The following is a 57,671-nucleotide window of genomic DNA, read 5'->3' on the forward strand; positions in this document are numbered from 1 at the left end:
CCCCTTCCCATCCCGAACAGGACCGTGAAACGACTCCGCGCCGATGATAGTGCGGATTCCCGTGTGAAAGTAGGTCATCGCCAGGCTCTCCCCTCAACACCCCAGCTCTTACACAGAGCTGGGGTGTTTGCTTTTGGAGGCTCGGTTCGCGACTGGCTTGCTGAACGAGGTTCCTCTATTCGCCGCAAACGCACGCCAATAAAAAGTGGTTTATAAGACGCTTTATTGGTCGGAATCGTGTCAATTTGGGTGGCGGTTACTTCAAAGCCCCTCCATTCCAGTGTTTTGCTATCGCCGTCTGGCAACGTGGTAGTGGACAAAAGTTATCTTCCCTGGCGCGCTTTCTAAGTATTTGATTTGCAGGAACATCGTGGCGAGTGATTAAAGGGTCGCTTGCAAAGATGTTTTCCCTTGCGCCATACATGCAGCCCCGCGCGAGAACAAAGTTACTTTCCCTTGGCTGCGGTCAGCGGCACCGTGCTTGGCTTGACGAGGAAGAGGCGGGGTTAGCATTCCGCCCATTCCGGTCCTCCAGCTCATAGTTGAGGGTCGGTAAGCCTCGCGCCGACGTCCATGTGCCGCTGGCCCACCAGTCTGCCCTGGCGGGAGTGCTTCTGGCGGCCGCGGTCGTACGCCACGCGCTGGGTGGGGCCGCGCAAAGCCGCATCACTCAAGTGGACCTGTTGAAGCCCCTTCCTGTCGAACTGACGCGTCCTGCAGATAAGCATCCGTCAGGCTCCTGCATCTGCCAGGACCAGGATTACCAACAGGTGTATGTGGCCAAGTATGCACAGACACATGATCCGGTCGATCCGGCTAAACCAAAGCTGAAAGGGGCCCCGGCAAGTAGCGAGACCTCGCGCAGAACCTCTGCTAGAGCCTCACGTCAGTCTCGTGTGATGGACACGGCGAAGCCCGCCGAAGGCGTGGTGGCAAGGAAATTAGGGTAAGTGTGGTGGCCCTGTTGCGAGATTTCCCACGCAGTGCTGGAATGTCCAACGAAGGTAGGGCGGGAACAGCGAGGCACTATGACCAGACAGGTACTCTTGCTTGACTACGACGGGGTATTGCATCGAGGCAACTCGTATCTGACGCCAGGAGGCGTTGTCAGCAGTGCTCCTGGCCAAATCGAGCTATTTGAATATGCCGGTCTACTAGCCCAACTGCTCGAACCTCATCCCCTCGTTGAGCTGGTCTTGTCGACGGACTGGGTGCCAAAGTTTGGCTTTGAGATCGCTCGGGATGCTTTGCCAATCGAGGATCTTCGGCGTCGTGTTTCAGGTTCGACATTCAATGGCAGCATCGACGACGCATTGTATTGGTTGGGGATGTCCAGAGGTCGCCAGGTACTTCAGTACGTATCGAGACACCGGCTTACCCATTGGCTCGCGCTGGACGACAGGCGAGATGGTTTTGAGTCTTGCCGCACGCGTCTCATTCACTGTCAGGCGATGGCGGGGTTAGGTGATGTAGCGGTACAGCACTGGTTCGCTCAGCAGTGCGGAAAATATTTCTCGGGTGCTCGCGCAAGGTTGGCACGGGTTTGCGGGGGCAGGGGAAGGTAACTTTGTCGGCGAAGTGCCTTCTGCCGAGGCCGTCAGACACCCTAACTTTGGCGTTCCACGCCAGGGAAACGAACTTTGTCGCAGGGAACATAACTTTTGTCCGTTCCCAAACGCTCACGCAAAACTAGCCCGCGTTGAAGGAAAGCTGTGATACTGTATATTCATACAGTATTCATCGCTTGCTTTGGCGTTTCCATGTTTGCGTTGTCCTCGTCTCTTTTCATCGCCGAAGATGTGGCGAAATGCCATGCCCCCGCCGTGCGCGAGGTGTCTAGGTTGCGTTCGCCCGCGCCGAAAGCCTCGACGGCGCCATTGCCGGAAACGCTGCATCCCGCATTGTGGAGTGCAGGCCGTCTGGCGCGAGGCGGCGGGCGCGTTCTGACCACTGGATATGATTCACTGAATGCCGAGTTGCCCGGTGGTGGCTGGCCCCTCGGCGGATTGACCGAACTGCTGTGTCCACAATCCGGTATTGGTGAATGCCGGTTGCTGCGCCCGACGTTGTCTACGCTGTGCACGGGCGCAGGGCGCATCGCGCTGATTGCTCCACCGCATCTGCCGAATGCAGTGAGGCTGGTGGGCTGGGATTTCTCTCCTGAACAAATCGTATGGGTGCGGGCTGACAAGCCCGCTGACCTTCTGTGGGCAGCCGAGCAGGTTCTACGCAGCAAGGCTTTCGGCGGAGTACTGGTCTGGCTGAACCGGGCACGCCCAGGAGAGCTTCGCAGGCTGCAAGTGTTGGCCCAGGCGGGAGAGAGCGCCATCTGGTTGTTCCGGCCGGCCCAGGCGCAGCGTGAGTCGTCGCCGGCGGTGCTGCGGCTGGGGCTGGAGCCGGCTGGCGCCGATGTGCTGTCCATCCTCTTCCACAAGCGGCGCGGGCCGTTGCGTGAATCTCCATTGCTGCTGCCGTTGGCGGATCCGCTTCGGGCCGGTCGCGCTTCTGTGCGTCCGTTGTCTGTGCCGCCCGTCGAGCCGTTCATCATGGATCCGGCCACGGCGCAATTGCTGGCGGCGCTTTCGTCTCCTTCGTCTTCTGTTGCGTTCGATGCTTTGTCGGACGTTCCCGATCAAAACACTCCCGATCATGCCGTTCTGGATCGCGGTGCATCTGCCCCGTCTCCCACTCGACGCGCTTCGACCGCGGTGGTCTGATCCGGCCGCGCTGCCTTTGCCGGTGGTGGTGTTGGAGCAGGAGCGCGTGGTGTCGGCCAACCGTTTGGCGATGCGCGAAGGCGTACATGCAGGCCTGCGCCGGGCGGGAGCGCAGGCATTGGTACCACACGCTATACAGCTTGACCGTGACGTGGCGGCCGAGGCACGGTTGGTGCAATCGCTGGCGCTGGCGTTGCTGGCATTCACGCCGCATGTGACGTTGGACGTGGTGGATGAGGCAACTGTCCTGTTGGAGGTGGAGGCCAGCTTGCGCCTGTTCGGTGGGCATCGCGCGCTGTGTCGGGCGGTGAGGTATTGCGCGTTTCGGTTGGGTGCCGTGCCGCAGCTTGGCACCGGGCCGACGGCGCGCGGTGCGGCATGGCTTGCCAGTGCACAGCCGGCGCCGATACGTGGCCGGCGTCGCACAGCAGCCCGTCAGGGGCGCGTGCGGAGGGCGGTGCGGCAGGAGCGGTTGTCGACGTTGCTTGATCAATTGCCGGTCGATGCGGTGGCGCGTCTTACACGGCCTGATTGGCTTGAGGGCCTCGGCTGCCGCACGCTGTCCGATTTGCGCGAGTTACCGCGTAGCGGATTGCGGCGGCGCTGCGGGCCGTTGCTGATGGATACGCTCGACGCGGCTTATGGCAACGGGCACGAGAGCTTCACGTGGTTCACCGCGCCGTTGTGCTTTGATGTGCCGTTGGAATTGTCAGGTCGCATCGATAACGCGGAAGGTGTGCTGGCAGCCTCGGAGCAATTGTTGTTGCAGCTGGTCGGCTGGCTGTCGGCGCTTCAATTGGGCGCCAAGACATATCGACTCACGCTGGAGCACGAACGCCGGCGCGGCCGGAGCAGTGAGGATGCCGCTTCGTCCACGCCGGTGGAGATCGCGCTGGCACAGCCGGTTCGCACGCTGGCGCACTTGTCGCGGGTGCTGCATGAGCGCGTGCATCGGCTCACGCTGATCGCACCAGTGGTCGAACTACGCCTGACGGTGACCGACGCTACGCCGCTCGCGCCGCCCACGGAGTCGCTGTTTCCCGAGCCAGGTGGTCGCGCTGAAGATGCTGCACGCCTGATCGACACGCTGATCGCCAGGCTGGGCGCTGAGAACGTGCGTCACCCGCAGCCGTGTGCTGATCATCGCCCCGAGCGCGCCAACCATTGGGTCGAGGTGAATGCCGCGACTACCGCGCAGAGCCGTGCCGCGGCGCGTCAGGCATTGGCGCAATGGCACGCGCAACAGCCGGAGCGGCCGCTGTGGCTGCTGGAGAAGCCGATCCCGCTGCTGACACGTCAGAATTATCCGTATTACCGCGGGCGGCTGCGGCTGGTGTCGATGCCCGAACGCATTGAATCCGGCTGGTGGGACGACGACCTCATCAAGCGCGATTACTTCATCGTCGAGGGAGGAAAAGGCGAGCGTTACTGGGTGTATCGCGAGCGCGTTTCCGCAGGCAAGGCTAACGCGGGAGAGGAAGACGCCCGCTGGTATCTGCACGGCTTGTTCGGTTAAGCACGTCATGACTTCGGCCACGCCTCTCCCCGTTCTGCCCGACTATGCCGAGCTGCATTGCATCAGCAACTTCACGTTCCTGACAGGCGCGTCGCACCCGAGCGAACTGGTGGAGCGCGCCAAACTTTACGGTTATCAAGCACTGGCGCTGACTGACGAATGCTCTGTAGCAGGCACCGCGCGGGCGCTTGTGGCTTCGAAGGAGCACGAACTGAAGCTCATCATCGGCAGTCGCTTCACGGTGCGCAATGCCGATGGCGAACCTTGGCTGCGGCTGGTGCTGCTGGCGCAGAACATCGAGGGTTACGGCAACCTGAGCGAAATCATCACGCACGCGCGGTTGGCCGCACCCAAGGGCGAATACCGCTTGCTAGCTGACGATTTGGCCTCGCCCCAAGGCGAACTCGCGCACCTGCGCGGCGCGCCCGATTGCCTGGCGATTCTGCTGCCTGATTACGATCCTGACCCGCAGCAACTGTTGGCTCAGGCGTGGTGGTGCCAACGCGTGTTCGGGGATCGGCTATCGATTGCGCTGGAGTTGCCGCTGCGGCACGCGGATGACCGCCATCGCGGTACGGTCTTGGCGGTGTCGGAACAGATCGATGTGCCCATGGTCGCGACCGGCGGTGTTCAGATGCACACGCGCCAACGCAAACCGCTGCACGACGTGCTGACCGCCATCCGTCTATCCAAGCCGCTTTCCGAGTGCGGTTTGGAACTTGCGCCCAGCGCTGAACAAGCAATGCGCACGCGCATGCAGCTCGCGTTCCTCTATCAAGGCGAGGGTGGCGAGAAGATCCTGCGTCGCACGGTGGAGCTGGCCGCGTTGTGCAATTTTTCTCTCGACGAAATCGAATACGAATATCCGAGCGAAGTCGTGCCGGAAGGCATGACGCCGGCGGAATACCTGCGCGCCGAAACGTTCGCTGGCGCCGCGCGACGCTATCCGAATGGTGTGTCGGAGAAGGTGCATGCGCAGATTGAGGAGGAACTCGGACTGATTGCCGAGCTGGGGTACGAGCCGTTTTTCCTGACCGTCTATGACGTGGTGAAGTTCGCGCGCAACGAAGGGATTCTCTGCCAGGGGCGAGGTTCGGCGGCCAACTCGGCGGTGTGCTATTGCCTGGGGATTACCGAGGTGAACCCGGATAGCGGCAACACGCTGTTCGCACGCTTTCTTTCGCGTGCGCGCAATGAGCCGCCCGACATCGACGTCGATTTCGAGCATCAGCGTCGCGAAGAGGTCATCCAGTACATCTACAAAAAATACGGTGTGACACGTACAGCGCTGGCAGCAGCGCTCATCACTTACCGCACGCGTAGCGCACTGCGTGACGTCGGTCGCGCGTTGGGTATCGACCTGGGCATCGTCGAGCAGGTGGCCAAGGGGCAGGCGTGGTGGGATAGCCGTAAGGAATTTGCGCAGCGCGCAGGCCAGCAAGGTCTGGATCCGGAATCACCGTTGGTGCTGCGCTGGGCGCAACTGGTGGATCAGTTGCGTGGTTTTCCGCGCCATCTGTCGCAGCACGTGGGCGGGTTCGTGATTGCGCAGGGCAAGCTTTCGCGCCTGGTGCCGATCGAGAACGCCGCGATGGAAAACCGCCGCGTCATCCAGTGGGATAAAGACGATCTCGAATCGCTGCGCCTGCTGAAGGTGGACGTACTGGCGCTGGGCATGCTGACGGCCATTCGCCGCACGTTGGACATGGTCGATGCGTTGCCCGGGCGGCGCGAGCACTACGGCGCGACGGCCAAGCTCGCCATGCAGAACCTGCCCGATGACGATACCGAAACCTACGACATGATCTGCCGCGCCGAGACCATCGGCGTGTTCCAGATCGAATCGCGTGCGCAGCAATCGATGCTGCCGCGTCTGCGTCCGCGCGAGTATTACGACTTGGTGATCCAGGTGGCCATCGTACGGCCGGGGCCGATCCAGGGCGGCATGGTCCACCCGTATCTGCAGCGGCGCGAGGCAAAGCGCAATGGCAACACCGATTGCGTGACCTACCCCGGCCCCGAGGTGAAAGCCGTGCTCGAACGCACGCTGGGTGTGCCGATCTTCCAGGAGCAGGTGATGGAGATCGCCATGAAGGCCGGCGATTTCACTGCGGATGATGCTGACCGCCTGCGCCGCGACATGGCCGCCTGGAAGCGCAAGGGGAATCTCACGCAGCATCAGGAGCGCCTGGTGCATGCGATGGTCGTCAAGAGGCGCTACGACCCTGCTTTTGTCGAAGCGCTGTGCAAACAGATGGAAGGTTTTGCCGAATACGGCTTCCCCGAAAGCCACGCGGCAGGCTTTGCCAAGCTGGCTTACGTCAGCAGCTTCCTGAAATGCCATGAGCCGGCGGCGTTTTTTGCGGCGTTGCTCAACAGTCAGCCGATGGGGTTCTATTCACCGTCGCAACTGGTGCAGGAGGCGCGGCGCAGCCATGTGCGTGTGCTGCCCGCGGACGTGACGGCCAGCGTATGGGACAGTACGCTGCATCCCCGCGCCGATGGCGAGACCGGTGAAGATGGCCTAGTGCAACCCGATATCCGGCTCGGGTTGAATCGCATTCGGGGCATGCGCAAGCCGGCTGCCGAGCGTATCGAAGCGGCTCGCGCCCAAGCGCCATTTACGAGTGTGGAGGATCTCGCCCATCGCGCCGCGCTCGACCGTCACGACTTGAACGTGCTGGCCGCCGCCAATGCGCTGAAGTCGCTGGCCGGCCACCGTCGTCAGGCGCTATGGCAAACGCTCGCACTGCAGGAGCCCGGCCACGATCACGCGCTGCTGCGCCAGGCTCGTCCGGTGGAAGCGCCGCTGGAACTGCCTGCACCGCCCATAGGCGAAGAGGTGATGGCGGATTACGGCAGCCTGGGATTGTCGTTGCAGAGCCATCCGGTAGAGCTGCTGCGCGCACGGCTCGAGCGCATGCGTTTCGCCACCGCCGCCACGCTGGCCGGCTATCGCAACGGGCAACTGGCGCGCGCTTGCGGCATTGTCACGGTGCGGCAGCGGCCGGGCACGGCCAACGGCACGATCTTCGTTTCCATTGAAGATGAGACGGGCGCCATCAACGTCATCCTCTGGCCGCACTTGATCGAGCGTCAGCGACGCGAAGTGCTGAACGCCCAGTTGCTGGGCGTCTACGGTAAATGGCAATGTGAGCGCGAGACCCGACACCTTGTCGCCCAGCATCTGGTGGATCTGACCCCACTTCTGGGGCGCCTCGCCACTTCCAGCCGCGACTTCCATTAATTTCCTGTCCACCGGCAACTGACCGCCGCGTCACCTTCGGCACGGCAATTGCGTGATGAGAGGCACGCGCGCTCGCCCCACCGTGACGCAGGAGGCACAGGCGGTTCTCTCCCGCCGGGCACCCTCCGATTGGTGGTTAGGGCAAGCGCGGATCGACGAAACGCAATGCGGATGCAAGGATTTGCGCTTGAGGCGTCACAAACTTGGCCTGCCAAGCGAAGAAAACGGCATCTGTGAGGGAACTGACCCGCAGCCGCCTTGTCACCATAAACAGGTTGATGAGATGCGCTTTCATCACGCGTCGATATTGGGTGCAGTTGAAATTACGTCTACTCTGTAGAAAACACATCACGGAGGCCGCCCCCAAAAACCTATGCAGCGGCGTGCATACATGACAGCCGCCGCCGTTGCCGTGCTGTGTATGACCGCGGACGAAGGTGCAGCCACCCGACCCGCATATTTTCCGCTCATCGTTCGGGTCCAGACCCGGCGGTGTTTCCCATCTCAGGTGCAGGAGCGAACAGATGGAACAGCCTTTCAAGCAGTTACACAGTCTGCGCAAGTCGCGCAAGCTCAAACAGGAAGATGTCGCCAAGATGGCCGGTATCTCTCGCGAAGCGTATTTGCGCGCGGAATCCGGTCGTGCCGATCCCCGCCTGTCGACGCTGATGGCCGTGGCCGGCGCGCTGGGGCTGGAGGTCGTTCTGGCGCCGCGAGAAGCCGTCGCCGAGATCGAGCGCGTGATTGCCAATCACCCGACGCAGCCAACGCAAGCGGGCGGCGGGGCAGAAGCAGGCCACGAGCGCTCGGAGCAAGGTTCAATGGGCGGCACGGGCGGTGGTCATGGCCTGGCGGGCCAATACCGCGGGCCAGAGCGCCATCCGCAGTCGGCCTATCATCCGGGTGCCTCGCATAGCCAAGCCGGCCAGCAAGGCGCACCGCATGCTGGCAGCAGTGCAGAAGATCGCTCGCGCATGACGTCTTCGGACCGCCCAGGCGCTGGCGGCTCGTCGGGCGGCTCGGATCGTCCGGGCGGTTCGGGTTCGCGCGAGTCGTAAGCGGATCCTTCTGGCACAGGCCGGGCACGCAAGCGCCCGGCTTGCGATTGAGCGCAGGAGGCAGTCGCACTACAATCGGCCGCGCAAACCGCGCCCGGTTGATTTGCGCGCGTTTGCGCCAACGTTTCCTTTTTCTTTCATATGAACGGCGATCTGCCACGCAACCAGATGGCGAAAGCCGTGCCGCAACACCCGCCGTTCTGGCACCACCTCAAACAAGACGTTTTCTTCTGGTCGTTGCTGGCCATTTGCGGCGCGCTGACCCTCATGGCGCCCAAGCGCATTGTTGAGTATCCGGCGCTGATTGACTGGCACACCATTGCCGCATTGGCCGGCTTGCTCATCCTGACCAAGGCGGTTGAGGCCAGCGGCATGCTGCAGCTGCTCGGCCGGCGCCTCGTCGAAGTGGTCAGCAGCCAGCGTGTACTTGCACTCAGCCTGGTAGCGGCTTCGGCAGCGCTGTCCACCGTATTGACCAACGATGTGGCGTTGTTCGTCATCGTGCCACTCACCGTCGGCTTGCGGCAGGTCGCCAGCTTGCCGGTGGCGCGGCTGGTGATATTCGAGGCGCTGGCGGTCAACGCGGGTTCTGCACTCACGCCGATCGGCAATCCGCAGAACCTCTTCCTGTGGCATCAATCGGGGCTGTCGTTTGGCGCGTTTGTCTGGCAGATGGCGCCGATGGTCGTGCTCCTGATGGCCTTGCTGCTGGTGGTGACGTGGCTGGCCTTTGCCTCGCACGAAATCCATCTGCATGCCGAAACTGCCGACGTGGAATTACACAAGCGCCTGCTGGTGCCGGCGCTCGCGCTGTACGTGCCGTTTCTGGTGCTGACCGATCTTGGCCACCCGCTAGTGGCGGCAGCCGGGTTGATCGTGCTGTATCTGATCGGTGCGCGCTATGTGCTGGCGCGGGTGGACTGGGGCCTGCTGCTCGTGTTCATGCTGATGTTCATTGACCTGCGGCTGGTGGCGCAGCTTGGCGTTGTGCGGCAGGCGCTGGATGCGCTGGCGTTGAGCAATCCAATGCATCTGTACTGGGCCGGCATTGGCGTGTCGCAGATTATCAGCAACGTGCCGGCGGCGATCCTGCTGGCCGAGTATTCGCATGACTGGCCGATGATCGCCTTTGCGGTAAGCGTGGGCGGATTCGGTACGCTCATCGGGTCGTTGGCCAACCTGATTGCGTTGCGCATGCTGGGCGACCGCCGTGCGTGGTGGGTGTTTCACGCGTATTCGATGCCGTTTCTCCTGGCTGCGGGGGGCATCGTGTACGCGTGGCTGATGTGGCTGCGTTAGGCGGGCACGGCATCCCAATCGGGCGCACAGGCCGGTTGTACGTAGCGCAACGTCTTCGCAACGCGGCAATAGCGGCACGGTCCGCGTCATACAGGCGCAGACGCAATGCATCGAGGCCAGACGAGCGGTTTGCGTTGTACGCGCTGTATCCGTCGCGTCGCTACCTGCCGGTGAAGGTGCATGCGTTTATCGATTTCTGCGTAGAAAACCTGCCTGCGGGCTAGCGCACACAGCACTGCGGCCGCACTCGGCGGCCGCAGCGGATGAAGCAAAAAAACGTCAGACCTTCTTGGCTGCCATCACGGCTTCCGACACGTTGCGCGGTGCTTCAGCGTAGTGCTTGAACTCCATCGTGTACGTCGCACGGCCCTGGCTGAGCGAACGCAGGTTGGTGGAGTAGCCGAACATCTCGGCCAGCGGCACCTCGGCATGCACGACCTTGCCGCCACCGCCCGGAATGTCTTCCGTGCCTTGCACCATGCCGCGCCGCGATGACAGATCGCCGATCACGTTGCCCATGTAGTCTTCGGGCGTTTCCACTTCCACGGCCATCATCGGTTCGAGCAGGATGGGGCCGGCCTTGCGCATGGCCTCTTTGAAGGCCATCGAGCCGGCCATGCGGAACGCGTTTTCGTTCGAATCCACGTCGTGGTACGAGCCGAAGGTCAGGCGCACCTTGACGTCCACCACCGGGTAACCCGCGAGCACGCCCGTGTTGAGCGTGTCACGGATGCCCTTGTCCACCGCCGGGATGAACTCGCGCGGGATCACGCCGCCCTTGATCTCGTCGACGAACTCGTAGCCCTTGCCCTCGTTGGGCTCCAGCGTGATGACCGCATGGCCATACTGACCGCGTCCGCCGGATTGCTTGACGAACTTGCCTTCGACGTCTTCAGCAGCCTTCTTGATGGTTTCGCGGTAGGCCACCTGCGGCTTGCCGACGGTGGCTTCCACGCCAAACTCGCGCTTCATGCGGTCGACCAGGATTTCCAGGTGCAGCTCGCCCATGCCTGAAATGATGGTCTGGCCGGATTCCTCGTCGGTCTTCACTCGGAACGACGGGTCTTCTTGCGCCAGGCGGTTCAGGGCGATGCCCATCTTTTCCTGGTCGGCCTTGGTCTTGGGCTCCACGGCCTGGCTGATGACGGGCTCCGGAAATTCCATGCGCTCCAGCACGATGACGTGCTCCGGATCGCACAGCGTTTCACCGGTCGTCACGTCTTTCAGGCCCACCGCGGCGGCGATGTCACCTGCCAGCACTTCCTTGATCTCTTCGCGCTGGTTGGCGTGCATCTGCAGGATCCGGCCCAGGCGCTCACGCTTGCCCTTGACCGAGTTGTAGACCGTGTCGCCCGAGTTGATCTTGCCCGAATACACGCGGAAGAACGCGAGCTGGCCGACGAACGGGTCGGTCATGATCTTGAAGGCCAGGGCGGCGAAGGGCTCGCTGTCGCTCGGGTGGCGCTCCAGCGGCTCGTCTTTCTCGCCGTGGCCTTCGATGGCGGGAATGTCCACTGGCGAGGGCAGGTAGTCGACCACCGCGTCGAGCATCGCCTGCACGCCCTTGTTCTTGAAGGCGGAGCCGCACAGCATCGGCTGGATTTCGCCGGCGATGGTGCGTTTGCGCAGGGCGCGCTTGATCTCTTCCTCGGTCAGCTCTTCTCCGCCGAGGTATTTGTTGAGCAGTTCTTCATCCGCCTCTGCGGCGGCTTCGACCATCTTTTCGCGCCATTCCTGCGCGATGGGCAGCAGCGCCGGGTCGATGTCGGTGTACTCGAACTTCACGCCCTGCGAGGCATCGTCCCACAGGATCTCTTTCATCTTGACGAGGTCGACCACCCCGCGAAAGCCGTCTTCCGCGCCAACGGGAATCTGGATCGGCACCGGGTTGCCCTTCAGGCGCTCGCGCATCTGGCGCTCAACGCGGAAGAAGTCCGCGCCGATGCGGTCCATCTTGTTGACGAACGCGATGCGCGGCACCTTGTATTTGTTGGCCTGGCGCCAGACGGTTTCTGACTGCGGCTGCACGCCGCCCACCGAGTCGTAGACCATGCAGGCGCCATCCAGCACGCGCATGGAGCGTTCCACTTCGATGGTGAAATCGACGTGGCCCGGGGTGTCGATGATGTTGATGCGGTGCTCGGGGTAGTTGCCGGCCATGCCGCGCCACATGCAGTGCGTGGCCGCCGACGTGATGGTGATGCCGCGCTCTTGCTCCTGCTCCATCCAGTCCATCGTGGCCGCGCCGTCATGCACCTCGCCTATCTTGTGATTGACCCCGGTGTAGAACAGGATGCGCTCGGTCGTGGTGGTTTTGCCGGCGTCGATGTGCGCCGAGATGCCGATGTTGCGATAGCGCTCGATGGGGGTCTGGCGGGGCATGATGTTTCTCTTCCGTTGAAGGACACTCGCATCGCCAACTCCGCACCATGCGAAGGGCGAATGTGCGAGTGGGAACACATTATAGGATCGGTCCTAACGCATCGCATGTTAGGGGTATTGGCCGGGATTTCATCCCCTTCCCACCTCGTATGCAAGCCGATGCAGGCCCGCAAAGTCCAGCAGTTCGATTTCTCCGTAAGCCAGCCTGAGGATGCCGTGCGCTTCGAATTCCTTCAAAACCTGATTCACGGTCTGCCGGGACAGTGACAGCAATTGCGCAAGCTGCTCCTGTGGCACGTGCAGCACACGCCGCGTGCCCAGGCGCAGGTCGCCGTAGCCGTCCGCCATCAGTAGCAGGCGCCGCGCCACACGCACGGGGGCGGGCAGGAGGGCGGTCTCTTCCAGCACGATGAATGTCAGGCGCAGCTTGTGAGTCAGCAGCAGGGCAAACGCATGCAGCAGCGCGGGCGAGCCATCCAGCAAGGCGATCAGCGCCGCCTGCGGCATATGCAGCAATGTCGTATGGCCGTCGGCGCGGGCGTCATGCGTGCGGGGCTGGCGGTCGAACACGCCGATCTCGCCAAACCAGTTGACGGGTTCCAGTACAGCCAGCAGCGCTTCGCGCCCGTCTGCGCTGGTGGCGCCGATGCGGATCGTGCCTTCCACCACGCAGTAGAGGCCGTCGGGCGCGTCGCCACGCTGGAAGAGGATCTCCCCAGCGCCCAAGCGGCGCACTGCCGCGATGTCGATCAATGCGTCTTGCAAGGTTGCCCCGAGCGTGCCGAACCAGCTGCTGGCGTGCAGGCGTTCGCGGTACGAGCGGGCGTCCAGCGTGCCGGATGTGGCGACGGGGTGGTCCATGGGGGCGGCTGAAGAGCGCTTCGGAAACGTCGAATGTGTCGGCTACGCGACAGAGCGGCGTGCCATCCACTGACTAGGATGAAACGATCATAACGAGCGTGCGGCTGAAGCGTCCATGCTGCAAGCGCACAAAAACCGGAGACCTTCATGCGCACCCTGTCTGACCATCTTTCCAACTACGCCGCTTACCACCAGGACGGCCGCAATATCGCCACGCACTTTGTCGGCATTCCGGCGATTGTGCTGGCGGTTGCGGTGTTGCTGTCGCGGCCCGTGCTGGCAGACCTGTCTGGCGTGGCCGTAACACCGGCACTGCTCGTGCTGGCGCTGACGACGCTGTTCTACCTGCGTTTGGACGCGATGTTCGGCGTGGTGATGTTTGCGCTGATTGCCGTGTGCGTGTGGGCGGGCAACCACGTGGCCGCACATTCGACGGCGGCCTGGTTGTCAGTGGGCATCGGCCTGTTCGTGATCGGCTGGATCATCCAGTTTGTCGGCCACTACTACGAAGGACGTAAGCCGGCGTTCGTCGACGATCTGGCGGGCCTGGTGATTGGGCCGCTGTTCCTGGTGGCCGAGACAGCGTTTGCCCTGGGTTTGCGCGCGAAGCTGCGTGACGAGGTGGTCAGCCGCTCGCACGCCATGCGCGCCGCGATGGCGGTCAAGCACGCCACCGCCTGAGCTGCCAGCCCCAGGCTATTTCTAATTTCTATTCGGACTTCGCGGCCGGTTGAAAAACCGGTGCGCGATTCTGCATGCCGGCCAGCACCGCCTCGCGCTGATTGACCGTGCCGATCAGCCGGTCCTGCTCGACCGACTCGGCCAGCAGAATGGCAGGGGTGTCGCCGTCTTCCGCAACTCGCATCAAGCGCTTGCCTGCACGGATGGCGTCGGGACTCTTCTGGGCAATGTCGCGCGCCGCCGCCAGCGCCGCCGCGCGCGGATCGTCCACAACGTGCGTCGCCAGCCCCAGGGCGAACGCTTCTTCGCCGTTGACGACACGACCGCTGTAGATCAGCTCGCGCAGCCGATCCGCGCGGACCAGGCCACGCGTGAGCGCCATGCCGCCCATGTCGGGCACCAGACCCCATTTGATTTCCATGACCGACAGGCGCGTGTCGGCCGCCACGTAGCGCACGTCGGCGCCCAGCGCGATCTGCAGGCCGCCGCCGTAAGCGACACCATGCACTGCAGCCAGCACAGGCACCGGCAGATCACGCCATACCGTGCAGGCGTACTGCGGCAGATTGGCCGCCCCATGCGTGCGCTTGGCAAGACGGCCGGCGCTGATGCCTGAACCGGCGTCGTTGCTGGCCAGGCCTGCCATGCTCGCCATGTCGAGGCCCGCGCAGAAGGCGCGACCCTCTCCGGACAGCACGACTGCGCGAAGATCGGCCTCGTTCATCAGGCGTTTACCAACGGTCACGAGCGCTTCGAACATGGCCGGGTCGATGGCGTTCATTTTCTCGGGGCGGTTGAGCCGGACTTCAGCCACGCCGGCGTCGATGCTGAGCAGGATGCGGTCAGTCATGAAGAGGTGTTCTGTGCGAGAGAGTCGAATCAATCGAGAGCGATGACCAATGCATCGCGCTTGTCCTTCACCTGCGCCCAGTGCGCATGATCGGGCAGCGGCGGTTGCACCTTGGTCAGCCGGGGCCAGTCGGCGCGGCGCGAGAGCTGTGCATTCAGTGCGATGAAGTCCTGCTGATCGGCCGGCACTTCGGCAGCCGGGTAGATCGCGCCCACCGGGCACTCAGGTACGCAGATCGAGCAATCGATGCATTCATCCGGATCGATCACCAGGAAATTGGGACCTGCGTGGAAGCAGTCCATGGGGCAGACGGCGACGCAGTCGGTGTATTTGCATTGGATGCAGGATTCGGTGACTACATATGGCATTGCGGGCGAGGGTCGGGACCGGTTGGGAACTCGTCCGCAATTATGCGGCATCGGATCCAACGAGGGCGGTTTGCCCGTTTAACTCTTATATAAGATATAAGACATTTGACCGTCTGGGGTATTGCGATTAGAATCGCGCCCAAGCGGCGCCCGGAACACCTTCGGGTGCCCGAAAAGATTCCCCTGTAACGTCATCTCAGCAGGTCTTCCATGCTTGAAAACTATCGCGCTCACGTGGCCGCTCGCGCCGCGCTCGGTATTCCCCCGTTGCCGCTGACGGCTCAACAGACCGCCGAACTGGTCGAACTGCTGACCAATCCGCCCGCTGGCGAAGAGCAGACCCTGGTCGACCTGATCACCCATCGCGTGCCCGCAGGCGTGGACGAAGCCGCCCGGGTGAAGGCCGGCTTCCTGGCCGCCGTAGCCAAGGGCGAGACCGCCTGCGCGCTGATTTCGCGTGCCCACGCCACCGAGCTGCTCGGCACGATGCTGGGCGGCTACAACATCCAGCCGCTGATCGAACTGCTGGCTGACGCCGAAGTGGGCGCTACCGCCGCAGAAGCGTTGAAGAAGACGCTGCTGATGTTCGACCAGTTCCACGATGTGAAGGAACTCGCCGACAAGGGCAACGCCAACGCGCGCGCCGTGCTGCAAAGCTGGGCCGACGCCGAATGGTTTACGAGCCGTCCGGAAGTGCCGGAAAGCCTGACCATCACCGTGTTCAAGGTAACGGGCGAAACCAACACCGACGACCTGTCGCCGGCACCGGACGCCACCACCCGCCCGGACATCCCGATGCACGCACTGGCGATGCTGAAGAACGCACGCCCCGGCATCACGCCGGAAGAAGACGGCAAGCGCGGCCCGGTCAAGTTCATCGAATCGCTGAAGGAAAAGGGTCATCTCGTCGCCTATGTGGGCGACGTGGTCGGCACCGGCTCCTCGCGCAAGTCGGCCACCAACTCGGTGCTGTGGTTCACGGGTGAAGACATTCCGTTCGTCCCGAACAAGCGCTTCGGCGGCGTGTGCCTCGGCGGCAAGATCGCCCCGATCTTCTACAACACGATGGAAGACGCCGGCGCGCTGCCGATCGAACTCGACGTGTCGCAAATGAACATGGGCGACGTGGTCGAACTGCGCCCGTACGAAGGCAAGGCACTGAAGGACGGCAAGGTCATCGCCGAATTCCAGGTCAAGTCCGACGTGCTGTTCGACGAAGTGCGCGCCGGCGGCCGCATTCCGCTGATCATCGGCCGCGGCCTGACCGCCAAGGCCCGTGAAGCGCTGGGCCTCGCACCGTCGACGCTGTTCCGCCTGCCGCACCTGCCGGCCGACAGCGGCAAGGGCTTCTCGCTGGCGCAGAAGATGGTTGGCCGCGCGTGCGGCCTGCCGGAAGGCCAGGGCATCCGTCCGGGCACGTACTGCGAACCGAAGATGACCTCGGTCGGCTCGCAAGACACCACGGGCCCGATGACCCGCGACGAACTGAAGGATCTGGCGTGCCTCGGCTTCTCGGCCGACCTGGTGATGCAGTCGTTCTGCCACACCGCCGCGTATCCGAAGCCGGTGGACGTGAAGACGCACCAGACGCTGCCGAACTTCATCAGCACGCGCGGCGGCATCGCTCTGCGCCCGGGCGACGGCGTGATCCACTCGTGGCTGAACCGCATGCTGCTGCCCGACACCGTCGGCACCGGCGGCGACTCGCACACGCGCTTCCCGATCGGCATCAGCTTCCCGGCGGGTTCGGGCCTGGTCGCCTTCGCGGCAGCCACCGGCACGATGCCGCTGGACATGCCGGAATCGGTGCTTGTCCGCTTCAAGGGGAAGATGCAGCCGGGCGTCACGCTGCGTGATCTGGTCAACGCGATTCCGCTGTACGCGATCAAGCAGGGCATGCTGACGGTCGCCAAGCAAGGCAAGAAGAACATCTTCTCGGGCCGCATCCTCGAAATCGAAGGCCTGCCTGACCTGAAGGTCGAGCAAGCGTTCGAGCTGTCGGATGCATCGGCTGAGCGTTCGGCCGCAGGTTGCACGGTGCACCTGAACAAGGAGCCGATCATCGAATACCTGAACAGCAACATCACGCTGCTCAAGTGGATGATCGCGCAAGGCTACCAGGATGCCCGCAGCCTGCAGCGCCGCATCAAGGCGATGGAAGCTTGGCTGGCGGATCCGCAACTGCTGCAACCGGATGCCGATGCCGAATACGCCGCCGTCATCGAGATCGACCTGGCCGACATCCACGAGCCGATCGTGGCCTGCCCGAACGACCCGGACGACGTGAAGACGCTGTCCGACGTGGCCGGCGCGACCATCGACGAAGTGTTCATCGGCTCGTGCATGACCAACATCGGTCACTTCCGTGCCGCGTCGAAGCTGCTCGAAGGCAAGCGCGACATTCCGGTCAAGCTGTGGGTGGCCCCGCCGACCAAGATGGACCAGAAGCAGCTGACCGAAGAAGGTCACTACGGCGTGTTCGGCACGGCCGGTGCGCGTACCGAAATGCCGGGCTGCTCGCTGTGCATGGGTAACCAGGCACAGGTGCGCGAAGGTGCAACGGTCATGTCGACGTCGACCCGTAACTTCCCGAACCGTCTGGGCAAGAACACGAACGTGTACCTTGGCTCGGCGGAACTGGCAGCGATCTGCTCGCGTCTGGGCAAGATCCCGACCAAGGAAGAATACATGGCCGACATGGGCGTGCTCACCGCGAACGGTGACAAGATCTACCAGTACATGAACTTCGACCAGATCGAAGACTTCAAGGAAGTGGCCGACACCGTGCAGATGTAAACGTGTTGTCGTGACTGCGTCGGGTCCTACCTGACGTAGTGAAGTGCAAAGGCGCCGGGGGTGGAATGCCCCCGGCGCCTTTTGTTTTGATGCTTCGCCGGATTCTGCCGCTGGCGGGAACCCGAAAGGGCCCGGCTGCCTAAGCCGCGTGGTGTCAGTGGATAATGATCGACACCGTGGAATACGCCGGCACCGTGATCGTCTCGCTGTACGTGCCGGCCTTCGTGCCGCGCGCCACCGGAAACTGACCGAAGCCTTGCAGCGTGGCCGGCACGGACGTCGGCATGGAGCGCTGGCTGGTATAGCTGGGGCCGTTCAGCGCCGGGATCGAGAAGCCGCTGTCCGAGCGAGCCGGATACGCGAAGCCCGACGGGCTGCCCGGTACCGGAAGCAGCGCGACCGCCGTGCCCCAGCGGCCCGTTGCATCGCCCAGGCCTGCGCCGCCGCCGGCCTGGATGGCGTTGCTCAGCACCGAAGCCGAATCCGTCGACGAGAAGTTCTGCAGCAGATTCGTGTAGTACGCAATGCCGTACTGGCGCAGCAGGAAGCCGCCCAGGCTGCCCGAAATCGGATACCCAGGGCACGACGATGACAGCGACGGATCGAACGCCGTGAGCGAGCAATCGTAAGCGCTTTGTAGCCAGGCCGGGAAGCGGCTGTCGCGCACGTTGTTGAAGCTCGGATCGATCTGGCTGGAGAGCACATCCTCCATCGTCATCGCCGTCATTTCTTCCAGCCACGTGCCGTACATGTACTGCGAGCCGTGCAGCACGCCGCGCTGATAGAAGTTGGCCATGTGCGTGAATTCATGGCCGAGCGTCGAGATGACGGTGTTCAGACCGTCGGTGCCGCCCAGGTAGATGGTTTCCGAATCCACATAGAGCGACAGCGACTGGTTGGACAGCGGCTGCGAGCTGGTGGTGAAGTTGTTGCGCGCCCAGAAGTAGCCGACGCGGCCGTAGGCCTGGCCGTCGGGCTGGATGTTCAGCACCACGATGTCGAGCGCCTGGTTCGGGTCGATCAGGCTGGCGGAGCTGGAGTAGCTGCCCCACGGCTGGCCGACCAACGAAGTGGCCAGCGTATAGACCGACTGCGTGCCCGAAGCAAACTTGGTGATGAGCGTATTGACGATACCGTCGCTGATCTTGCTGGAGCCGTATTCGGTGTTTTCCACCCACAGGTTGACGATGCGGCCGTCGGTGGCCGTGGCTTGCTGGCGCAGCGTGGCCGTGCGCACGGTGGCGGTGCCGTCCGGCTGCTGGTGGTTCCATGTGCGCTGTGTGCCGACGCTGGCCACCGACTGCGGGCGCAGCACCGTATCGTTGGAGGCGCCTTGCGTCTTGAGCGGGCCGGCGCCGGTGGCATAGCCGTCCAGCGCATGGATGTTGAAATCGGAAAGCTGCCGGTCGAACGCGGCGTTCGCGTCATTGCCTGCCGCGTCGGCGGCAGTCTTGGGGACCGGCGTGCCGGTGGCGTTCAGCAGCCCCAGGCCCGAGAGCGAGACGGACGGCATCGGCTGCGCCGCCGCACTCTGGTTGGTGTAGACGAGCGTCACGCTTTGGCCCGTGAGCCCCGCGATCGACACCGGAACCGTGCCGGCCGATCCGCCCGTATTGGTCGCTTGCCACACGCCCACGCCGGAGCCGGCGTAGGTATTGCCCAGCGCGCCGCAGTTTGCCCCGCTGCATGCCGATGCCACGGTGATATTGGCGGACGAGCTTTGCGTGGCCGCCGGGGTGGCCCCCGAACTGCCGCCACCGCCGCCTCCGCCACATGCGGCCAGGGCGCCCACTACTGCCACCATCATCACGATGGTCCATTGCTTTTTGCCGCGTACGTTGTTGCTGCTGCGTTTCATCCACTTCTCTCCAAATCCGCAAATACCGAAAGCCTGCGCGAGCGCGGCTCGTGACCGCCCAGACGCAACACGCGGACGGATTCTCAAGGTGAAGTGGCGGATTCGATCCGTGGAAATGATGGCTTCACAGCCCTCAATTCCCCCCGATGTGGGGGTGCGCAAAGTTTGCGTTGGCGAAAAGGTTGAAAAAGTCGTAGCTGCGGGATGTAGAAGCAGAAAACGGAGGAGGGCGCCCGAAGCCACTTTGGCGGCCGGGGCATCCGCTAGAATGGGCCGCCCGCTTCCTCATAGCGCTGCAAACGCGCTCAATACGTCACTCGCCGATGCTCGTCGCGCAGCTCAAATCGTTCTTCATGGTCGCCCGCCTGGGCAGCATCACGCTGGCAGCCAAGCAACTTGGCCTGTCGCAGCCGACCGTCACTTCGCAGATCCGCGCCCTGGAGGAGGCTTATGGCGTGGAGCTGTTCTACCGGGGCGGGCGCCGGCTGACCCTGTCGGATGCCGGTGTGCGGCTGATGCCGCTGGTGGACCAGCTCGTGCGCCAGGAAACCGAGATCGACTTCTTTCTGCGCAACTCCGGTGACATGGGCTCGGGGCACCTGCGCATCGGCGCGACGGCGCCGTATTACGTGCTCGACATCGTGGATCGCTTCTGCAAAAGCCATCCCGGCATCGACGTGAGCATCGAAGCCGGCAATTCGGTGCAGATGCTCGAAGCGCTGCAGGAGTACCGCGTTGACGTGGCGTCGTCGTCGCAGCGCGTGGACGACGCGCGCTTTCTGCGCATTGAACTGGCACGCGATCCGCTGGTGCTGGTGGTGCATCGCAACCACGCGCTGGCCGACCGGACGAGCGTGCCTGTGAGCGTGCTGTCGCAATGCCGGCTGCTGGTGCGCGAAGTTGGATCGACCACCCGCGCCATGACCGAAACGATGATGGCCCAGGCAGGCGTCACGCCGGCTTCCACGGTGGAGATCGGCAGCCGGGAATCCATCCGCGAGGCCATCACGCGCAACCTGGGCGTGAGCGTTATCGCCCGCCAGGAAGTGCCGAGCCACGCGGATCTGCATGTGCTCCCGTTCGAAGGCGGCGCGCCGGAGCTGAGCGAATACTTGTACTGCCTGCAGGATCGGCGCGAGGCGCGGTTGATTGCGGCCTTCCTGAGCGAAGTCCGGCCGGTTTCTTCATAGACCGGACCAAAATCCGGAAATGCGCGCATTGGCGTTTTTGGGGTAACTGCCACAAGGGGTACATGTCGGCTGGCTACAGTGGCGACCGTTTTTGCCACTGTCTGCGCCCCCGTGCCCCTCCCTCAGCCTGCTACCAACCCGACCTCGGGTTCTGCCACGCCGTTCCTGTCCGTGCGGCAAATCTCGCGCCGCTTTGGCGCGTTCACGGCCCTCGACGGTGTGTCGCTGGATGTGGCGCAGGGGGAATTCGTCTGCCTGCTGGGCCCCTCGGGCTGCGGCAAGACGACCCTGCTGCGCATCATTGCGGGGCTGGAGGCGCACGACGGCGGCCAGATCGTCGCCGGCGGCCGCGATATCTCCAACCTGCCGCCACGCGAGCGTGACTACGGCATCGTCTTCCAGTCGTACGCGCTGTTCCCCAACCTGACGGTTGCGCAGAACGTTGGTTACGGGCTGGACACCAGCAACGGCAACCGTGCGCGCATGCAGGCGCGCGTCTCGGAGATGCTGACCTTGGTCGGCTTGGCTGGCAGCGAGGCGAAATACCCGTCGCAGCTGTCGGGCGGCCAGCAGCAACGCGTGGCACTGGCCCGGGCGCTGGCGCCCTCACCGTCCTTGTTGCTGCTGGATGAGCCGATGTCGGCGCTGGATGCCCAGGTGCGCGAACACCTGCGCATCGAGCTGCGCCGCCTGCAGCGCAAGCTGAACGTGACCACGCTGATGGTCACGCACGACCAGGACGAGGCCATGGCGATGGCCGATCGCATCGCCGTCATGTCGAACGGCCGCATTGAGCAGACCGGCTCGCCGACGGAGATCTATTCGCGCCCGGCCACCGCGTTTGTCGCAGGCTTTGTCGGCCAGGCCAACTGGCTGCCGCTGGAGCGCGCGGAAGACGGCACGCCCACGCTGGCCGGCCAACCGCTGCTGCTGGATCCGGCTTTCGCAGACAGTGCCTCGGCTCCAGGCCGGCTGTTCTGCCGCCCCGAGGCCGTCACGCTGCACCCCGACGACGACGCCCCCAACCGCCATCTCGCCCGCGTGGTCGACCAGATCTACCTTGGCAGCCGCACGCGCGTGACGCTGTCGATCGATGGCCTGACCGACGCACCGCTGGTGGCCGAAGTGGCATCGAGCGCGCTGCAAGCCGGCCGCAACGGCCTGGGCGACAGCAAGCTCTGGATCGCGCTGGAGCGCGACGGCCTGCGCGTGTATGCCTGAGGCCGCGATGTCGATGCTGCCGCCCGAGACCAACGTGGTTACGGCCACGCAATCCGAACCGGTTCGCGCTGCGGGCCGGCCTTTCTGGCGTACCGATACGCCGGTGCTGACGGGCATGAAGCTCGGCTGGCTGCTGTTGCTGACCATCGGCTTGCTGCTGCCCACGGCGATGATGCTCTTGCAGGCCACGGGCCTCGTTGCCAGCGCCCGCAGCACAGACGAGCATGGCCTCGCGCTGGTTGCCCACGTGGTGCAGGGGCCGAATTTCCTGGCCATGGTGGGGCGTACGCTGGCCGTATCCAGCGCCGTGGCTGCCATTGTGGTGCCGCTGGCGTTTGCCCTGGCGTATGCGGTGCAGCGCACGCGCATGCCGTTGCGCGGCACGCTGCGCACGCTGGCGATGCTGCCGCTGTTTGCGCCGTCGCTGCTGCCGGGCATTGCGCTGGTCTACCTGTTCGGCAACCAGGGCCTGTTCAAGGCATGGATGAACGGCAGCAACATCTACGGCTTCTGGGGCATCGTGCTGGGCGAGGTGTTTTATACCTTTCCGTATGCGTTGATGCTGCTGCTGGCGACGCTCACGCTGGCGGACGGCCGGCTGTATGACGCCGCCCGTGCCATGGGCGCGAGCCCGTGGCGCACCTTCCGCACGGTGACGCTGCCCGGCGCACGCTACGGGTTGTTTGGCGCCTTTGCACTGGTCTTCACGCTGGTCGCGACCGACTTTGGTGTGCCGACCGTGGTGGGAGGCAGCTACCAGGTGTTGGCCGTCGAGGCCTACAAGGCCGTGGTGGGGCAGCAGCAGTTTGCGCGCGGTGCCGTGATCGGCCTGATGTTGCTGCTGCCGGCGCTGCTGACCTTTGCGGTAGAGCGCCTCGTGCAGCGTCGCCAGCACGCCGCGCTGGCCAGCCGCGCGCAGCCATATCATCCGCAGCCTGATCGTCTGCGTGACGGACTTTTCCTCTTGCTGAGCGTGCTGGTGGTCGGCGGAATTCTGCTGATGCTTGCCACCGCCGTCGGGGCATCGCTGGTGAAGCTCTGGCCGTACAACCTCGAACTGTCGCTGCGCAACTACGACTTCGACAATATGGACGGCGGCGGCTGGCTCGCGTATCGCAACAGCCTGAAGCTGGCCGCGCTGACGACCGTGTTCGGTACCGCACTGATCTTCACCGGCGCATGGCTGGTCGAAAAGACGCGCGCCGCAGGATGGCTGCAATCGGGGCTGCATTCGGCCATCCGCTTTGCCGTGCTACTGCCGATGGCGGTGCCCGGCCTCGTGCTCGGTCTGGGCTACGTGTTTTTCTTCAACCATCCGGCCAATCCGCTCAACGGCCTGTATGGCGGCATGGCGCTGATGGTGATCTGCACGATCATGCACTGCGCCACGGCGGCGCACCTCACGTCGGTGGCGTCGCTGGGGCAACTCGATCCGGTGTTCGAGGCGGTGTCGGCCTCGCTCAAGGTGTCGGCGCTGCGCACGTACTGGCGTGTGACGCTGCCGATGTGCCTGCCGGCCGTGCTGTCGTGCGCGCGTTATCTGTTCGTGTCGGCCATGACCACTGTGTCGGCGGTGATCTTCCTCTACAGCCCGGACACCGTCCTCGCCTCCGTGGCCGTGCTGAACATGGACGACGCCGGCGACATCGGCCCTGCGGCGGCGATGTCCACGCTCATTCTGGTCACGTCGATCGTCGTATCGCTGCTGCTGGAGCTGGCCATGCGCGGCATCGTGCGCCGCACGCAGGCTTGGCGCACGGCGGCGCATTGAATTCGTAGTCTGTAACAGCAATAAAGCAGAAAGGAAGCAAGCACATGGGTGATTCCTCCCCAATCACGACGCGCCAGGCGGGCGCAGACCGCATCAACCCCGGCAGCACGCCCTTGCGCCTAGAGGCTGCTGTGCTCGACTGGGCCGGCACCGTGGTCGACTTTGGCTCGTTTGCGCCCACGCAGATCTTCGTGGAAGCGTTTGCGGAATTTGGCGTCGCCATCACGCTGGACGAAGCGCGCGGCCCGATGGGCCTGGGCAAGTGGGACCACATCCGCACGCTGTGCAACGACGGCGCCATCGCCGCGCGTTTCTCGCTTGCACATGGCCGCATGCCGACCGATGACGATGTCACGGCCATCTACAACCGCTTCATGCCGCTGCAGATCGAAAAGGTGGGTGCGCATTCCGCCATGATTCCGGGCGCGCTGGACACCGCCGCCGCGCTGCGCGAAGCGGGTTTGAAGATCGGTACGTGCTCCGGTTACCCGCGCGTGGTGATGGACCGCGTGATCGATCTGGCTGCCAAGGCCGGCTACACGCCCGACTGCGTGATCGCTTGCGACGAAGTGCCCCGCGCCCGCCCGTGGCCCGCGCAGGCCCTGCGCTGCGTGGTCGACCTTGCGATTGGCGATGTGGCCGCCTGCGTGAAGGTCGACGACACCGTGCCCGGCATCGAAGAGGGCCGCCGCGCCGGCATGTGGACCGTTGCGCTGCTGATGTCGGGCAACGCGCTTGGCCTGCCGTACGAGCAGTACACCGCGCTGTCTGCGGACGAGCGTGCGCGCCATCGCGTTGCCATCTCCGCCGGCTTTGCCGCCTGCCGCCCGCATTACGAGATCGATACGATTGCCGATCTGCCCGAAGTCGTGGCCGACATCAACCGCCGCCTCGCGCGCGGTGAACGCCCGCAGTGCATTTGAGTTTGTTGTCCTGTTTGTTGTCTTGTCCCCTGCATCACACCACACCGAGGAAACCATGACCGCACGTCTTTCCCTGCTGGCCGCCGCAATCACGTCGGCAACGATGGCGTTTGCCACGTCGGCGTTCGCCAAGACCACGCTGACCGTGTACACGGCGCTGGAAGCTGACCAAGTGAAGGCATACCAGGACGCCTTCGAGAAGGCCAATCCGGATATCGAAATCAAGTGGGTGCGCGACTCCACCGGCGTCGTCACCGCCAAGCTGCTGGCCGAGAAGAACAACCCGCGTGCCGACGTGGTGTGGGGCCTGGCCGCATCGAGCCTGGCCATCCTGGACAAGGAAGGCATGCTGACGCCGTACGCACCGGCCGATCTGTCGAAGATCGGTGCGACTTACCGCGACAAGGCCAACCCGCCGGCATGGGTGGGCATGGATGCCTGGGGCGCCGCCATCTGCTTCAACACCGTCGAAGCACAGAAGCAGAATCTGCCGAAGCCGACGTCGTGGGCCGACCTGACCAAGCCCGTGTATGCCGGCAAGATCGTCATGCCGAACCCGGCATCGTCGGGCACCGGCTACCTCGACGTGAGCGCGTGGCTGCAGATGATGGGCGAGCAGAAGGGCTGGGCGTACATGGACGCGCTGCACCAGAACATCGGCCAGTACACGCACTCGGGCTCCAAGCCTTGCAAAATGGCCGCCTCGGGCGAGTTCCCGATCGGTATCGCGTTCGAATACCGCGCGGTGAAGTCGAAGAAGGAAGGCGCCCCGATCGATATCGTGCTGCCGTCGGAAGGCCTGGGCTGGGACGTGGAAGCGACCGGCATCATGAAGGGCACCAAGAACCTGGAAGCGGCCAAGAAGCTGGCTGACTTCTCGGCAAGCCCGGCTGCGATGGCGCTGTACGAGAAGAACTTTGCCGTGGTCGCCACGCCCGGCTTCTCCAAGCCGGATCCGCTGCTGCCGGCCGACTACGAAAAGCATCTGATCAAGAACGACTTTGCGTGGGCCAGCGCCAACCGCGATCGCATCCTCGCCGAGTGGACGAAGCGCTACGACGGCAAGTCGGAGAAGAAGTAAGCGATGCAAGCTCCCGTAACTCAAGGGGGCCTGGATGCCAGCACCGACGTCGCCATCGTCGGGGCTGGCATTTTGGGCTTGGCGCACGCAGCCGCTGCCGTCAAACGCGGCCTGCGCGTGACGGTGTTCGAGCGCAGCGATATTGCCGTCGGTGCGTCCATCCGTAATTTTGGGCAGATGCTGGTGACTGGCCAGCCGCCCGGCATCATGCTGGACCTCGCGCGCGAAAGCCGCGCGCTGTATCTCGACTGGGCCGACAAGGCCGGCATCTTTGCGCGTGCGAACGGTGCGTTGCTGTTTGCCCGCAATGCCGCAGAAGAAGCCGTGCTGGACGAGTTCATGGCAACGCGTGCACCGGCCTTCGGCTACAACGTCAAGCTGCTGCGCAGCGCAGACCTGGCGAATCTTTACGATGGCCGCTTCCTGCGCCACCGCGCGGCGCTTCAGGGCTTTGATGATCTGCAGCTCTATTCGCGCGAAGCGATTCCGGCGTTGGCGTCGTGGCTTGCCACGCAAGGCGTGCGTTTCCATTTCGGCACGCTCGTGCGCCATGTGGAAGGCGGCCGGCTGGAGACAACCGCCGGCGTGTGCAACGCCCAGCGCGTCGTCGTCTGCAGCGGTCACGATTACCAGACGCTGTGTGCTGACCAGCTTCGCGCGCTGCAACCGCAGGTTTGCCGCCTCCAGATGCTGCGTGTCACGCCCGAAGACGGCTTCCGCCTGGAACACGCCGTGCTGACCGGCCTGTCATGCACGCACTACGGCGCATTTGCGGATCTGCCGACCGCCCAGGCACTGGCCATGCAGATCGAGCATCAGCGCCCCGAGCTGGCGCGTCATGGCATTCACCTGTTGGTCAGCCCGACGCCCTATGGCGACTGGATCGTTGGCGATTCGCACGACTACGGCCAGGACGCGCGCCCGTTCAACGCCGAGTCGGTCGACAACATCATGCTGGATCTCGCACGGGACACCTTTGGAGCCAAGCTGCGCGTGGTCGAGCGTTGGCAGGGCGTGTACGGCGCGAAGTGCCGTGTGCCGGGCAGCGGCGCATTCTCCATTACCCGCGTCGATGACCGCACCACAGTCGCGCTGATGCACAGCGGCATTGGCATGAGCGTGGGCCCGGCGCTGGCGCATCGGCATATGGATGCGCTGGTCGACGGCACCGAGCTGCCGCAGTGGACACCGCCGGCAAGCGTGCCCGCAGACGTGGCCGCCTGACATAGCTACTGTTCAGTGCAGACGCCCGCATGGTTCACGCCGGGCGGGCGTTCTTGTTTTCAGGCAGGAAAGAGTTCGACGATGGGCCAGCCGCGCGATTCGGCCACGGCACGCAAAGTGCTGTCGGGGCTCACGGCCACCGGATGCGAAACGGCTTCAAGCAGCGGCAGGTCGTTGCGTGAATCGCTGTAGAACACGGTGCGCGAGAAGTCCGTCATGCGCTGGCCGCGCTGTGCGAGCCATTCCGTGACGCGCACGATCTTGCCCGCGCCAAACGTGGCCGTGCCGAGCGGGTTACCCGTGAAGGCGCCATCGCTCTGGCCGTTGAGGGTCTCGCCTTCCACCGCCAGCAGATGTGGCACGTTGAACGCGGCGGCAATCGGCTCGGCCAGGTAGCGGTGCGTGGCGGTGACGATGCAGCAAAGATCGCTGGCGCGCAGGTGTGTGTCGACCAGTTTCCGTGCGCGCGGCAGCATGGCTGGCGTGATGATGTCGCGCAGGAACGTCGCACGCCAGGCGTCTAGCCGCGTACGCGGGTGCTGGGCCAGCAGGCCGAGCGAGAAGCGCGCGTGTCGCGCAAAGTCGAGCGTGCCGTCGCGGTACTCTCGCATCCACCGTTCGTTGGCTTGCTCAAAGAGGCTTCGATCCACCGCGCCCTGGGCGACCAGGAAGCGGCCCCATTCGTATTCGCTATCAATGGGTAGCAGGGTGTGATCCAGGTCGAACAGGGCAAGCGATTGCATACAACGGGCGGCCAGGGGCGGTTGAAAAACCGCGAAGTTACGGCCCTAGCGCGTCGCGGCTGTGTCCATTGCCATAACTTTGGCGATGAACGCATCGGCCTTTTTCTCGGGTGCGTGGGCCAACTGCGGGTCCAGGCGGTCAAGAAACGCGCGTACCAGCCGTGCGTCCTTGCGCTCCTTCAGGAAGTACAGGTATTCGTGAATGACTGGCGCGTTGCCGGCAAACGGCAGCACGCGCACGTCGGGCCGGCGCGGTGCTTCACGTGCGGGAACGATGCTGCAGCCCAGCCCCAGGCTGACTGCTTCGTAAATGGCTTCCCGGCTGCCGATGATGCTCGTGCTGGCAGGCTCGATGCCGGCCGCGGCAAACGCGTCTTCGGTGACGCGGCGGGTGACGGAGCCCGGTTCGCGCATCAGCAATTGGCAGCCGGCAACGTCATCCAGGGTGACGCTCGGGCGACGTGCAAGTGGGTGGTCCAGCGGCACCACCAGCACCATCGTGTCTTCGGCCAGCGTGATGCGATGCAGCCGTTCGTCATCCACGGCGTGAGACGAAACAGCCAGGTCGATACGCACCTCCGAGAGCGCCTCGAGCATCTGCTGCGAGTTGCCGAATTCGATGGTGATCTCGATGGTGGGATGGCGTGCGCGAAACGCCGCCACGCTGGGCAGGATGTAGTACGGGCCCGTGGCGCCCACGCGCAGGTTGCCGGTGCGCAGATCACCGGCATTGCGCAGGAGAAAATCGACGTCGCCTTCTTGCTGCGCGAGGCGCTCGACGATAGGCATGAGGCTCACGCCCAGGTCGGACAGGTCCAGCCGGCTGCCGCGGCGGTGAAACAGTTCCACGCCGTACATCTCTTCCAGTTGGCGGATACGTCCGGTCACGGTCGGCTGCGACAGGCGCAGGCGCTTGGCGGCCGACGTGACGCTGCCCTGGCGCGCCACCTCGAAGAACGACATCAATAGATCGCCCAGCATGCTTGTGTTTCCCTGATATGTCTTTTTTGATCGTCAGGCGCCCAGTCTAGGCAGCGTTTGTGACGCTACATGCGGTGAAACCTTACGGTCAGCCATGGGCAGACGCGCGGGCGGCGGCGATTGCCACGCGCAAGTCGACGTGGCGTGGGTCGCATCGAAAAGGAAGGGCGCGCGAGGACGGGGCGGGCGCACATCGTGCTACCGTGTCCACCTATGCGCGTAATAGAGGAGAGACCATGCCGGTGCTGAAGGTCGATGTCGTCACGGCAGAAGAACGGCTGTACGAAGGCAACGCCAAGTTTGTGGTGATCCCCGGCACCGAGGGCGAACTGGGCATCCTGCCCGGCCATGAACGTCTGCTGACGCGCATGCGCCCGGGCAGTGTCCGCGTCACGCAGGAGAACAACGAAGAAGTGATCCTCTTTGTAGCCGGCGGCTTTGTCGACGTGCAACCGGAGCAGGTGATCGTGCTGGCAGACACCGCCGTGCGCGCACACGACCTGGATGAAGCGAAAGCGCAGCAGGCCCGCAAGGCGGCTGAGGAGCTTATGCAGAACAGCCAAAGCAAATTCGACTACGCACGCGCGCAGGCGGAGTTGGCCGAAGCCGTCGCGCAACTGGCCGCCATCGAGCGTTTGCGCAAGCGCCGCCGCTGAGGCTTGGCCTTCACAAGAAAGGGGCCATGCCGCCCTGCACCACAACGGCGCTGACGTGTCGTCCCACCAGGGGTGGGGTAAAGAACCGCGCCGGTTCTCCGTTTTAGAGCAGAACGATCGAATTTCCCGCCGAACGTCGTCCCACAGACGTGATCGGTTCTGCCGGTTCTGCTGATGTCGCTGCTTGTTGTGATTGCCCGTGCGCTTGGGCTTGGTTGCTTGAAACATCCGAGTGCAGAGCATGTGTTCTCGTTGCCAATGCGCTTGCCGTGCGCGCTGCTTGACCCGAGCCGAATTGCGCAAATGTTTGCGGTGGCGGTTACGTTGCTTTCCACGACAGCGCTGGCCCAAACAGACGCGACAGACCTGACCGCGTTGCCTATCGAACAACTCATGCAGGTGCAGGTCGTCACCGGCGCATCCAAGTACGCGCAAGCCGCGAATGAGGCGCCCGCCAACGTTTCGGTCATTACCGCGGCGGACATCAAAGCCTATGGCTGGCGCACGCTGGCCGACATCCTGGGGAGCCTTCCAGGGCTCTACACCAACTACGATCGCAGCTACAACACGCTTGGGGCGCGCGGCTTTCTGCGGGCGGGCGACTACGACACCCGCTTCCTGTTGCTGATCGACGGCCATCGCACCAACGATCCGATCTTCGATCAGGCAGCCGTCGGGACCGAAGCCATCCTCAACGTCGACCTGATCGAGCGGGTGGAGTACGTGCCCGGAGCGGGCTCGGCGGTGTACGGGTCGAACGCGCTGTTCGGTGTGATCAACATCATCACCAAGCGCGGCCGTGACATCGACGGCGTGCAGGCCAGTGCATCGACCGGCAGCGCCAATGCGCGCGATGCCCGCCTGACGTGGGGTAAGCGAGCCGAGAACGGTGCCGAGTGGCTGCTGTCGGCCAGCGTGAGCGATGCCCCGGGCCGCGACCTGTACTTTGCCGAGTTCAATGAGCCCGGCGTGAGTGACGGTGTGGCCCGCGGCATGGATTTCGACCGCGCCAAGCGTCTGTTTGCCAAGGGCAGTTTCGGCGAGTTCGGGATGACCTTCGGCTACGTCGATCGGACGAAGGGCGTGCCCACTGCGCCGTACAACCAGAGCTTCAACGACCCGCGCTCGCGCGCTGTCGATACGCGGCAGATATTCAACGGCACCTGGCAGCACGCACTGGACGACACGACCGACGTGTCTGCGCGGCTATTCTGGGGGCGGTATGCGTCGCTGGGCGATTACACGTACAACCCGCCCCCGGCCGGCATCAACCGCGATGTGTTCGATACCGCGTGGTACGGCACGGAACTCAAGCTCGTGACGCGCCGTATCGAACGCCATACGCTGGTCATGGGTACCGAGCTGCAACGGGATTACCGTGATGCAATGCGTAATTTCGATACGGTGCCCTACGTCAGTTACCTGGACGACCATCGCACCAACAACCGCGTGGGCGCATACGTGCAGGACCAATTCATGCTCCATCCGGATTGGGTGCTGGATACGGGCCTGCGCTACGACCATACGAGCTTCACGCCGGGCATCTTCAGCCCACGTGTGGGCCTGATCTGGCATGCCGCCCCAACGACCACCGTCAAGGCGATCTACGGCATGGCCTATCGCGCGCCGAACGATTACGAATTGAACTATCAGAGCAGTGCCCCCGGCGGCCAGCAGGCTACCCACGGGCTGTCGGCCGAACGCATCCGTACGTATGAAGCGGTTGTCGAACAGCAAGTTGCCGCAGGCGGCAAAGCCACGTTGTCGGTGTTTCAGAACAACGTTTCCAACCTGATCAGCCAGAGCGAAGACCCGAACACCGGGCTGCTCTTCTTCAGCAACGTGGCGCGCGTGCGCACACGGGGCGCAGAACTCGGCTACGAGCAGAACTGGCCGGGCGGCACGCGCCTGCGCACGAGCTACAGCTTCCAGCGTTCCGAAGACATCGACAGCGGCCAGACGCTGGCCAATTCGCCGCGTCACATGCTCAAGATCAATGCCACCGCGCCCGTGTGGCGTGACGACTGGCGCGCAGGGATCGAGGCGCGATACATCAGTAACCGGCTGACGACCACGGGCCAAGTGGGCGGTTACTGGATCGCCAACCTGACCTTGCTGGCGGCGCAGCTGGCACCCAATCTGGAGATGTCGGCCAGCGTCTACAACCTGTTCGATCGACGCTACGCCGATCCGGCCGGGCCGGAGCAACCGCAGCCATCCATCGAGCAGGATGGCCGTACTTTTCGCGTGAAATTCACCTACACCTTCCGATGAACACCCCGCACGGCACCGTCCGACGCGCCCGAAGACCAGGCCCGCGCAGGTTATGTGCGGCGCTGGGCGCCGTGCTGGCTGGCGTGGTGTGCATGGGCGCCACGCACGCGCAGATGCAGGCCAGCGAGGTGCAGGTCAAGGCAGCGTTCATCTACAACTTTGCGCTGTTCACCAACTGGCCGGCCGATGCCATCCAGGCCGACGCCCCGATGGTGTTGTGCGTGACAGCACAGCATCCGTTGCAGGCAGCCTTGGAAAAACTGACAGGAAAACCCGTGCGCGGACACCGCCTGGAAATCCGAAAGATCAATGACGGTACCGTTGCCGGCTGCCATGTCCTGGTGTTTGATGCGCGTGCTTCGAACGGCGTGCGTGTCGATCCGGCCACGCCCATGCTGACGGTGTCCGACAGCCCTAAAAACCAGCGCGCACCCGGCAACCCCGAACCGATGATCGCGTTGACGCTGCATGACGATCGCGTGGTCTTCGACATCGATGCAGTGGCCGCGCGGCAAGCCCATCTGCAACTCAGCTCACAACTGCTGCGCCTGGCGAGGACCGTGCAATGAGCCTGTACGTTACGACCCCTCGGCCCCGCCTGGGGCACTCCGTGGTGCGAGCCAATATGGCCGGTGCCGGTGCGGCACTGACCATTGCCGGCTTCCTGCTCATCGTGTTCCAGTTCATCGCGCTGCATGCGGCGCTGGTGCGCGATGTGCATGTGCAGGCGCGCATCGTCGGTGCCAACAGCGTGGCCGCGCTGCTTTTCAATGACCGCCGCGCGGCAGAAGAAACGCTGGGCGCTCTGGAGGCATCGCCGTCACTGCGCGCTGCCGGCATTTTCAGCGCGCTGCGCAAGCCGCTGGCGCTGTATCAGCACGGCGATGCCGCGCCCGTGCGCGCACCCGATGCCGCCATGCTGCGCGAGTCGGCTGTATCGACGCTCACCACGCTGGAGGTGGTGGAGCCCGTGGAATCGGAGCGCCGCGTAATCGGCTACGTGGTGGTGCGCTCCAGCCTGAGCGAGCTGTACATGCAACTGCTCGGCTATGCGGTGCTGACCGTATCGGTGGGCATCGGTGCAATGGGCCTCGCGTATCTGGTGATCGCCCGCATGCGCCGCGCGGTGCTGCAGGCAGAGGCGCACCTGGACTACCTGGCCCACATCGATTCGGTGACGGAACTGCCGAACCGGCACGCCTTCAACGAACGCCTGCAGGTGTCGCTCAAGCGCGCAGGCCAGACGGGGGCGGTTGGGCTGCTCCTGCTGGATCTGGACAACTTCAAGGTCGTCAATGACACGCTGGGCCACAACAATGGCGACCGCCTGCTGCGCCAGGTTGCACGGCGGCTGAACGACGTGATCGAGCAGGCCAACCTGCGCGCGGTGCTGTGCCGCATCGGCGGAGACGAGTTCGCGGTGATCGCAGAGTTGTCGGGCCGTGCACAGATTGCCGAGACAGAAGCGGCAACGCTGGCCGATGGGTTGGCCAAGCGCATTCTTGCCGCGCTGGGGGCGCCGTTTTCACTCGACCTGCATCAGATCTACGTCACGGCCAGCGTGGGCGTGAGCCTGTATCCGCATGACGCACGTGACGTGCAGGTGCTCACGCGCAACGCCGACACGGCGATGTATCACGCCAAGAACCACGGCAAGAATGCGGCCGCCAGCTTTACGTCGGAGATGGACCAGCAGGCGCGCCGCCGCCTGCGCGTGGAAGCCGATCTGCGCCGGGCGCTCGACCGCGAAGAGTTGTTGCTGGCCTACCAGCCGCAGGTGCGCCTGAGCACCGACGATGCTCACGACGCGGTGATCTCCAGGGCGAACGTCTACGGCGTGGAAGCACTGGTGCGCTGGCGCCATCCCGAGATCGGACTGATTGGCCCGGGCGAGTTCATCGCCGTGGCGGAAGAAACCGGGCTGATCGTGCCGCTTGGCCTGTGGGTGCTGCGTACCGCGTGCCAACAGGCGGTGCGCTGGATGCGCGAAGACGGCGTCACGCTGCGGGTGGCCGTCAACCTGTCGGCTCGACAGACGCGCGACCCGGCGCTCGTGGAAAACGTCATGGACGTGCTGCGCGAAACCGGCATGCCGCCGCATCAGCTCGAGCTCGAAATTACGGAGAGCGTGCTGATGGAAGACATCGAAGCCAACATCGCGCTGCTCGAATCCCTGCACGCGGCCGGCATCAGCCTGTCGATCGACGATTTCGGCACCGGGTATTCGTCGCTGGCGTATCTGCAGCGTTTTCCGATCCAGAAGCTCAAGATCGACCGCAGCTTTGTGCAGCGCATGCCCGGCGACGGCGAAGCCATTGCCGGCGCGGTGATCGCCATGGCCCACAGCCTGCGCATGCAGGTGGTGGCCGAAGGCGTGGAAGACCCCGAGCAGCTCGCGTTGCTGCGCGACGCCGGATGCGACCTGGGGCAGGGCTACCTGTTCTCGCGCCCGCAGCAAGCCGACGCGTTGATGGCCTGGCTCAACCGACTGGACAACGCTGCGGACAGCGGCACCGCTGCGTATGCCGAAGAGGAGGTGGTGCCGAGCGCGTCGTTGCCGTCGTCGTTGGCGGGGTAGCAGCTATACAGACGCTCAAGCAGCCGCCCGTCGCGCCGCCCGCGTAGCCCAGGCCGTCAGCACGACCACGGCCGCGAGGATGATGCCCGTGGCGCCCAGCGTCTGCGGCGCGACCACTTCATCGGCGAGCCATGCGCCCATCAGCAGGGCGATGGGCGGGTTCACATACACATAGCTTGTCGCCATGACGGTGGACACGCGTTCCACCAGCGCCATGTAGGCCGTGAATGCGATGGCCGAACCGAACACCACAAGGTAGCCCCACGCAAGCGCGGCGTGCATGCCGATGTGGCTGGGCCACGCTTCGCCGGTGAGCAGGCTGAGCACCACGAGCGCCACGCCGCCAAAGGCCATCTCCAGTACAAAGGCCGTCATGCCCTTGGGCATGTCGATGCGCTTGGAGAGCTGCGAGCCGAACGACCATGACGCAATGGCGGTGGTCAGCGCCAGCACGCCGACCGTGCTGGCCTGAAACTCCGCTCCGCGAAACAGCACCGCAATCCCGATGCTGCCCAGCGCGATGGCGCCAATCTCATATGCACGCAGGCGGCCGCCGGCCAGCAGCGTCCAGAGTGTGGAGAACAGCGGCATCGACGCGATCATCACCGTGGTCGCACCCGACGAGATGGTCTGCTCGGCCACCGCCGTCATGCCCATGCCGCCCACCAGCATGAACGCGCCGATCAGCGCGCAGTTGCGGACCTGGCGCAACGTCGGCCGTTCTTCGGGCCGCTTGCGCTGTCGCAGGATGACCAGCGGGGCGAGCAGCAACGCCGCAGCCAAAAAACGCGAGCCCATCATCAGAAAGGGCGGCAGATCGGTCAGCGCAAAACGGATGGCGAGATACGTTGTGCCCCACACCACGTAGGTGATGAGCAGGCACAGGGCGATGAAGGGGGACATGACGGAACCTCTGCGAGGAAGTCCCGATGCTACTCAAGGCGGCCTTATGCGCAAAACGAGTTTTGTTATCGCTCGTTGTGAGCATTGTTAGCAAGCAAGTGAGCTGAGGCGTATGTGGGTTTGAGACTGCCATCACGCGGTTCCACACCTCGCGCTCGGAGTGATGAACCCCGCGTGCCGAGTTTGGAACCCCATGCACGGCGTTCAGAACCTCAATGTCGGTGTTCGAAGTACGAGATATCGAGGTTCGGAACGACGCCGGTCACGTTCCGAACGCCGACGGTGGAGTTCGGAACCGCAAGCATGGAGTGTCCAACCCCAACGGTCGGGTTCGGAACGCCAAGCCTGACGTTCCGAACCTTGCAGGCCAGTCAGATGACCCGGAACCCGTGCGTTCCGTCGCGCCGCAGCTGCTCGACCAGCCCGAACTCCCAATCGAGATAGGCCTGCATCGCGGTACGCGGTGCGCTCGTGCCTTCATACGGGCGGCGGTAGCGGTCGATGCGGTCTGAGGCCAGGCGGGTCTCGCCGGTTTCAATGGGCAGGCCGGCGGCCACCCATGTTGCAGTGCCTCCGTCGAGCACCCACACCTCGGCCTGCGTCAGCTTGGCAAGGTCGGCGGCGGCAAAGCGGGCGAGCTGGCTGGAGCCGCACGTCAGCACGTAGCGGCGGGCCGCCGGGATGCGCGCCAGCGCTGCGGGCAAGTCTGAGCGTACGGCAAACCACGCACCCGGAATATGCCGCGCAACGTAGTTGGCGCTGCGCGTGACGTCGATGACGGCGGTGTCGCCCGCTTCCAGCCAGCCGGCCAGGGCGCGGGCGTCGACCGTGCGCACGGCGGGGAGCGGCGGGGCAGGTGTCTGCCACGTCCCGGTGACGCTGCGCGCGCTCGCGTCGACCGGATCGACGACATAAACCTCCCAGCCCATCTGTGCGAGCCACGAGGCGGACATGTCGGCACGCACGCCGTCGTCATCGGCCAGGACGATGCGGGCGCCGCGCACGGCGGCGGTGTGGTCCGTTTCCTGCACGAGCTGGCCGCCGGGCGCGCTGGCAAAGCCGGGCAGGTGGCCGGTGGCATATTCCTCGGGTGTGCGCACGTCGAGCTTGTAGACCGTGCGGTCCGGGGTCTCGAGTTTGGCAACCTCAGCCAGCGCAATGCGCGGCACGTTGGCGCGTTCGGCCACGGCGCGCGCATCGGCCTGTGCCTGCGCGCGTGATTCGGCAGACACGTCCTGCGGATGACGGCGGTTGGCGCCATGGTCCAGCACCTGATCGGCCAGCAGCCAGCCGATGGTGCCATTGCGCAGTGCCGCCACCGGGTTGGGGATGCCGGCATTCACCAGCGATTGCGTGCCGATGATGCTGCGCGTGCGTCCCGCGCAATTGACGATGACCTGCGTGCTCGGGTCCGGTGCCAGCTCGCGGATGCGCAACACCAGCTCGGCACCCGGCACGCTCGTCGCCGTGGGGATGCTCATGGTCTGAAACTCTTCATAGCGGCGCGAATCGACGATCACCACGTCGCGCTTGGCATCAAGCAGCGCCTTGACCTCCTGCGCGCTGAGCGACGGCGTGTGGCGGTGCGCCTCCACGTATTCGCCAAAGGATTTGCTCGGCACGTTCACGTCTTGGAACACCTCGCCGCCGGCTGCGCGCCAGCCATCGAGTCCGCCTTCGAGCAGGTACACGCGCGTATAGCCGAGTTCAGCCAGCTTGGCCGCCGCGCGCGGGGCGAGGTCCACGCCATCGTGCACGCCGTACAGCACGATCAACGTGTCGCGGCGCGGAATGCGCGACCACGCTTCCAACTCCAGCCGGGAGAGCGGCAGGTTGGCTGCCCATAGCGGATGCGCCTGGGCATACGGGTCTTCCTCGCGGACGTCGACCAGTGCAATCTCCTTGCGGGCCAGCAGGGCGGCGCGCACGTCGGCATACGCCAACGTCGGGACGTGGGTTTCGGCCAGCGGTGCAGCGACCGGCGATTCGATGGCGTCGATAGCGTCGATGGTGGTACTCATGATGCGGGCGTGTCCTTGGAACGGTCCCAGAGATTGGGCAGATGGGTATTCGAATAGCCGGAGACGAACGGCTTGCGCTCGCCGTCTTCCGTGTAGACGGAACGGTGGATGCCGCCGATGTTGCCGCCGTAGACGTGGATGCTGATCGAGGTGCGATCGTCAAAGGCGTTGTGCACGCGGTGGATGTCCCCCACGCGCGGCGAGACGTGTTCTACAGCGCCCGGCTCCAGGCGGATGGCCGGGCCGTCGGGTTGGGGTTTGCCTTGCGCGTCGAGCTTGAACGGCTGCGAGTATTCAGCGCCGCGCAGCATGCCGATCAGGCCCCACGTGGTGTGGTCGTGAATGGGTGTGCGCTGGCCCGGGCCCCAGACAAAGCTGACGATGGAAAAGCGCTCGCCGGAATCGGCATGCAGGAGGAACTGCTGGAAGTGCTCTGGGTGCGGCTGCGAGTATTCAGCGGGCAACCAGTCGTCGCGGGCGACGAGCGCACCGAGCAGGGCACCGGCGCGCGAGAGGATTTCGGCTTCGGTCGGTTGCTGATCCAGCAGGCGCGACAGCGCCGTCACGAACTCACGCAGCGGCGCGATGGACTGTGTTTGTACGGGTGCCGCAGAGGAAGCAGCAGCGGAAACGGTGGCGAGTGCAGGCGTGCTCATCGACAGGTTCCTGGTGTGGGATTTTTGGGCATCTTGCTGGACTTGGTTGGCGGCGTCCAGCTAAACCCCGAGCGCAGTGCGGCCGGCTGCCAGCAGGATGGAGTCGTTCTGCGGCGTGTGAATGCGGCTGCACAGCACATCGCGATAATGGCGCTCGAGCGGGTTGCGGCGCGACAGGCCGTGATTGCCGGACAGCTGCAGCGCCAACTCCACGGCGCGGATCGCGTTGGCGGTGACGGTGTACTTGAGCAGCCCGCTGTCGGTGATGGAAAGCGGCGCGCCCGCATCGGCGGCTTCGGCTGCATGATCGAGCAGCACGCGGTTGGTTTGCAGCGCGGCGGCAACCTCGCCCACCACTTCCTGCATGCGCGGCAGCGTGGCCAGCGGCCCGCCCAGGTTGGCCGGTGCCCGCGTGTTCAGAAACTGGATGAGCCAGTCGCGCGCGGCCTGCGCCACGGCGTCGTACAGGCTGCCGAGCAGCACGTTCATCCATGCTTGCTGGTCGAGTTGCGCGCCCGTGTCGGCTTGCGCGGCACTGTGCGCTGCCCATTCCGAAGCAGGGCGGATATCGACGGCGTGGTCGAGCGGAATCTCCACATCTTCGAGGATGACGTCGTGGCTGCCCGAGGCACGCAAGCCGAGGTGGTTCCAGGTTTCTTCGATGCGGATACCCGGTGTTTCCGGCAACGGACGCGGCACGAGAAAAATCCCCACGCGCGGCTCGGCTTCATCGGTGCGGCCCCACACGGATAGCCAGCGCAGGGCAGGGCTGCCGGTGCTGTAGAGCTTGCGGCCCCGGATGCGCCAGCGATTGCCGACACGCGTTGCCACTGTGGCGGGCAAACCGCCGCGTGCGGGCGTGCCGAGGTCCGGCTCCACGCGCAGCGCGTTGATGAGCGCGCCTTCATTCAGCGCAGTCGCAAACACCTGTTGCCGAACATGCGCGGGCCAGCGCGTATCGGCACGTGCGATGGCGCGGTGCTGCAGGTACGTCATCGTCAGCACAAGCGCAGTGGCTGCATCGGCATGCGCGATGGACGCAATGATCTGGCGTGCCGTCTGCAGGCCGGCGCCGCCACCGCCATGCGTTTGCGGGATGACCTGTGCAATCAGGCCCGAGGCGTGCAGCAGCGCGAAGTTGTCGTGCGGGAAGTTGCCCTGCAGATCATGCTCTGCGGCTGACGCGGCCAGCTGCGGAGCAATGGTGGCCAGCGCTTCGGCAAGCCGGTCGGGCGGCGTTGGCAGGCGATGCAAGGGAGCAGGCGACATGGCGATGCAATGTGCGAAGCAAGTGGCATTGGCGCACAGCGTATCCGGGTTGCCAGGCGCCACGAACGACCTATGCCGTATATGCAGCGTTGAAATTATTCGTTAGTGCAATGCGGGTGGTGACGTAACTTCATTCGCATTCATGGCGGGGCGCAATGCCTCGCAAGTCTTCTAACGATATGCGGAACGGAGCCAGCATGAGCGTCGATTTCATCGGCATGATCCAGAGCCAGAAGCAGTCTGAAATTCACCCGCCCGATCCGAACGGGCCGGTGATCGACCGCGATTACGTACGTGCCTTTGCACAGGCGCACGAACAGGCCGGCTTTGATCGCATCCTCGTGCCGCACCATTCGACGGGGCCGTCGGCCACGCTCACGATCTCATATGCAGCCGCGTTGACGGAGCGCATTCACTTCATGCTTGCGCACCGGCCCGGGTTTACCAATCCGACGCTGGCCGCGCGCCAGATTGCCACGCTGGACCAGTTCACCGGTGGCCGCCTGGGCGTGCACTTCATCTCGGGCGGTTCCGACAGCGAGCAACGGCGTGATGGCGACTATCTCGACCACGACCAGCGCTATGCACGCACGGACGAATACCTGGGCATCCTGCGGCGCATCTGGACAGAGTCGAAGCCGTTCGACCACGAGGGCACGTTCTATCGCTTCGAGCAAGGCTTCTCCGAGGTGAAGCCCGCGCAGAAGCCCCATGTGCCGATCTACTTCGGTGGTGCTTCGGACGTGGCCGTCGAGGTGGCCGGCAAGCATGCCGACGTGTATGCGCTGTGGGGTGAATCGCTCGACCAGGTGCGCGATCTGACAACGCGCGTGCGGGCCGAAGCCGCCAAGCACGGGCGCAGCATCCGGTTTTCTGTGTCGTTCCGCCCGATCCTGGCGGAAACGGAAGACGCCGCCTGGGCACGGGCAGAGAACATCCTTGAGCGGACGCGCGCGCTGCGTGTGCAGCAGGGCTACAGCCGAGGCGGCCCGCAACAGAGCGAGGGCGCACGCCGCCTGCTCGCGGCAGCCGAACAAGGCGAGCGCGTCGACAAACGTTTGTGGACGGCCATCGCCAAGGAAACTGGTGGACGTTCCAATTCCACCTCGCTGGTCGGCACGCCGGAGCAAGTGGCCGATGCGCTGCTCGACTACTACGACCTGGGCGTCACCACCTTCCTGATCCGCGGTTTTGATCCGCTGGAAGACGTGGTGGATTACGGTCGCACGCTCATCCCGCGCGTGCGCGAGCTGGTGGCGCAGCGTGAAGCGCAGCGCAAGGCCGCGTGAGGCACGGGCATGAGCGCAGTCTTCTCTATCGAGCGCCCCGCATCGTCCACGCTCAAGCTGAACAGCACGCCGCAGCAGAAATTCTGGTTTGATCCGCCCGCCACGCGCCCCACGCTCGAGGCCGAGCGGCGCCATCGGCAGGAGCGGCTTGCGGGGGCGTTCCGCCTGTTTGCGCGGCACGGCTTTGACCTCGGGCTGGCGGGCCACATCACCGCGCGCGACCCGGAGTTGACGGACCACTTCTGGGTCAACCCGCTGGGGGTGCATTTCTCGCGCATCAAGGTGACGGACCTGCTGCTCGTGAACGCGCGTGGCGAGACCGTCATCGGCAACCGGCCGCTGAACAAGGCGGCGTTTGCGATTCATGCGGCGATTCACGAAGCGCATCCGCACATCGTGGCTGCGGCGCACACCCATTCGACCTACGGCAAGGCGTGGTCGACCCTGGGCCGGCCGCTGGATCCGCTCACGCAGGATGCATGCTCGTTCTATGAAGACCATGCGCTGTTCGACGACTTCACCGGCATGGTGGTCGATTCCAGCGAAGGCGAGCGCATTGCGCATGCCCTCACCAAGCCCGACGGCGGCACGCACAAGGGCGTGATCCTGAAGAACCACGGCATCCTCACGGCAGGCCCGACGTTGGAAGCCGCAGCGTGGTGGTACATCGCGCTGGACAACGCTGCCCACACGCAACTGCTTGCCGAAGCCGCGGGCACGCCGCAGCCCATCGATGCCGCCACCGCGCGCCACACCCACAGCCAGGTGGGCGGCCAGGAGGGTGCGCTGCACGCGTTCGAAAGCCTTTACGCCGGCCTGGTCGCGGCCGAGCCGGACGTGCTCGATTAAGCCGTCGCCTGACAGAACAGATCGAACACATCATCACGGGGAGCATTCAATGAGCGAAGAGACCGCGGGCATCTCGCGCCGCAAGATATTGCACGCAGCGGCCGCCACGGCGCTGGCTGCACCGGCATTGATCCTGGGCCGCAAGGCCTACTCGCAACAGCGCAAGCTGACGTTTGCTTGGAACCAGAACGCGTTTTGCCTGACGCCCATCGTGGTGGCGCAGGAACGCGGCTTCTTCGAAAAGAACGGACTGCACGTCGATCTGATCAACTACAGCGGCTCGACCGATCAACTGCTCGAATCGATCGCCACCGGCAAGGCAGATGCCGCAGTGGGCATGATTCACCGCTGGCTCAAGCCGCTGGAAGCGGGCTTCGACGTGAAGATCATCGGCAGCTCGCATGGCGGCTGTGTGCGGCTTGTGGGTTCCAAGGCGGCAGGCGTCACCAGCCTGGCGGCGCTCAAGGGAAAAACCGTAGGCGTGAGCGATCTTGCTGCCCCGGGCAAGCACTTCTTCACCATCCTGCTGGCCAAGAACGGCATTGACCCGGACAAGGACGTCACGTGGCGCCAGTACCCGGCCGACCTGCTGGGCGTGGCGGTGGACAAAGGCGAGATCCAGGCGATTGCCGACGGCGACCCCAACCTTTTCCTGCTGGAGAAGCGCACGAACGGCGCCTACGTGGAGCTGGCCACGAACCTCTCCGGTGAATACGCACGCAAGGTCTGCTGCGTGATCGGCGCACGCGGCGAGCTGGTCCGCAATGACCGCCCGACGGCATCCGCACTGGCGCGTTCGATTGTGCAAGCCACGGATTTCGTCAACGAAAACCCGAATGAGGCGGCCAAGGTGTTTGCCAAGTATTCGCCCAAGGTGGCGCTGGACGACTTGCGCAAGCTCTACGCCACGCTCACGTACACGCATCACCCGACCGGCGTCGACCTGCGCGACGAGATCGCCTTCTACGCGGAAGACTTCCGCCGCATCGGCGTCATCAAGAAGACCACCGATCCGCAGCGCCTGGCGCAGCACGTGTACGTGAATGTGCTGGCCTGACGCACGGCGTGTGAGCACATGAGGAACACATCGACATGAGCACCATCCCGCAAACACTGGAGGCGTCTGCCGCGCTCTCCAACCCATTTGCCGATGCCGTCGAGCGCGGAGGCGCATGGCGCACCGGCGCCGTGGCCGCATTGGCCTGGGCCGCCTTCGGCTTGCTGACGTGGCGCTGGCCCAATCACGTGGTCGGTTTCAGCGACTGGGCATTCACGGTGGAGTTGGGCGTTACCGCGTTGATCGTTGGCATTGCGCTGTTCGTGATGGCGTTGGCGGCGGGCCATGTGTCCCCGTTGCGGCCCGTGCAGGAAGCGCTGCAACCGGCCGGGCCATGGCTGATCGCCGTGCCTGCGGTGCTGGCGTTGTGGGAGGTGCTGACCGCCAAGTCCGGTGCATTGCCCACACCGTTCTTTGCGCCGCCGCAGGCATTGATCGAGGTCTATTCGGAAGACTGGCCGCGTCTGGGCGACAGCGTGCTGAATACGCTCAAGCTGCTCGGCATCGGCTATCTGCTTGGTGCGTTGACGGGCTTTCTGGTGGGCGTGTCGATCGGCTGGTCGCGCGCAGTGGGTTACTGGGTGCATCCGGTGCTGCGCATTCTCGGGCCGTTGCCGGCGACGGCGCTGTTGCCGATCACGTTCTACTTCTTCCCGTCGAGCTATTCGGCGGCGGCTTTCCTGATCGCCTTGGCAGCCGGCTTTCCCGTGGCGGTGCTCACGTGGTCCGGCGTGGCGGGCGTGAGCAAAAGCTACTACGACGTTGCCCGCACGCTGGGCGCATCCAACGCATTCCTGGTGCTGCGTGTGGCGATTCCGGCAGCCCTGCCGCAGGTGTTCGTGGGGCTGTTCATGGGGCTGGGCGCTTCGTTCACGGTGCTGGTGACGGCGGAGATGATGGGCGTGAAGTCGGGCCTCGGCTGGTACCTGACCTGGGCGCAAGGCTGGGCATCGTACGTCAACATGTATGCCGCGCTGATCGTCATGGCGCTGCTGTTCTCCAGCATCATCACGCTGCTCTTCAAGGTGCGTGACCGCGCGCTGGTCTGGCAGAAGGGGACGCTGAAATGGTAGCCGTGCTGGAACGCGAGGCGCCGCCTGCGGCCACTGTCGGGGCGCGTATCGACGTGCAGGGCGTCAGCCACTGGTTTGGCAGCCGCGCCAATCCGCTGCAGGTGCTCGACGGTGTGAGCCTGACCATACAGCCGGGTGAGTTCGTTGCGCTGCTCGGGCCAAGCGGTTGCGGCAAGTCCACGCTGCTGCGCCTGATTGCGGGGCTGGAGCCGCCCACGCGCGGCCGCATCCTGCAGGACGATGCCCCCATCGACGCGCCGGACCCGTCGCGTGTGGTCGTCTTCCAGGACCCGACGCTCTACCCATGGCGGCGCGTGTGGGACAACGTCGCGCTGGGCCTGCAAGCGCGCGGTGTGCTCAACGCAGAGCGTGACCGCGTGGACGATGCTCTGGAGCGCGTGGGCCTGGGCGGCTTTCATCGGGCGTTTCCGCATGAGCTCTCGGGCGGCATGGCGCAACGCGTGGCGCTGGCGCGTGCGCTGGTCAACGATCCGCAGTTGCTGGTGCTGGACGAACCGCTGGGCAAGCTGGATTCACTCACGCGGCTGGCCATGCAGAGCGAGCTGGTGACGCTGTGGCAACGCGCGCGCTTCTCGACCGTGCTGGTGACGCACGATGTGGAGGAGGCGTTGTTCCTGGCGCAGCGTGTGGTCATCTTCAGCCCGCGCCCGGCGCGCATCACGGCGGAACTGACGGTGGATCTGCCTTACCCACGCCATCGCGGCGACCCGCGCTTGAGCGCGTTGCGGCACGAGGCGCTGGGTCATCTCGGCCTCGGCGAGACCTGGTAGATGGCGGCATCATCATGAGCGGACCGGAAGCGACGGTCTGGCTCAACGCGTTGCTTGGCTTTCTGCAATGGGCGCAGCACGGCGTGCTGGTGCTGATGCACACGCTTGGGCTGACCGGCGAGGCACACGGGCAGCCGGCATGGCCGTGGGACGTGCGCATCGCGGGCGAAACCCTGTTGATCGACCTTGGGCAAGCGCAGCAGCTTGGCCTGACGCTGATTGCCTTGATGCTGGCGTTGCTGGCCGTCGTGATCGCCGTGCTCGTGAGGCGGTGGCGGCCGGTGTCATCCGGTGTTGCGGCGGGCCTGCTTGTGGTGGCGCCGTGGCCCTCGGCGGTTGTGGTGGCGCCCGCCGTGCCGACGAGTTTCCATGTGAGCCCAACGGCTTTTTCGGTGGCGTCCATCACGCAGGGCACGCGCATCTACAACGCCGCGTGCGCAAGCTGCCACGGCGCAGACGGCCGGGGCGAAGGCCCCTTGGCCGCCACGCTTACGCGCTGGCCACCCACGGTGGTCGGCCCATTGCTTGGCCGTCATGCCGATGGCGAGCTGTTCTGGCACATCGCCCACGGCATGCAGGACACGCAAGGTGCGTCCACCATGCCTGCATTTGCCGGTCGACTGAGCGATGCCGATATCTGGGCGGTACTCGACGCCATGAAGGTGCTGGCCGCGCGTGGCGGCGTGCGCGCCGGCGGCTGGCCGCTGCCGGTGGCGCTGCCCGCGTTGTCCGTGCGCTGCGGCGATGCGCTGCCGCAATCCCTGGCGACGTGGCGCAACGGCCAACGCGTGCGCGTGGTGGCGGTGGATGCGGCATCGAGCACCGACATCCCGCTGGAAGATCCGCGTTTCCAGACATTGCTGATCACGCCGGATGGCAGGTTGCCACCGCCAACGCGCGCGTTCCAGGCGCGTTGCGTGGCGACAGGCGCCGACGCCTGGAGCGTCTTCGCCGCCATCGCCGGTGCTGCGCCGCAAGCGTTCTCCGGCACGCAGTTGCTGGCCGACCGCAACGGCTGGTTGCGCGCACGCGGCGCACCGGGCACCACGTGGTCCGATGCCGATTTCCTCTGCACTTCGGCCGCACGCGGGACCGCCCGCAGCACGAGCGGCCTCGATTCCTTGATCGCCCGCATGGACGCCGAACCCGTGCGCTATGTGAAAGGCGGCTTCATCCACTGACCCTCGACCGCATCGCTCCATCACCATGCCGCAACATCGACGACGTTTTCTGCAATCCACGCTGGCACTCGCTGCCGCGCCTGCCTTGTCCATCGCGCAACCCCGCCTCGTGCTCAAGGCCGGCGACCAGAAGGGCGGACTGCGCGCGCTGCTCGAAGCCGCCGACGCGCTCAAAGGCGTGCCGTACGACATCCAATGGACCGAATTTCCGGCGGCCGCACCGCTGGCCGAAGCGCTCAATGCAGGCGCCGTCGACTTGGGCCCCATTGGGGATGCGCCAGCCATCTTTGCCTTGGCGGCGGGTACGCGCATCAAGCTGATCGGCGCCAACCGATCCGACCCATACGGCACGGCGGTGCTGGTGCGGCCGGATTCTCCGCTGAAGACCGCCGCGGATCTGAAAGGCAAGTCGATCGGCACAAACCGCGGGTCGATCGGGCACTTCGTGGCGCTCAAGGCGTTGGAATCTGCAGGGCTGGGCCCGGACGACGCCAACTTCCGTTTTCTGCCGCCTGCGGATGCCAAGCTTGCGCTGGTCAACGGTTCGATCGATGCGTGGTCAACGTGGGAGCCTTACACCGCGATGGCCGAAACGGCCAAGCATGCGCGCGTGCTGGTCAACGGACGCGGGTTGTGGTCGGGCCTCAGCTACCTGGCGGCGACCGACGCGGCCCTGGCGGCCAAGCGCGACGCGCTGCGCGATTTCCTGCAGCGCGTGGTACGCGCGCAGGTGTGGTCGTATCAGCATGTCGATAGCTTTTCAGCCACGCTGGCCCGCATCATCGGCATTGCGCCGGAGGCCGCGCGGCTGCAGTTTGCGCGGCGGCAGACTGTGTGGCGCGCCATCGATCCGCAGCTCATTGCGGAGCAGCAGCGCACGGCCGATTTCTACGTGAAGGTGGGCCTGCTCAAACAGCGGCTGGAGGTGGCTACCACGTTTGACACGGGCTTTCCGCTAATCGCCTAGCGGGCGTTGCCTGAATGGGATTCCGCGCTCGGCCGCGAGCCACCATGCGGGCCGGCGGTACCCGGCGCTTCCGCGACGTTCTTGGGCAGGTTGGCGACCGGCGTGGCAGCGTCTGGCGCGTTGTTGCCGCCATTGCCAAAGCGCGCTGCCAGACGGTCCTGCACTGCGGTCAGCTGGGCCTGCTCCTGCGCCTTCTGGGCGCGCTCGGTCTCGGCCTGCTGGGCAGCGGCGGCTTGCTCAGCCGGCGTGGGCGGCGGCAGTTTGCCGTGGGCGGGATGCGGCAAAGCAACCACCGTCAGGCCGATGGCCGCCGCGGCGAGCCACAGGGCGGTGCGTGGAATGTTCTGGGGTGTTTTCGGCATGGCGGTCTCCGGGTCGGGATCGCCATGGCTCCAGCAAGTGCGGTGCCGCGTGAGTTCAGCGCCGCTCGGCAAGGGCGTTGTGCAGCACCGTCTTGAGCACGTTGAAGACGGGGTTGTCGTTGTCCTTGCGATAGGCCATCCAGAGTTCGACCGGCTTGGCCGGCGTGGTGCGTACCGGGCGGTAGACGACGCCTTCGAAGTGCAGCATGGCCGCCGCTGCGGGAATGAGCGCTACGCCGATGCCTGCACGCACCAGCGCCAGCATCGAGTGGATCTGGCTGACGTATTCAACGATGTCGGGCAGCACCTCCGCGCGCTCCAGCAGGCTGCTGACCATCTGGTGGAAATAGCGCGCCTCGTATGGCGAATACATCAGCAGCGGCTGGCCCTCGCAATCGCGCAGGCTGGGGCGTTGCGGCCAACTGTCCGCCACCGCTTCCGGCAGGGCGATCACGAGCGCTTCCTGCGAGCACGGCACGGCAATCAGCTCGCCGTGCTCCACCGGCGGGCGCAGCAGGCCGACGTCGATTTCGCGCGCATCCAGCGCCGAGAGCTGCGCGCCGCTCACCATCTCCTTCAGCGTCAATCGCACGCCGGGTGAAGCGGCCCGCACGGCGCTCACTAGCGAGGGCAACTTGCCATAGCCGACCGACGCGGTAAAGCCGATCGCCAACTGCCCAGCAGCGCCCGTGGCCACACGCCGGGCCGTCGCCGCCGCCTCGTCCGCCAGGCGCAGGATGCGCGATGCGTCGGGCAGAAAACTGCGCCCCGCGGCCGTCAGCTTGACCGAGCGGCTGTTGCGCTCCAGCAGTTCGGTGCCGACCTGATGTTCGAGCAGGCGGACCTGGCGCGACAGCGGCGGCTGGGTCATGTGCAGGCGTTCTGCCGCCCGCCCAAAGTGCAGTTCTTCGGCCACGGCGACAAAGCAGCGGAGTTGGCTGAGTTCAAACATCGATTCAAAAACGGTATGGATAGAGTCAGTGCTTATCTTGAATCGGAAAGATCGCCGATGCAAGAATCGGCTCGCCCTCGGGGCAGATCGATGCAGGAAATGGCGAGTTCGGATTCCCTGTATGCGCTTTACGTCGAGCCCGAAGGCGCGGTGTGACAGGGCACTAAGCAGGCGCGGCCGCGCCGTCACGTGCGGCCGCAGCATCGGGACTGGCAGCTTAGGGAAGACCCTGTATCAATACAAGTTCTGTATTAATCGAGTTATTAGTTGGCTTGGACTTGAATCGATCCCGATGCAAGAATTCGCTCATCAACAACACGCATTCATCACGAGCGAGACATGTCCCGATACAGCCCCAAAGAGTTCGCCCAACAGATCGGCTCCGGTCTGCTGTCCTTCCCCATCACGCACTTCAAGGCGTCGGATCTGTCGTTCGACGAGGCCGCGTATCGCGCCAACCTCAGCTGGCTGTTCAGCCACGAGGCAGCCGGCCTGTTTGCGGCGGGTGGCACGGGCGAATTCTTCTCGCTCACCGCAGCTGAGACGGACCGCGTGGTGCGTGCTGCCGTGGCTGAAACCGCCGGCAAGATTCCGGTGATCGCCCCGGCCGGCCGCGGCACGGCCGAATCGATCGAATACTGCAAAGCCGCAGAAGCTGCCGGCGCCGACGGCATCCTGCTGCTGCCGCCGTACCTGACCGAAGCCTCTGCCGACGGCGTGGCCGCGCACGTGGAGCAGGTCTGCAAATCGACCAAGCTCGGCGTGATCGTCTACAACCGCGCCAACCAGGTCCTCGACGAGAACCACCTGGAACGCCTGGCAGACCGCTGCCCGAACCTGGTCGGCTTCAAGGACGGCGTGGGCGATCTGGAACTGATGACGCGCATTTACGCCCGCCTGGGCGACCGCTTTACCTATGTCGGCGGCCTGCCGACGGCCGAGACTTTTGCACTGCCGTACCTGACGATGGGCGTGACGACGTATTCGTCGGCCATCTTCAACTTCGTGCCGAAGTTCGCGCTAGAGTTCTACGCCGCCGTGCGCGCGTTCGACAATGCCAAGGTCTACAAGATGCTCAACGAGTTCGTGCTGCCGTACATCCAGCTGCGCAACCGCAAGCGCGGCTATGCGGTGTCGATCGTCAAGGCCGGTATGAAGGTCATCGGCCGTGACGCAGGTCCGGTCCGTGCTCCGTTGACCGACCTGACCGACGCCGAGATTGCAGAACTGTCGGCGTTGGTGTCGCGCGTTGCCGAAGTGGAAAAGCTGGCGGCCTGAGCGCAACCGAAAACACAAGGAATCCTTATGCAATTGAGCGGCGAACTGTTGTTGGGTGCCGCCCGCGTAGCGGGTGGTGCCGGCAAGGTTCGCGCCATGAACCCCGCCACCGGGGAATGGCTCGAACCGGAATTCACCCTGGCCTCCAAGGCCGAGGCCGCACGTGCCGCTGAACTGGCCGCCGCGGCTTTTGACGTTTACCGCGAGACCGCGCCGGAAACCCGTGCAGCCTTCCTGGAAGCCATCGCCAGCCAGATCGAAGCGCTGGGCGATGCCTTGATCGAACGCGCGATGGCCGAATCGGCATTGCCGCGTCCGCGCCTGGAAGGCGAGCGCGGCCGCACGTGCAACCAGCTGCGCCTGTTTGCAAGCGTGGTGCGTGCCGGTGATGCCGTGGGCGCACGCCTGGATTCGGCTCTGCCCGAACGCAAGCCGTTGCCGCGCTCGGACTTGCGCATGCGCCGCATTGCGCTGGGGCCCGTCGCCGTGTTTGGCGCGAGCAACTTCCCGCTGGCGTTCTCGGTGGCAGGCGGGGATACCGCGTCAGCGTTGGCTGCGGGTTGTCCGGTGGTCGTCAAGGCGCATCCGGCGCACCCGGGTACGTCTGAACTCGTGGGTTGCGCCATTCAAGCGGCGGTTGCGCAATGCGGGCTGCCGGAGGGCGTGTTCTCGCTCATCCTGGCGGACAACGATGTGGCGGGCGCACTGGTGGCTGATCCGCATATTCAGGCAGTGGGCTTTACAGGCTCGCGTGCAGGCGGTCAGGCGCTGCTGCGCATTGCGCAGGCGCGTCCGCAGCCGATTCCGGTATATGGCGAGTTGAGCGCCATCAACCCCGTCTTCCTGTTGCCCGACGCACTGGCCAAGCGTGCTGCTGCGCTGGGTCAGCAGTACGTGGCATCGCTCACGATGGGTGCGGGCCAGTTCTGTACGAACCCGGGCCTGCTGCTCGCCATCGACGGGCCGGAACTGGATGCCTTTGAGGCTGCCGCCGCTGCGGCCATGGGCGGCGTGGCTGCGCAGCCGATGCTCACCGCAGGCATCCACAGCGCCTACACCCGTGGCGTCGACAAGCTGGCCTCCGAGGCCAACGTGCGCTGCGTCGCACGCGGCCAAGACAGCGACGAACCCAACCGCGGGCAAGCCGGCTTCTACATCACCGATGCGAAGAGCTTCCAGGCGCAACCGGCGCTGCACGACGAGATCTTCGGCGCCACCGGCCTGGTCGTGCGCTGCCGCGATGCGGAGGAGCTGCGCGCGCTGGCCGAATCGCTCGAAGGCCAACTGACCGCCACGCTGCATCTGGATACGGGCGACACGGCGATCGCGCGTTCGCTGCTGCCGATTCTGGAACGCAAGGCGGGGCGCATTCTGGCCAATGGCTGGCCAACCGGTGTTGAGGTGTGCCACGCCATGGTGCACGGCGGGCCGTGGCCGGCAACGACGGATGCACGCACGACTTCGGTCGGCACGGCGGCCATCGAGCGCTTCCTGCGCCCGGTGTGCTATCAGGATCTGCCGGCCGAACTGCTGCCCGAAGCGCTGCAGGACGCCAACCCGCTCAAGCTGCGCCGGTTCGTGGATGGAAACTGGGCCTGAAGTCGTAACACGTAAATAGAAAAAGACAACACGCCGGGCCGCACAGGACCCGGCAACTTGAACCGACCGGCACGACGGGTGCCGGCTCAAGGAGGAGACGATGGACATCAAAGCCCCCGCAGTGGGAGCACAGGCCGTGCCGCGCGCTGAGCGCATGAGCCGCGTGCGTTTCGTGATCCTCGCGATGCTGTTTATCGTGACGACCATCAACTACGCCGATCGGGCGACCATCTCCATTGCCGGCTCGGCCATGCAAAAAGAACTCGGCATCGATGCCGTGTCGCTTGGCTATATTTTTTCGGCGTTTGGCTGGGCTTATGTGATCGCGCAGATTCCGGGCGGCTGGCTGCTCGACCGCTTCGGTTCGAAGCGCGTTTACACGTTCAGCATTTTGCTGTGGTCGCTGTTCACGCTGGCGCAGGGTGCCATCGGTTTCTTTACCGGCGCCGCCGCCATCGTCATGGTGTTCTGCCTGCGCTTCCTGGTGGGGGCGGCAGAGGCGCCGTCCTTCCCGGCGAACAGCCGTATCGTGGCGGCGTGGTTTCCGGCCAATGAGCGCGGCACTGCAGCGGCCATCTTCAACTCTGCGCAATATGCCGCCACGGTGGTGTTTGCCCCGCTGATGGCCTGGCTGGTGCACGCGTTCGGCTGGCATCACGTGTTTATCGTGATGGGCGTGATCGGCATTGTCATGGCGGTCGTGTGGAGAGCCTTCGTACACGAACCGAAAGACCACCCGGGCGTCAACCGCGCCGAAATCGAGTACATCGAAGCCGGCGGCGGCCTGGTCAACATGGACCGTGCCGGCGTGGCCAAGGCTGAGGGTCCGAAACTCGGCTACGTGAAGCAGCTCCTGCAGAACCGCATGCTGATGGGGGTGTACATCGCGCAGTACTGCATCAATGCGCTCACGTACTTCTTCATCACGTGGTTCCCGGTGTATCTGGTGCAGGCGCGCGGCATGTCGATCCTGAAGGCGGGCTTCGTCGCGTCGATTCCGGCGGTGTGCGGCTTCCTGGGCGGCATTCTGGGCGGGATCATCTCTGACGCGCTGCTCCGGCGTGGTGCCTCGCTTTCGATGGCGCGCAAGGTACCCATCGTGCTGGGCATGCTGCTTTCCATGACCATGGTGATCTGCAACTACGTCGATGCGCAGGCCGTCGTCGTGGCCGTGATGGCGTTGTCGTTCTTCGGCAAGGGCCTCGGTGCGCTGGGCTGGGCAGTGAACTCCGATACGGCGCCCAAGCAGATTGCGGGCTTATCGGGCGCGCTGATGAACACCTTCGGCAACCTGTCGAGCATCACCACGCCCATCGCGATCGGTTACATCGTCAACACCACGGGCTCGTTCAACGGGGCGCTTGTGTACGTGGGGATCCACGCCGCGGTTGCCATCGTCTGCTACCTGTTCATGGTGGGCGAGATCAAGCGTGTGGAACTGAAGCCGCTGTAAGCCACAGGAGCCTCGTAAGTGACGTTGCAATCGATCGAGTCCGGCGCACGCACGCACACACCGCGGGTGACGGAGATGCAGGTGATTCCCGTCGCGGGTCGCGACAGCATGCTGCTGAACCTGTGCGGCGCGCATGCACCGTTCTTTACGCGCAACCTCGTGATCCTGAAGGACAACGCCGGGCGTACCGGCGTGGGCGAGGTGCCGGGCGGGGAGGGCATCCGCCAAGCGCTGGAGCGTGTGATTCCGCTGGTGGTCGGTCAATCGATCGGTCGTACCAATAGCGTGCTGAGCAGCATTCGCCGGGCGCTGGCCGGTGGCGGCAATGCCGCGCATCAGGCGACGGTGCACCAGGTGACCTCCGCTTCGGAAGCGGCAGTGCTGCGCCAGCCGCACGAGATCAACCTGCGCATGGACAACGTCATCACGGCGGTGGAAGCGGCGCTGCTCGATCTGCTTGGTCAGTTTCTCGAAGTGCCGGTGGCGGAGTTGCTGGGCGCCGGCCAGCAGCGCGATAGCGCGCCGATGCTCGCGTACCTGTTCTACGTGGGCGATCGTCGCAAGACCGATCTGCCGTACCTGGAGGGCGCCAACGGCGCAGACGACTGGCTGCGCTTGCGCCACGAAGCTGCCATGACACCCGCCGCCATCGCCCGCCTGGCCGAAGCCGCCACCGAGCGCTACGGTTTTGCCGATTTCAAGCTCAAGGGCGGCGTGATGCCCGGCGCTGAAGAGATGGAAGCGATTGCCGCCATCAAGGCGCGCTTTCCGCACGCCCGCGTCACGCTGGACCCGAATGGTGCATGGTCGCTCAACGAGGCAATTGCGCTGTGCAAGGGCCAAGGGCATCTAGTGGCCTATGCCGAAGACCCGTGCGGCCCCGAAGCCGGTTACTCGGGCCGCGAGGTGATGGCCGAGTTCAAGCGTGCCACCGGTATCCCGACGGCCACCAACATGATCGCCACCGACTGGCGCCAGATGGGCCACGCAGTCCAGCTGCACGCAGTCGACATTCCGCTGGCCGATCCGCATTTCTGGACCATGCAAGGCTCCGTGCGCGTCGCGCAGCTTTGCGACGAGTGGGGTCTGACTTGGGGCTCGCATTCCAACAATCACTTCGATGTGTCGCTGGCGATGTTCACGCATGTGGCCGCCGCCGCGCCGGGCAACATCACGGCCATCGATACGCACTGGATCTGGCAGGAGGCCCAGGAGCGCCTGACGCGCGAGCCGCTGCGCATCCAGGGCGGCCACGTGGCCGTGCCGGAGCGCCCGGGCCTTGGCATCGAAATCGACATGGACCGCGTCATGGCCGCCCATGCGCTGTACAAGACCCTGGGCCCTGGCGCGCGTGATGACGCCATGGCCATGCAATACCTCGTGCCGGGCTGGACGTATGACCCGAAACGCCCGAGCCTGAGGCGCTGAAAAGAAGCCCGTTTGAGTTTGAATCAATCACGGAGTCTGTGATGTCTGAACCGACGCTGGCCCCCGAGGCCGGCAACGCAACTGAAAAGGCGCTGACGATTCGCGTGCACGACGGTGACAACGTCGCCATCGTCGTCAACGCACGCGGCCTGCCCGCTGGCACGGCACTCGCCGATGGCACGGTGCTAGTCGAAGGTGTGCCCCAAGGCCACAAGGTGGCGCTGGTCGACCTGGCCGAAGGCGACGCGATCATCCGCTACAACGAGGTGATCGGCTATGCCGTGAAGCCGCTGCCGCGCGGTAGCTGGGTCAACGAACATGCGGTCAAGCTGCCATCCGCGCCCGCGCTGGATGAATTGCCGCTGGCCACGCGCCCCGATCCAAAGCTGGCAAAGCTGGAGGGCTATACCTTCGAGGGCTATCGCAATGCAGATGGCACGGTCGGCACGAAGAACGTGCTCGGCATCATGACCAGCGTGCAGTGCGTGGCGGGCGTGACGGATTACGTCGTGGGCCGCATCAAACGCGAACTGCTGCCGCGCTTCCCGAATGTCGACGACGTGGTGGCGCTCAACCATGTGTACGGCTGCGGCGTCGCCATCAACGCGCCGGCCGCCATCGTGCCGATCCGCACGCTGCAGAACCTGGCGCTGAATCCGAACTTTGGCGGCGAGATCATGGTGATCGGCCTGGGCTGCGAAAAGCTCGTGCCCGAACGCCTTGTGCCGGAAAAGCTCGCACCGGGTGGGCGCATTCCGATCGAAGTGGCCGGCACCGCAGATTCGCCGGTGCTGCGTCTGCAGGACGAAGCCTTCGACGGCTTCATCGGCATGACCGACGCCATCATGGAGATGGCCGAGCGCCGCCTCGAACATCTGAACAAGCGCCAGCGCGAAACCTGCCCGGCCTCCGATCTCGTGGTCGGTGTGCAGTGCGGCGGCAGCGATGCGTTTTCGGGCGTGACAGCCAACCCGGCGGTCGGCTTTGCGGCGGACCTGATCGTGCGAGCCGGCGGCACCGTGATGTTTTCGGAAGTGACCGAGGTGCGTGACGCCATCCATCTGCTCACGCCGCGCGCCATCGATGAAGACGTCGGCCGCGCGCTGCTGCGCGAGATGGCCTGGTACGACGACTACCTGAGCGGCGGCCAGACTGACCGCAGCGCCAACCCGTCGCCGGGCAACAAGAAGGGTGGCCTGTCCAACGTGGTGGAAAAGGCGCTGGGTTCGATCGTCAAGTCGGGCAGCACGCCCATCGTCGACGTGCTTGGCCCGGGTGAGAAAGTGCGTCGCAAGGGCCTGATCTTTGCTGCGACGCCCGCCAGCGATTTCGTGTGCGGCACGTTGCAGCTGGCCTCCGGCATGAACCTGCAGGTGTTCACGACCGGCCGCGGCACGCCGTATGGCCTGGCCATGGCGCCGGTCATCAAAGTGTCGACGCGCAAGGCGCTGTCCGAGCGCTGGCATGACCTGATCGACCTCGACGCCGGCCGCATCGCCACGGGCGAAGCGAGCATTGCCGACATCGGCTGGGAGCTGTTCCACCTGATTCTTGACGTGGCGAGCGGCCGCAAACAAGTCTGCGCCGACAAGCTTGGCCTGCATAATTCGCTGGCCCTGTTCAACCCCGCCCCGGTGACCTGATATGACGACTGAATTGAACATTCAAAACGACCCGCTCGACGGCGTGACCACACGCTGCCACCGCGTGCTGCTCACGGGCGCCGGCGGCAATCTCGGCAAGGTGCTGCGCGAGCGGTTGCCCAAGTACGCCGATTTTTTGCGCCTGTCTGATATATCAAATCTTGGTGAAGCGCGCACCGGCGAAGAGATCGTGCCGTGCGACCTTGCCGACGCGAAAGCCGTCGATGCGCTCGTCGCTGGCACGGATGCGATCGTGCATCTGGGCGGCGTATCGGTCGAGCGGCCGTTTGAAGAAATCCTGCCGGCCAATATCGCAGGCACCTACAACCTGTACGAAGCGGCGCGCCGTCATGGCGTGCGGCGCATCGTGTTCGCCAGCTCGAACCACACCATCGGCTTCTACAAGCAGGGCGAGGTGATCGACAGCGCCGTGCCCACCAAGCCCGATGGCTACTACGGGCTGAGCAAGGTGTTTGGCGAACAGCTCGCCAGCTTCTATTTCGATCGCTATGGCATCGAGACGGTTGCCATCCGCATCGGCTCTTCGTTTGCCGAAGCGAAGGACCGCCGCATGCTCGTCACCTGGCTCGGGTACGACGACCTCGAACAGCTCATCCGCCGCGCGCTGTTCGTGCCGAACGTGGGCTTTACCGTGGTCTACGGCATGTCGAACAACCGCGACCGCTGGTGGGACAACCGCCACGCCGCGCACCTCGGCTACACACCTACGCAGACGAGCGAGATCTTCCGCGCGCAGGTCGAAGCGCAGCCGCCGCTGCCTGCCGATGATCCGGCTGCGCAGTATCAAGGCGGTGCATTTGTCAAAGCCGGCCCGTTCGGAGACTGACGCAATGCACCTGAACGTAGAGCCGGCAGTCGAGCGGATTGGCAACATGCAATGCGGTGTCGGCGAAAGCCCCGTCTGGCACGCGGGTGAGCAGGCGCTGTACTGGACGGACATTCCGGGACGCACGCTGTGGCGCTGGAACTTCTTCTCCGGCCAGACCAACAACTGGCCGCTGCCCGAGATGGCGGGCTGTATAGCCATGGCGCCCAACGGTTGGGCGATGGCGATGGAAACGGGCATCTTTCTCGCGCCACCGCCCAGCCCCGGCATCGAGCTTGGGCCCCTGCAGCGCCTCGCCACGGTGGCGCACGCGCGCCCTGACATGCGTTTCAACGACGGTCGCTGCGATCGCCAAGGCCGGTTTTGGGCCGGCACGATGGTGCTGGACACCTCGCTTGGCCTGCCGCTCGGCAAGCTGTATCGCCTGGATGCGGCGGCCGCTCGCACTGGGCGCGTTGATGCCGTCATCGACGACCTGATCGTCCCGAACGGCCTGGCCTTCAGCCCCGAGGGCAAGACGATGTATCTGTCGGATTCGCACGCAAGCCGCCAGACGGTCTGGGCCTTCGATTACGACATCGACACCGGCACGCCGCACAACCGCCGCGTTTTCATCGACATGAACGCGTACCCGGGGCGTCCGGATGGCGCTGCCGTGGACGCCGATGGTTGCTACTGGATCTGCGGCAACGATGCTGGGTTTGTGCATCGCTTCACGCCAGACGGCCGCCTTGATCGAAGCATCGCCATCCCTACGTCCAAACCGGCCATGTGTGCCTTCGGCGGCCCCGGGCTGGACACCCTGTTCGTGACGTCGATCCGCATCGGTGACGACCCGCTCTCGGGCGCCACGTTTGCCGTGCGCCCGGGCGTGACTGGATTGCCGGAACCCGTCCTGCACCTCTGAAACTGAGTACGCCCCGCACACAAGAAGAACCGGGGGCTTTAGGAGACAACACATGAAACCCATCAAAGGCTTGCGCTGGTGGATCATCGGCCTCGTACTCAGCGGCCTGATCATGAACTACCTGGCGCGTAATGCGCTGGCGGTGGCGGCGCCTGAAGTCAACAAGGTGCTGAACATCAGCACGCAGCAGTACGGCTACATCGTCGCGGCATTCCAGGCGGCCTACATGGTGATGCAGCCGGTGGCGGGCTATGTGCTCGACGTGCTGGGCACCAAGCTGGGTTTTGCGCTGTTTGCGGCGGCGTGGTCGGTGGTCTGCCTGCTGCACAGCACGGCCGGCAGCTGGCTGTCGCTGGCGGCGTTCCGCGCGATGCTGGGGATGACGGAGGCGGCGGGTTTCCCGTCGGCGCTGCGGGCAACGGCGGAGTGGTTCCCGGCCAAGGAGCGGTCGATTGCAACCGGCTGGTTCAACATCGGCTCGTCCGTGGGGGCGGTGGTGGCGCCTCCTCTGGTGGTCTGGTGCATTTTGCACGGCAACTGGCGCTTTGCCTTTGCCGTGATCGGCGGCATCGGGCTGGTGTGGAGCGTGCTGTGGTTCCTGCTGTATCGCGTGCCGGCCAAACACCATCGCCTGTCGGAGGAAGAGCGCAACTACATCCGCGCCGGCCAGGAAACGCCGGACGACGACGCCAACGTGCCCAAGCCTTCATGGGGCAAGATCGTCAGCGGCCGCCGCTTCTGGGGTATCGCCATTCCGCGCTTTCTGTCGGAGCCGGCGTGGCAGACGTTCAACTATTGGATTCCGCTCTATATGGCTACCGAGCGCCATATGAACCTGAAGGAGATCGCGCTCTTTGCGTGGCTGCCGTTC

The 57,671-nt window shown here is 64.7% G+C and carries 47 protein-coding genes and 1 rRNA gene (1 of these 48 running past the window's edge); 34 read left to right on the top strand and 14 right to left on the bottom strand.

Annotation, left to right across the window (positions count from 1 at the left end; translation table 11 throughout):
- From rrf to ACUXH0_RS22840, 5 genes are all read left to right on the top strand, one after another.
- Window positions 1–86: ribosomal RNA gene (gene rrf, locus ACUXH0_RS22820) — 5S ribosomal RNA — on the top strand; the annotation flags it as partial.
- 942 nt (window positions 87–1,028) lie between these two features.
- Window positions 1,029–1,565: an HAD domain-containing protein gene (locus ACUXH0_RS22825; protein ID WP_182594698.1), complete on the top strand. Its 537-nt coding sequence runs from the start codon at window positions 1,029–1,031 to the stop codon at window positions 1,563–1,565.
- Between the two features lie 195 nt (window positions 1,566–1,760).
- Entirely contained in the window at window positions 1,761–2,717 is a 957-nt protein-coding gene (gene imuA / locus ACUXH0_RS22830) for a translesion DNA synthesis-associated protein ImuA (RefSeq protein ID WP_012430462.1), read from the top strand.
- The gene (locus tag ACUXH0_RS22835; protein WP_012430461.1) at window positions 2,650–4,233 is read left to right on the top strand and encodes a Y-family DNA polymerase; all 1,584 of its coding nucleotides are present in this window, start codon (window positions 2,650–2,652) and stop codon (window positions 4,231–4,233) included. Before imuA ends, ACUXH0_RS22835 begins: the two co-directional genes overlap by 68 nt.
- A 7-nt stretch (window positions 4,234–4,240) precedes the next feature.
- Window positions 4,241–7,480: an error-prone DNA polymerase gene (locus tag ACUXH0_RS22840; protein WP_012430460.1), complete on the top strand. Its 3,240-nt coding sequence runs from the start codon at window positions 4,241–4,243 to the stop codon at window positions 7,478–7,480.
- Window positions 7,481–7,616: 136 nt separating this feature from the next.
- Here ACUXH0_RS22840 and ACUXH0_RS22845 read toward each other — a convergent pair whose 3' ends face one another.
- Window positions 7,617–7,775, bottom strand: coding sequence for a hypothetical protein (locus ACUXH0_RS22845; protein WP_157039912.1), 159 nt, complete (start codon window positions 7,773–7,775; stop codon window positions 7,617–7,619).
- Window positions 7,776–8,004: 229 nt separating this feature from the next.
- On the opposite strand from ACUXH0_RS22845, the gene ACUXH0_RS22850 reads away from it, so the two are divergent.
- Entirely contained in the window at window positions 8,005–8,538 is a 534-nt protein-coding gene (locus ACUXH0_RS22850; RefSeq protein ID WP_004633895.1) for a helix-turn-helix domain-containing protein, read from the top strand.
- 141 nt (window positions 8,539–8,679) lie between these two features.
- Window positions 8,680–9,837, top strand: a complete 1,158-nt coding sequence (locus tag ACUXH0_RS22855) for an SLC13 family permease (RefSeq protein ID WP_137910854.1) — start codon at window positions 8,680–8,682, stop codon at window positions 9,835–9,837.
- A gap of 279 nt (window positions 9,838–10,116) precedes the next feature.
- Here the strand turns inward: ACUXH0_RS22855 and fusA are convergent, their stop codons facing one another.
- A complete protein-coding gene (gene fusA, locus ACUXH0_RS22860) occupies window positions 10,117–12,219 on the bottom strand; it encodes an elongation factor G (RefSeq protein ID WP_004633899.1) in 2,103 nt (700 codons plus the stop codon).
- Window positions 12,220–12,348: 129 nt separating this feature from the next.
- Window positions 12,349–13,080 (bottom strand): Crp/Fnr family transcriptional regulator, encoded by a 732-nt coding sequence (locus ACUXH0_RS22865; protein WP_012430458.1) that lies wholly within the window; start codon window positions 13,078–13,080, stop codon window positions 12,349–12,351.
- A 147-nt stretch (window positions 13,081–13,227) separates the two neighbouring features.
- On the opposite strand from ACUXH0_RS22865, the gene ACUXH0_RS22870 reads away from it, so the two are divergent.
- Window positions 13,228–13,761: an Mpo1 family 2-hydroxy fatty acid dioxygenase gene (locus tag ACUXH0_RS22870; protein WP_004633903.1), complete on the top strand. Its 534-nt coding sequence runs from the start codon at window positions 13,228–13,230 to the stop codon at window positions 13,759–13,761.
- Between the two features lie 28 nt (window positions 13,762–13,789).
- On the opposite strand, the gene ACUXH0_RS22875 is transcribed toward ACUXH0_RS22870, so the two are convergent.
- Window positions 13,790–14,611, bottom strand: coding sequence for a crotonase/enoyl-CoA hydratase family protein (locus ACUXH0_RS22875; RefSeq protein ID WP_012430457.1), 822 nt, complete (start codon window positions 14,609–14,611; stop codon window positions 13,790–13,792).
- Between the two features lie 29 nt (window positions 14,612–14,640).
- The gene (fdxA, locus tag ACUXH0_RS22880; protein ID WP_012430456.1) at window positions 14,641–14,979 is read right to left on the bottom strand and encodes a ferredoxin FdxA; all 339 of its coding nucleotides are present in this window, start codon (window positions 14,977–14,979) and stop codon (window positions 14,641–14,643) included.
- A 210-nt stretch (window positions 14,980–15,189) separates the two neighbouring features.
- On the opposite strand from fdxA, the gene acnB reads away from it, so the two are divergent.
- A complete protein-coding gene (gene acnB / locus ACUXH0_RS22885) occupies window positions 15,190–17,775 on the top strand; it encodes a bifunctional aconitate hydratase 2/2-methylisocitrate dehydratase (RefSeq protein WP_012430455.1) in 2,586 nt (861 codons plus the stop codon).
- A 154-nt stretch (window positions 17,776–17,929) separates the two neighbouring features.
- Here acnB and ACUXH0_RS22890 read toward each other — a convergent pair whose 3' ends face one another.
- Window positions 17,930–19,633, bottom strand: a complete 1,704-nt coding sequence (locus tag ACUXH0_RS22890) for a M30 family zinc metallopeptidase (RefSeq protein ID WP_012430454.1) — start codon at window positions 19,631–19,633, stop codon at window positions 17,930–17,932.
- A gap of 323 nt (window positions 19,634–19,956) precedes the next feature.
- On the opposite strand from ACUXH0_RS22890, the gene ACUXH0_RS22895 reads away from it, so the two are divergent.
- The 6 genes from ACUXH0_RS22895 to ACUXH0_RS22920 all read left to right on the top strand — a co-directional run bounded on the left by ACUXH0_RS22895 (window position 19,957) and on the right by ACUXH0_RS22920 (window position 27,043).
- On the top strand, window positions 19,957–20,823 hold the full coding sequence (locus ACUXH0_RS22895; protein WP_182594697.1) for a LysR family transcriptional regulator: 867 nt from the start codon (window positions 19,957–19,959) through the stop codon (window positions 20,821–20,823).
- A 78-nt stretch (window positions 20,824–20,901) separates the two neighbouring features.
- Window positions 20,902–22,044 (top strand): putative 2-aminoethylphosphonate ABC transporter ATP-binding protein, encoded by a 1,143-nt coding sequence (locus ACUXH0_RS22900; protein ID WP_012430453.1) that lies wholly within the window; start codon window positions 20,902–20,904, stop codon window positions 22,042–22,044.
- Between the two features lie 7 nt (window positions 22,045–22,051).
- Entirely contained in the window at window positions 22,052–23,815 is a 1,764-nt protein-coding gene (locus tag ACUXH0_RS22905) for a putative 2-aminoethylphosphonate ABC transporter permease subunit (protein WP_012430452.1), read from the top strand.
- 44 nt (window positions 23,816–23,859) lie between these two features.
- Entirely contained in the window at window positions 23,860–24,738 is an 879-nt protein-coding gene (gene phnX / locus ACUXH0_RS22910; protein ID WP_182594696.1) for a phosphonoacetaldehyde hydrolase, read from the top strand.
- Window positions 24,739–24,793: 55 nt separating this feature from the next.
- Window positions 24,794–25,819, top strand: a complete 1,026-nt coding sequence (locus tag ACUXH0_RS22915) for a putative 2-aminoethylphosphonate ABC transporter substrate-binding protein (RefSeq protein WP_004633921.1) — start codon at window positions 24,794–24,796, stop codon at window positions 25,817–25,819.
- Window positions 25,820–25,822: 3 nt separating this feature from the next.
- Complete coding sequence (locus ACUXH0_RS22920) at window positions 25,823–27,043, top strand: TIGR03364 family FAD-dependent oxidoreductase (RefSeq protein ID WP_182594695.1); 1,221 nt, start codon at window positions 25,823–25,825, stop codon at window positions 27,041–27,043.
- Window positions 27,044–27,102: 59 nt separating this feature from the next.
- Here the strand turns inward: ACUXH0_RS22920 and ACUXH0_RS22925 are convergent, their stop codons facing one another.
- Together ACUXH0_RS22925 and ACUXH0_RS22930 are read right to left on the bottom strand one after the other, a co-directional pair.
- Window positions 27,103–27,786: an HAD family hydrolase gene (locus ACUXH0_RS22925; protein ID WP_182594694.1), complete on the bottom strand. Its 684-nt coding sequence runs from the start codon at window positions 27,784–27,786 to the stop codon at window positions 27,103–27,105.
- Window positions 27,787–27,831: 45 nt separating this feature from the next.
- Entirely contained in the window at window positions 27,832–28,767 is a 936-nt protein-coding gene (locus tag ACUXH0_RS22930) for a LysR substrate-binding domain-containing protein (protein ID WP_012430448.1), read from the bottom strand.
- Between the two features lie 236 nt (window positions 28,768–29,003).
- Here ACUXH0_RS22930 and ACUXH0_RS22935 point away from each other — a divergent pair, with 236 nt between their 5' ends.
- From ACUXH0_RS22935 to ACUXH0_RS22950, 4 genes are all read left to right on the top strand, one after another.
- Window positions 29,004–29,423: a F0F1 ATP synthase subunit epsilon gene (locus ACUXH0_RS22935; RefSeq protein ID WP_004633929.1), complete on the top strand. Its 420-nt coding sequence runs from the start codon at window positions 29,004–29,006 to the stop codon at window positions 29,421–29,423.
- Window positions 29,424–29,681: 258 nt separating this feature from the next.
- Entirely contained in the window at window positions 29,682–31,697 is a 2,016-nt protein-coding gene (locus ACUXH0_RS22940) for a TonB-dependent receptor plug domain-containing protein (RefSeq protein WP_182594700.1), read from the top strand.
- Window positions 31,694–32,266, top strand: a complete 573-nt coding sequence (locus tag ACUXH0_RS22945; protein ID WP_004633933.1) for a YfiR family protein — start codon at window positions 31,694–31,696, stop codon at window positions 32,264–32,266. Before ACUXH0_RS22940 ends, ACUXH0_RS22945 begins: the two co-directional genes overlap by 4 nt.
- Window positions 32,263–34,275: a putative bifunctional diguanylate cyclase/phosphodiesterase gene (locus ACUXH0_RS22950; RefSeq protein ID WP_182594693.1), complete on the top strand. Its 2,013-nt coding sequence runs from the start codon at window positions 32,263–32,265 to the stop codon at window positions 34,273–34,275. Before ACUXH0_RS22945 ends, ACUXH0_RS22950 begins: the two co-directional genes overlap by 4 nt.
- A 15-nt stretch (window positions 34,276–34,290) precedes the next feature.
- Here the strand turns inward: ACUXH0_RS22950 and ACUXH0_RS22955 are convergent, their stop codons facing one another.
- The 4 genes from ACUXH0_RS22955 to ACUXH0_RS22970 all read right to left on the bottom strand — a co-directional run bounded on the left by ACUXH0_RS22955 (window position 34,291) and on the right by ACUXH0_RS22970 (window position 39,124).
- A complete protein-coding gene (locus tag ACUXH0_RS22955; RefSeq protein WP_182594692.1) occupies window positions 34,291–35,178 on the bottom strand; it encodes an EamA family transporter in 888 nt (295 codons plus the stop codon).
- Window positions 35,179–35,549: 371 nt separating this feature from the next.
- On the bottom strand, window positions 35,550–37,199 hold the full coding sequence (locus tag ACUXH0_RS22960; RefSeq protein ID WP_012430445.1) for a rhodanese-related sulfurtransferase: 1,650 nt from the start codon (window positions 37,197–37,199) through the stop codon (window positions 35,550–35,552).
- Complete coding sequence (locus ACUXH0_RS22965; protein ID WP_012430444.1) at window positions 37,196–37,855, bottom strand: cysteine dioxygenase family protein; 660 nt, start codon at window positions 37,853–37,855, stop codon at window positions 37,196–37,198. Before ACUXH0_RS22965 ends, ACUXH0_RS22960 begins: the two co-directional genes overlap by 4 nt.
- Window positions 37,856–37,915: 60 nt before the next feature.
- On the bottom strand, window positions 37,916–39,124 hold the full coding sequence (locus tag ACUXH0_RS22970) for an acyl-CoA dehydrogenase family protein (protein ID WP_012430443.1): 1,209 nt from the start codon (window positions 39,122–39,124) through the stop codon (window positions 37,916–37,918).
- Between the two features lie 197 nt (window positions 39,125–39,321).
- On the opposite strand from ACUXH0_RS22970, the gene ACUXH0_RS22975 reads away from it, so the two are divergent.
- The 7 genes from ACUXH0_RS22975 to ACUXH0_RS23005 are packed head-to-tail and all read left to right on the top strand — an operon-like array spanning window position 39,322 to window position 46,331.
- A complete protein-coding gene (locus ACUXH0_RS22975; protein ID WP_012430442.1) occupies window positions 39,322–40,413 on the top strand; it encodes an LLM class flavin-dependent oxidoreductase in 1,092 nt (363 codons plus the stop codon).
- Between the two features lie 9 nt (window positions 40,414–40,422).
- A complete protein-coding gene (locus ACUXH0_RS22980) occupies window positions 40,423–41,262 on the top strand; it encodes a class II aldolase/adducin family protein (protein WP_012430441.1) in 840 nt (279 codons plus the stop codon).
- A 49-nt stretch (window positions 41,263–41,311) separates the two neighbouring features.
- A complete protein-coding gene (locus ACUXH0_RS22985) occupies window positions 41,312–42,319 on the top strand; it encodes an ABC transporter substrate-binding protein (RefSeq protein ID WP_012430440.1) in 1,008 nt (335 codons plus the stop codon).
- A gap of 35 nt (window positions 42,320–42,354) precedes the next feature.
- Window positions 42,355–43,392: an ABC transporter permease gene (locus ACUXH0_RS22990; protein WP_012430439.1), complete on the top strand. Its 1,038-nt coding sequence runs from the start codon at window positions 42,355–42,357 to the stop codon at window positions 43,390–43,392.
- Window positions 43,386–44,183, top strand: a complete 798-nt coding sequence (locus tag ACUXH0_RS22995) for an ABC transporter ATP-binding protein (protein ID WP_004633954.1) — start codon at window positions 43,386–43,388, stop codon at window positions 44,181–44,183. The genes ACUXH0_RS22990 and ACUXH0_RS22995 overlap by 7 nt, the downstream gene beginning before the upstream one ends.
- A gap of 14 nt (window positions 44,184–44,197) precedes the next feature.
- Window positions 44,198–45,364: a c-type cytochrome gene (locus tag ACUXH0_RS23000; protein ID WP_012430438.1), complete on the top strand. Its 1,167-nt coding sequence runs from the start codon at window positions 44,198–44,200 to the stop codon at window positions 45,362–45,364.
- 25 nt (window positions 45,365–45,389) lie between these two features.
- The gene (locus ACUXH0_RS23005) at window positions 45,390–46,331 is read left to right on the top strand and encodes an ABC transporter substrate-binding protein (protein ID WP_012430437.1); all 942 of its coding nucleotides are present in this window, start codon (window positions 45,390–45,392) and stop codon (window positions 46,329–46,331) included.
- Here the strand turns inward: ACUXH0_RS23005 and ACUXH0_RS23010 are convergent.
- Both ACUXH0_RS23010 and ACUXH0_RS23015 read right to left on the bottom strand, forming a co-directional pair.
- On the bottom strand, window positions 46,328–46,693 hold the full coding sequence (locus tag ACUXH0_RS23010; protein WP_012430436.1) for a hypothetical protein: 366 nt from the start codon (window positions 46,691–46,693) through the stop codon (window positions 46,328–46,330). The two genes, ACUXH0_RS23005 and ACUXH0_RS23010, sit on opposite strands and share 4 nt — an antisense overlap.
- A gap of 55 nt (window positions 46,694–46,748) precedes the next feature.
- On the bottom strand, window positions 46,749–47,645 hold the full coding sequence (locus ACUXH0_RS23015; protein WP_004633961.1) for a LysR family transcriptional regulator: 897 nt from the start codon (window positions 47,643–47,645) through the stop codon (window positions 46,749–46,751).
- A gap of 339 nt (window positions 47,646–47,984) precedes the next feature.
- On the opposite strand from ACUXH0_RS23015, the gene kdgD reads away from it, so the two are divergent.
- From kdgD to ACUXH0_RS23055, 8 genes are all read left to right on the top strand, one after another.
- Window positions 47,985–48,923: a 5-dehydro-4-deoxyglucarate dehydratase gene (gene kdgD / locus ACUXH0_RS23020; protein ID WP_004633970.1), complete on the top strand. Its 939-nt coding sequence runs from the start codon at window positions 47,985–47,987 to the stop codon at window positions 48,921–48,923.
- Between the two features lie 27 nt (window positions 48,924–48,950).
- Complete coding sequence (locus ACUXH0_RS23025) at window positions 48,951–50,522, top strand: aldehyde dehydrogenase (NADP(+)) (protein ID WP_012430435.1); 1,572 nt, start codon at window positions 48,951–48,953, stop codon at window positions 50,520–50,522.
- Between the two features lie 100 nt (window positions 50,523–50,622).
- Window positions 50,623–51,975 (top strand): MFS transporter, encoded by a 1,353-nt coding sequence (locus tag ACUXH0_RS23030; protein ID WP_012430434.1) that lies wholly within the window; start codon window positions 50,623–50,625, stop codon window positions 51,973–51,975.
- Between the two features lie 18 nt (window positions 51,976–51,993).
- Window positions 51,994–53,403: an enolase C-terminal domain-like protein gene (locus tag ACUXH0_RS23035; RefSeq protein WP_182594691.1), complete on the top strand. Its 1,410-nt coding sequence runs from the start codon at window positions 51,994–51,996 to the stop codon at window positions 53,401–53,403.
- 41 nt (window positions 53,404–53,444) lie between these two features.
- Window positions 53,445–55,046 carry a galactarate dehydratase gene (gene garD / locus ACUXH0_RS23040; RefSeq protein WP_012430432.1) on the top strand — a complete coding sequence of 534 codons (1,602 nt, stop codon included), beginning with the start codon at window positions 53,445–53,447 and terminating at the stop codon, window positions 55,044–55,046.
- Window position 55,047: 1 nt separating this feature from the next.
- Window positions 55,048–55,893 carry an NAD-dependent epimerase/dehydratase family protein gene (locus ACUXH0_RS23045; protein WP_012430431.1) on the top strand — a complete coding sequence of 282 codons (846 nt, stop codon included), beginning with the start codon at window positions 55,048–55,050 and terminating at the stop codon, window positions 55,891–55,893.
- A 4-nt stretch (window positions 55,894–55,897) separates the two neighbouring features.
- Complete coding sequence (locus tag ACUXH0_RS23050) at window positions 55,898–56,800, top strand: SMP-30/gluconolactonase/LRE family protein (protein ID WP_012430430.1); 903 nt, start codon at window positions 55,898–55,900, stop codon at window positions 56,798–56,800.
- Window positions 56,801–56,852: 52 nt separating this feature from the next.
- On the top strand, window positions 56,853–57,671 hold the 5' portion of the coding sequence (locus tag ACUXH0_RS23055) for an MFS transporter (RefSeq protein ID WP_004633984.1). The gene runs 483 nt beyond the window's last position; 819 of the gene's 1,302 nt are visible here — the first part of the coding sequence; its start codon is at window positions 56,853–56,855; the stop codon falls past the right edge of the window.

The organism is Ralstonia sp. 110700041-2 (assembly GCF_056280165.1).

Coding starts and splice junctions, on each gene's coding strand:
- ACUXH0_RS22825 (WP_182594698.1), top strand. CDS start 1,029: ATGACCAGACAGGTACTCTTGCTTGACTACGACGGGGTATTGCATCGA.
- imuA (WP_012430462.1), top strand. CDS start 1,761: ATGTTTGCGTTGTCCTCGTCTCTTTTCATCGCCGAAGATGTGGCGAAA.
- ACUXH0_RS22835 (WP_012430461.1), top strand. CDS start 2,650: ATGCCGTTCTGGATCGCGGTGCATCTGCCCCGTCTCCCACTCGACGCG.
- ACUXH0_RS22840 (WP_012430460.1), top strand. CDS start 4,241: ATGACTTCGGCCACGCCTCTCCCCGTTCTGCCCGACTATGCCGAGCTG.
- ACUXH0_RS22845 (WP_157039912.1), bottom strand. CDS start 7,775: ATGAAAGCGCATCTCATCAACCTGTTTATGGTGACAAGGCGGCTGCGG.
- ACUXH0_RS22850 (WP_004633895.1), top strand. CDS start 8,005: ATGGAACAGCCTTTCAAGCAGTTACACAGTCTGCGCAAGTCGCGCAAG.
- ACUXH0_RS22855 (WP_137910854.1), top strand. CDS start 8,680: ATGAACGGCGATCTGCCACGCAACCAGATGGCGAAAGCCGTGCCGCAA.
- fusA (WP_004633899.1), bottom strand. CDS start 12,219: ATGCCCCGCCAGACCCCCATCGAGCGCTATCGCAACATCGGCATCTCG.
- ACUXH0_RS22865 (WP_012430458.1), bottom strand. CDS start 13,080: ATGGACCACCCCGTCGCCACATCCGGCACGCTGGACGCCCGCTCGTAC.
- ACUXH0_RS22870 (WP_004633903.1), top strand. CDS start 13,228: ATGCGCACCCTGTCTGACCATCTTTCCAACTACGCCGCTTACCACCAG.
- ACUXH0_RS22875 (WP_012430457.1), bottom strand. CDS start 14,611: ATGACTGACCGCATCCTGCTCAGCATCGACGCCGGCGTGGCTGAAGTC.
- fdxA (WP_012430456.1), bottom strand. CDS start 14,979: ATGCCATATGTAGTCACCGAATCCTGCATCCAATGCAAATACACCGAC.
- acnB (WP_012430455.1), top strand. CDS start 15,190: ATGCTTGAAAACTATCGCGCTCACGTGGCCGCTCGCGCCGCGCTCGGT.
- ACUXH0_RS22890 (WP_012430454.1), bottom strand. CDS start 19,633: ATGAAACGCAGCAGCAACAACGTACGCGGCAAAAAGCAATGGACCATC.
- ACUXH0_RS22895 (WP_182594697.1), top strand. CDS start 19,957: ATGCTCGTCGCGCAGCTCAAATCGTTCTTCATGGTCGCCCGCCTGGGC.
- ACUXH0_RS22905 (WP_012430452.1), top strand. CDS start 22,052: ATGTCGATGCTGCCGCCCGAGACCAACGTGGTTACGGCCACGCAATCC.
- phnX (WP_182594696.1), top strand. CDS start 23,860: ATGGGTGATTCCTCCCCAATCACGACGCGCCAGGCGGGCGCAGACCGC.
- ACUXH0_RS22915 (WP_004633921.1), top strand. CDS start 24,794: ATGACCGCACGTCTTTCCCTGCTGGCCGCCGCAATCACGTCGGCAACG.
- ACUXH0_RS22920 (WP_182594695.1), top strand. CDS start 25,823: ATGCAAGCTCCCGTAACTCAAGGGGGCCTGGATGCCAGCACCGACGTC.
- ACUXH0_RS22925 (WP_182594694.1), bottom strand. CDS start 27,786: ATGCAATCGCTTGCCCTGTTCGACCTGGATCACACCCTGCTACCCATT.
- ACUXH0_RS22930 (WP_012430448.1), bottom strand. CDS start 28,767: ATGCTGGGCGATCTATTGATGTCGTTCTTCGAGGTGGCGCGCCAGGGC.
- ACUXH0_RS22935 (WP_004633929.1), top strand. CDS start 29,004: ATGCCGGTGCTGAAGGTCGATGTCGTCACGGCAGAAGAACGGCTGTAC.
- ACUXH0_RS22940 (WP_182594700.1), top strand. CDS start 29,682: ATGCGCTTGCCGTGCGCGCTGCTTGACCCGAGCCGAATTGCGCAAATG.
- ACUXH0_RS22945 (WP_004633933.1), top strand. CDS start 31,694: ATGAACACCCCGCACGGCACCGTCCGACGCGCCCGAAGACCAGGCCCG.
- ACUXH0_RS22950 (WP_182594693.1), top strand. CDS start 32,263: ATGAGCCTGTACGTTACGACCCCTCGGCCCCGCCTGGGGCACTCCGTG.
- ACUXH0_RS22955 (WP_182594692.1), bottom strand. CDS start 35,178: ATGTCCCCCTTCATCGCCCTGTGCCTGCTCATCACCTACGTGGTGTGG.
- ACUXH0_RS22960 (WP_012430445.1), bottom strand. CDS start 37,199: ATGAGTACCACCATCGACGCTATCGACGCCATCGAATCGCCGGTCGCT.
- ACUXH0_RS22965 (WP_012430444.1), bottom strand. CDS start 37,855: ATGAGCACGCCTGCACTCGCCACCGTTTCCGCTGCTGCTTCCTCTGCG.
- ACUXH0_RS22970 (WP_012430443.1), bottom strand. CDS start 39,124: ATGTCGCCTGCTCCCTTGCATCGCCTGCCAACGCCGCCCGACCGGCTT.
- ACUXH0_RS22975 (WP_012430442.1), top strand. CDS start 39,322: ATGAGCGTCGATTTCATCGGCATGATCCAGAGCCAGAAGCAGTCTGAA.
- ACUXH0_RS22980 (WP_012430441.1), top strand. CDS start 40,423: ATGAGCGCAGTCTTCTCTATCGAGCGCCCCGCATCGTCCACGCTCAAG.
- ACUXH0_RS22985 (WP_012430440.1), top strand. CDS start 41,312: ATGAGCGAAGAGACCGCGGGCATCTCGCGCCGCAAGATATTGCACGCA.
- ACUXH0_RS22990 (WP_012430439.1), top strand. CDS start 42,355: ATGAGCACCATCCCGCAAACACTGGAGGCGTCTGCCGCGCTCTCCAAC.
- ACUXH0_RS22995 (WP_004633954.1), top strand. CDS start 43,386: ATGGTAGCCGTGCTGGAACGCGAGGCGCCGCCTGCGGCCACTGTCGGG.
- ACUXH0_RS23000 (WP_012430438.1), top strand. CDS start 44,198: ATGAGCGGACCGGAAGCGACGGTCTGGCTCAACGCGTTGCTTGGCTTT.
- ACUXH0_RS23005 (WP_012430437.1), top strand. CDS start 45,390: ATGCCGCAACATCGACGACGTTTTCTGCAATCCACGCTGGCACTCGCT.
- ACUXH0_RS23010 (WP_012430436.1), bottom strand. CDS start 46,693: ATGCCGAAAACACCCCAGAACATTCCACGCACCGCCCTGTGGCTCGCC.
- ACUXH0_RS23015 (WP_004633961.1), bottom strand. CDS start 47,645: ATGTTTGAACTCAGCCAACTCCGCTGCTTTGTCGCCGTGGCCGAAGAA.
- kdgD (WP_004633970.1), top strand. CDS start 47,985: ATGTCCCGATACAGCCCCAAAGAGTTCGCCCAACAGATCGGCTCCGGT.
- ACUXH0_RS23025 (WP_012430435.1), top strand. CDS start 48,951: ATGCAATTGAGCGGCGAACTGTTGTTGGGTGCCGCCCGCGTAGCGGGT.
- ACUXH0_RS23030 (WP_012430434.1), top strand. CDS start 50,623: ATGGACATCAAAGCCCCCGCAGTGGGAGCACAGGCCGTGCCGCGCGCT.
- garD (WP_012430432.1), top strand. CDS start 53,445: ATGTCTGAACCGACGCTGGCCCCCGAGGCCGGCAACGCAACTGAAAAG.
- ACUXH0_RS23045 (WP_012430431.1), top strand. CDS start 55,048: ATGACGACTGAATTGAACATTCAAAACGACCCGCTCGACGGCGTGACC.
- ACUXH0_RS23050 (WP_012430430.1), top strand. CDS start 55,898: ATGCACCTGAACGTAGAGCCGGCAGTCGAGCGGATTGGCAACATGCAA.